This is a genomic window from Pseudomonas sp. TWI923, assembly GCF_039673365.1.
GTDB classification, from domain to species: Bacteria; Pseudomonadota; Gammaproteobacteria; order Pseudomonadales; family Pseudomonadaceae; genus Aquipseudomonas; species Aquipseudomonas sichuanensis.
In genome coordinates, this window is sequence record NZ_JBDJLM010000008.1 from 1 (window position 1) to 56,189 (window position 56,189).

The window sequence follows — 56,189 nt, forward strand, 5'->3', positions numbered from 1 at the left end:
ACACCACATCCCCTGTGTTTTGTTCGTGGGTGTGGTTTCCCCCCGCTATGGGACAGTAAGGCCGAGCGCTGATAGTGCGTTAGAAGCTGTCGCCAGGCACGCGCACCCAGCCCTCCATCAGCACCCGAGCACTGCGGCTCATGATTGCTTTGGTCACGGTCCATTGCCCGTCCACCTGGCGGGCTTGTGCTCCCACGCGCAATGTCCCGGACGGATGACCGAAGCGCACCGCACTTCGTTCGCCACCGCCTGCGGCAAGGTTGACCAGGGTCCCGGGGATCGCCGCGGCCGTGCCAATGGCCACCGCCGCGGTGCCCATCATGGCGTGGTGCAACTTGCCCATGGACAGGGCGCGCACCAGCAAATCGACATCGCCCGCATTGACCACTTTGCCGCTGGAAGCAGTGTAGGTGGTTGGCGGCGCGACGAACGCGACCTTGGGGGTGTGCTGACGCCCGGCAGCCTGGTCGATATGTTCGATCAGCCCCATGCGCACCGCGCCGTGGGCGCGAATGGTCTCGAACCACGCCAGTGCAGCGACGTCACCGTTGATCGCGTCCTGAAGTTCGGTGCCGGTGTAATCGAGGTCGGCGGCATTTATGAAGATGGTCGGGATGCCGGCGTTGATCAGGGTTGCCTTGAAGGTGCCGACACCCGGTACGTCAAGGTCGTCGACCAGATTGCCGGTGGGGAACATCGCCCCGCCGTCACCGTCCTCGTCGGCGGCCGGATCGAGGAACTCCAGCTGCACCTCGGCGGCCGGGAAGGTCACGCCGTCGAGTTCGAAATCACCGGTTTCCTGTACCTCACCCTCGGTGATCGGCACATGGGCGATGATGGTCTTGCCGATGTTGGCCTGCCAGATGCGCACGGTGGCGACACCGTTGCGTGGCACCCGCGCGGGGTCGACCAGGCCGCCGCTGATGGCGAACGAACCGACCGCAGCCGAGAGGTTGCCGCAGTTGCCGCTCCAGTCGACGAAGGCCTTGTCGATCGACACCTGGCCGAACAGGTAGTCGACATCATGGTCGGGCTTGATGCTTTTCGACAGGATTACGGTCTTGCTGGTGCTGGACGTCGCGCCGCCCATGCCGTCGATCTGCTTGCCGTAGGGGTCGGGGCTGCCGATCACCCGCAGCAGCAAGGCATCGCGGGCGGGGCCTGGGATCTGCGCCTGTTCGGGCAGGTCCTGCAGGCGGAAGAACACGCCTTTGCTGGTGCCGCCACGGATGTAGGTGGCGGGGATTCTGATTTGCGGTACATGTGTCATGGTCAATTCCTGTCTTGCACGACACCCTGTGGGAGCGGGTTTACCCGCGAAGGCGTTTGATCAAGCAATGATGTTGATCCTGCCGACGCATTCGCGGGTAAACCCGCTCCCACAGGGGCCATGCTGCTCCTGTTAGGCCGTGCCTTCCAGGAAGTCCTGGGCAAAGCGCTGCAGCACCCCGCCCGCCTCGTAGATCGACACTTCTTCGGCGGTATCCAGGCGGCAGGTCACCGGCACCTCGACACGCTCACCATTGCGCCGCGTGACCACCAGGGTCAGCGTGGCGCGTGGCTTGCGCTCACCGAGCACGTCATAGACCTCGCTACCATCGAGCCCCAGGGTCTTGCGGTCGGTCCCTGGCTTGAACTCCAGCGGCAGCACACCCATGCCCACCAGGTTGGTGCGGTGGATACGCTCGAAGCCTTCGGCGACGATCGCCTCGACCCCCGCCAGGCGCACGCCCTTGGCCGCCCAGTCACGGGACGAACCCTGGCCGTAGTCGGCACCGGCGACGATGATCAACGGCTGCTTGCGCTGCATGTAGGTTTCGATGGCTTCCCACATACGGGTCACCTTGCCTTCCGGCTCGATGCGCGCCAGCGAACCCTGCTTCACGCTGCCGTCGTCCTTGCGCACCATCTCGTTGAATAGCTTGGGGTTGGCGAAGGTGGCGCGCTGGGCGGTCAGGTGGTCGCCACGGTGGGTGGCGTAGGAGTTGAAGTCTTCTTCCGGCAGGCCCATCTTCGCCAGGTACTCACCCGCGGCGCTGTCGAGCATGATGGCGTTGGACGGCGACAGGTGGTCGGTGGTGATGTTGTCCGGCAGCACCGCCAGCGGGCGCATGCCGCGCAGGGTGCGCTCACCGGCCAGGGCGCCTTCCCAGTAAGGCGGGCGGCGAATGTAGGTGCTCATCGGGCGCCAGTCGTACAGCGGCGCGACCTTCGGCCCCTTGTCCTCCTCGATGGTGAACATCGGGATGTACACCTGGCGGAACTGCTCCGGCTTGACCGAAGCACGTACTACGGCGTCGATTTCCTCGTCGCTCGGCCAGATGTCCTTCAGGCGGATTTCCTTGCCGTCCACCACGCCCAGCACATCCTTCTCGATATCGAAGCGGATGGTGCCGGCGATGGCGTAGGCCACCACCAGCGGCGGCGAGGCGAGGAAAGCCTGCTTGGCGTACGGGTGGATACGCCCGTCGAAGTTGCGGTTGCCCGACAGCACGGCGGTGGCGTACAGGTCGCGGTCGATGATCTCCTGCTGGATCACCGGGTCCAGTGCACCGGACATGCCGTTGCAGGTGGTGCAGGCGAAGGCGACGACACCAAAGCCCAACTGCTCCAGCTCCTGCTCGAGCCCGGCCTCCTTGAGGTACAGCTGCACGGTCTTGGAGCCCGGCGCCAGCGACGACTTGACCCATGGCTTGCGGGCCAGGCCGAGCTTGTTGGCGTTGCGCGCCAGCAGGCCCGCGGCGATCACGTTGCGCGGGTTGCTGGTGTTGGTGCAGCTGGTGATGGCGGCGATGATCACCGCGCCGTCCGGCATTTGCCCCGGCACTTCCTGCCACTGCCCGGCAATGCCCTTGGCCGCCAGGTCGCTGGTGGCTACCCGGGCGTGCGGGTTGGACGGGCCGGCCATGTTGCGCACCACGCTCGACAGGTCGAAGCTCAGGGTGCGCTCGTACTCGGCCTTGGCCAGGCTGTCGGCCCACAGGCCGGCGGCCTTGGCGTAGGTCTCGACCAACTGCACCTGCTGCTCATCGCGGCCGGTGAGCTTGAGGTAGTCGATGGTCTGCTGGTCGATGGCGAACATCGCCGCGGTGGCGCCGTATTCCGGGGCCATGTTGGAGATGGTGGCACGGTCGCCCAGGGTCAGCGCGCTGGCCCCCACACCATGGAACTCGAGGTAGGCACCCACCACCTTCTGCTTGCGCAGGAACTCGGTCAGCGCCAGCACCAGGTCGGTGGCGGTGATGTTCGGCGCCAGGCGACCGGTCAGTTCGACGCCGACGATTTCCGGCAGGCGCATCCACGAGGCGCGACCGAGCATCACGTTCTCGGCCTCCAGGCCACCGACGCCGATGGCGATCACGCCCAGGGCGTCGACGTGCGGGGTGTGGCTGTCGGTGCCGACGCAGGTGTCCGGGTAGGCCACGCCACGTTCGCTGTGGATCACCGGCGACATCTTCTCCAGGTTGATCTGGTGCATGATGCCGTTGCCCGGCTGGATCACGTCGACGTTCTTGAACGCCTTCTTGGTCCAGTTGATGAAGTGGAAGCGGTCTTCGTTGCGTCGGTCTTCGATGGCGCGGTTCTTCTCGAAGGCCTGCGGGTCGAAGCCGCCGCACTCCACCGCCAGCGAGTGGTCGACGATCAGCTGTACCGGCACCACCGGGTTGACTGCGGCGGGGTCGCCGCCCTTGTCGGCGATGGCGTCGCGCAGGCCGGCCAGGTCCACCAGCGCGGTCTGGCCGAGGATGTCGTGGCACACCACGCGGGCCGGGAACCAGGGGAAATCGAGGTCGCGCTTGCGTTCGATCAGCTGTTCGAGCGATGCATCGAGGGTGGCCGGATCACAGCGGCGTACGAGGTTTTCGGCCAGTACGCGGGAGGTATACGGCAGGCCATCGTAGGCGCCGGGCTTGATTGCCTCGACCGCGGCGCGGGCGTCGTAGTAGTCCAGGGCGGTGCCTGGCAGGGACTTGCGGAATGCGCTGTTCATATCGTTATCTGGCTCGGTCACGGTATTCAGTAAGCAGGTCTGGCCTCGGGGGCGCTACGCGCCCCTTTCGCGACACAAGGCCGCTCCTACAAGGACTGCGCCGCACCTGTAGGAGCGGCCTTGTGTCGCGAAAGGGCTGCGCAGCAGCCCCAGCGATCTATTCCTCAACGCTGTTCGATCGGCACGAACTGGCGCTGCTCGACGCCGGTGTATTCGGCGCTCGGGCGGATGATGCGGTTATTGGCGCGCTGCTCGAATACGTGCGCGGCCCAGCCGGTCAGGCGCGAGCAGACGAAGATCGGAGTGAACAGCTTGGTCGGGATGCCCATGAAGTGGTACGCCGAGGCATGGTAGAAGTCGGCGTTGGGGAACAGGCGCTTCTGCTCCCACATGGTCTTGTCGATCGCTTCGGAGACCGGGTACAGCACCTTGTCACCCACTTCGTCAGCCAGCTGTTTCGACCAGCCCTTGATCACCTCGTTGCGCGGGTCGGACTCTTTGTAGATGGCGTGGCCGAAGCCCATGATCTTGTCCTTGCGCTCGAGCATGCGCAGCAGCTCGGCGGTAGCTTCCTGCGGGCTCTGGAAGCGCTCGATCAGCTCCATTGCCGCTTCGTTGGCGCCACCGTGCAGCGGGCCACGCAGCGAGCCGATGGCGGCAGTGATGCAGGAATACAGGTCCGACAGGGTCGAGGCACAGACCCGGGCGGTGAAGGTCGAGGCGTTGAACTCGTGCTCGGCATACAGGATCAGCGAGACGTTCATCACCTTGACGTGCAGCGCGCTTGGCTTCTTGCCGTGCAGCAGGTGCAGGAAGTGGCCGCCAATGGTGTCTTCGTCGCTGCTGCAGTCGATGCGCACGCCGTGATGGGTGAAGCGGTACCAGTAGCACATCACTGCCGGGAACAGCGCCAGCAGGCGGTCGGTCTTGTCGTGCTGGGCATCGAAGGTCAGCTCCGGCTCCAGGGTACCGAGCACCGAGCAGCCGGTGCGCATCACGTCCATCGGGTGGGCGTCGCGCGGAATGCGTTCGAGCACTTCCTTGAGCGCCTGCGGCAGGTCGCGCAGGCCCTTGAGCTTGCGCTTGTAGTCGGCCAGCTCGGCCTTGCTCGGCAGCTCGCCGTACAGCAGCAGGTAGGCGACTTCCTCGAACTCGGCGCCGGCGGCCAGGTCGCGCACGTCATAGCCGCGGTAGGTCAGGCCGGCGCCGGCCTGGCCGACGGTCGACAGGGCGGTCTGCCCGGCCACCTGGCCACGCAGGCCTGCGCCACTGAGTACTTTTGCTTCGGCCATGGTGTTTCTCCTTTCTTGAATTTGTTATCGAGGTCTTTCTGGCTAATTCGGGTGGCTATACCGGCCCATCGCCGGCAAGCCGGCTCCCACCAAAAGCAGGCTTGCGCAATCCTGTGGGAGCTGGCTTGCCAGCGATGAGGCCCTCACGGCCTTAACCTTTTTTCTGGGCGAACAACGCATCGAGGCTCTGCTCGAAGGCGTGGTAGCCGATGGCATCGTAGAGCTCCATGCGGGTCTGCATGGTGTCGACCACGTTCTTCTGCGTGCCGTCGCGGCGCAGGGCGGTGTAGACGTTCTCGGCAGCCTTGTTCATGGCACGGAAGGCCGACAGCGGGTACAGCACCAGCGACACGTCCACCGAGGCCAGCTCTTCGGTGGTGTACAGCGGCGTCGCGCCGAATTCGGTGATGTTGGCCAGGATCGGGGCTTTCACCCGGTCGGCGAAGGTCTTGTACATCGACAGTTCAGTGATGGCTTCCGGGAAGATCATGTCGGCGCCGGCCTCGATGCAGGCGGCGGCACGGTCCAGGGCTGCGTTCAGGCCTTCCACCGCCAGGGCGTCGGTACGCGCCATGATCACGAAGCTGTCATCGGTGCGCGCATCCACCGCGGCCTTGATGCGGTCGACCATCTCCTGCTGGGAAACGATCTCCTTGTTCGGCCGGTGGCCACAGCGCTTGGCGCCGACCTGGTCTTCGATATGGATGGCGGCGGCGCCGAACTTGCTCATCGACTTGACGGTGCGGGCAACGTTGAAGGCCGAGGCACCGAAACCGGTGTCGACATCCACCAGCAGCGGCAGGTCGCACACGTCGGTGATGCGGCGCACGTCGGTGAGCACATCGTCCAGGTTGCTGATGCCCAGGTCCGGAAGGCCCAGGGACCCGGCGGCGACACCGCCACCGGACAGGTAGATGGCCTTGAAGCCGGCGCGCTTGGCCAGCAGAGCGTGGTTGGCGTTGATGGTCCCGACCACCTGCAGCGGATGTTCGGCGGCAACCGCGTCACGGAAACGCTGACCGGGCGTGCTCTTCACTGTCATGACTCACCTCGTGGGCTATTGTTGTCGGCGCCTTGGTAGTGACGCTCGATATTGCGTTTGGACGCGCCGATGTGGCGACGCATCAGGAGTTCTGCGAGTTCGCCGTCGCGGGCTTCGATGGCGTCGAGAATGCGGTGGTGCTCGGCAAAGGCCTGGCGTGGCCGATTGGGCGTGGTCGAGAACTGGAGGCGGTACATGCGCACCAGTTGATAGAGCTCGCCGCAGAGCATCTTGTAGAGGGTCTGGTTGCCGCTGCCCTGGATGATCCGGTAGTGGAAGTCGTGATCGCCTTCCTGCTGGTAGTAGCCCTGCCCGGCCTGAAACGCGGCGTCGCGCTCATGGGTGTCGAGCACTTCGCGTAGTTCGTCGATCGCGGCCTGGCTCATGCGCTCGGCGGCCAGCCGGCAGGCCATGCCTTCGAGCGACTCGCGGATTTCGTAGAGTTCGATCAGTTCGGCATGCCCGAGCGACACCACCCGCGCACCGACGTGCGGCACCCGCACCAGCAGGCGTTGGCCCTCCAGCCGGTGAATCGCCTCGCGCAGCGGGCCGCGGCTGATGCCATAGGTGCGCGCCAGTTCCGGCTCGGAGATCTTGCTGCCGGGGGCGATTTCGCCTTTGACGATGGCCGCCTGGATGCGCCGGAAGACGTTTTCCGAGAGGGTCTCGGTCTCGTCCTGCAGGATTGGGGTGGCTTGGGCTGTGTCCAGCATGATTGTCGACACCTTCGCATTCAATGACGGCAAAACTAGCTAAACAGACCAGAAGAGTCAAAGACAAAAAGAACATTGTCGACAATTGTCTAATAACGAACTTACCGCATCGCGGTGGGGTCTGATCGCGGGTGCGCTGGCGTCAACACATCGGCGTGATAGAATGCCGCGCTCCTTCGGGAGCATGGATACGCTGCCTGTCATCATTTCATGCTGATGGCAGGCCAATAGGGACGCTTGGCCAGTCGCCTTGCCCTGAACCCCGCACAGCACCGCGCCAGGATTATGAGACCCATACCCGCTTTATTGCTGCTCTGCCTGACTCTGCTGCCGGCCCTTGCGCCTGCGGCGGAGAAAACCGTCTATGGCCTGAACGAATACGCGCGCCTGGGCGACCTCGACCTGGAAGTGGCGGCCAAACTCGACACCGGCGCCAAGACCGCCTCGCTCAGCGCCCGCGACATCAAGCGTTTCAAGCGCAACGGCGAGAGCTGGGTGCGCTTCTATCTGGCGATCGACGCCGCCCACAAGCACCCCATCGAACGCCCCCTGGCCCGCGTCAGCAAGATCAAGCGCCGCGCCGGGGACTATGACGCCGAGTCCGGCAAGGCCTACACGGCCCGCCCGGTCATCGAGCTCGATATCTGCATGGGCCAGACCCAACGCACCATCGAGGTCAACCTCACCGACCGCAGCGCGTTCCAGTTCCCGCTGCTGATCGGTTCCGAGGCCCTCAAGCACCTCGATGCGCTGGTCGACCCAAGCCTTAAATACGCGGCCGGCAAACCTGCCTGTGCCACCGAAGTTACCAAAGCAGAGTAATTCCGATGCGCTCTCTTACCCTCCACCTGAAAGTCCTGATCACCGTCCTGGTGTTGTTGGGCGTTGCGGTCACGGCCTACCAGATCTTCTTCCTCGGCATCCCGGTGACCGAGGACGAGACCGACGACCTGTGGAACATCGACGCCAAGGTCGAATTCGTCGCCAGCACCAAGGACCCGGTCAAGGTGCAGATGTTCGTGCCCCCGCTCAACCGTGACTATGTCAGCCTCAACGAGAGCTTCATCTCCAACAACTACGGGGTGAGCGTCAACCGGGTCGATGGCAACCGCAAGGTGACCTGGTCGGCACGCCGCGCCAGCGGCAACCAGACGCTGTACTACCGCCTGGTACTGACCAAGCGCTACAGCGCCGAGAAGACCAAGATCAAAGGCCCGACCTTCCGTGACAGCCTGGCCATCGAAGGCCCTGAGAAGCTGGCCGCCGAGGCGCTGATGGCGCCGATCCGCCAGCACTCGGCCGACGTCGAGACCTTCGTCGGCGAGACCATCAAACGTGTCAACAATCTCAACGACGACAACGTCAAGCTGCTGCTGGCCGGCGACACCTCGACGATGAAAAAGGCGCAGATCATCGACCTGCTGCTGTCCATCGCCCATGTGCCGCTGGAGAAAGTGCACACCATCCGCCTGGTGGCCGATACCCCGCAAACCCCTGAACTGTGGCTGCGCAGCTTCAACGGCAACGACTGGCTGTACTTCAACCCGGACACCGGCGAGCAGGGCCTGCCCAGCGACCGCCTGCTGTGGTGGACCGGTGACGACAACCTGATCACCGTCGATGGCGGCAAGAAGGCCAACGTCACCTTCAGCATGAACAACAGCGAGATGAACGCCATCCGCCTGGCCAAGCTGACCGACGAGAATACCGACGCCGACTTCCTCGAGTACTCGCTGTACGGCCTGCCGCTGCAGACCCAGCAGACCTTCATGATCATGGTGATGATCCCGATCGGCGTGCTGGTGATCCTGGTGCTGCGTAACCTGATCGGCATCCAGACCCTGGGCACCTTCACGCCGGTGCTGATCGCCCTGGCCTTCCGCGAAACACAGCTGGGCTTCGGCATCATGCTGTTCACGGTGATCACCGCCCTGGGCCTGTCGCTGCGCTCCTATCTTGAACACCTGAAGCTGCAGATGCTGCCGCGTCTGTCGGTGGTGCTGACCTTCGTCGTGGTGCTGATCGCCGCCATCAGCCTGTTCAGCCACAAGCTGGGCCTGGAGCGCGGCCTGTCGGTAGCGCTGTTCCCGATGGTGATCCTGACCATGACCATCGAGCGCCTGTCGATCACCTGGGAAGAGCGCGGCGGCGGCCATGCCATGAAAGTGGCCATCGGCACCCTGTTCGCCGCCTCCCTGGCGCACTTGCTGATGACCGTGCCGGAGCTGACCTACTTCGTCTTCACCTTCCCGGCGGTACTGCTGATCCTGGTGGGCTTCATGCTGGCGATGGGTCGCTACCGCGGCTACCGCCTGACCGAGCTCGTGCGCTTCAAGGCTTTCCTGAAGAAGGCTGACGCCTGATGTTCGGCCTGATCAAGACGTGGAAAGCCCTGGAGGCCCGGGGCATCATGGGTATCAACCGGCGTAACGCGGACTACGTACTCAAGTACAACAAGCGCAGCCTGTACCCGATCGTCGACGACAAGATCATCACCAAGGAGCGCGCGCTGGCGGCCGGCATCCATGTGCCGGAGATGTACGGCATCATCGAGACCGAGAAGCAGATCGAGAAGCTCCACGAGATCATCGGCGAGCGCACCGACTTCGTCATCAAGCCGGCACAGGGTGCCGGCGGCGACGGTATCCTGGTGATCGCCGACCGCTTCGAGGAACGCTACCGCACGGTTTCCGGCAAGATCATCAGCCACGAAGAGATCGAGCATCAGATCTCCAGCATCCTCACCGGCCTGTACTCGCTGGGCGGGCACCGTGACCGCGCGCTGATCGAGTACCGGGTCACCCCGGACCAGATCTTCAAGAGCATCAGCTACGAGGGCGTGCCGGACATCCGCATCATCGTGCTGATGGGCTACCCGGTGATGGCCATGCTGCGTCTGCCCACCCGCCAGTCCGGCGGCAAGGCCAACCTGCACCAGGGCGCCATCGGCGTGGGCGTCGACCTGACCACGGGGATGACGCTGCGCGGCACCTGGCTGAACAAGATCATCAGCAAGCACCCGGACACCACCAACGCGGTTGACGGTGTGCAGCTGCCGAACTGGGACGGTTTCATGAAGCTTGCCGCCAGCTGCTACGAGCTGTGCGGCCTGGGCTACATCGGCGTGGACATGGTGCTGGACCAGGACAAGGGCCCGCTGATCCTCGAGCTCAACGCCCGCCCTGGCCTGAACATCCAGATCGCCAACGACTGCGGCCTGACCCAGCGCACCCATGCCATCGAGGCGCACATCGAGGCGTTGGCCAAGGAGGGCCGCACCGAGACCGCCGAAGAACGGGTAAAAGTGGCGCAAGGCCTGTTCGGGCACGTGCACACAGGTTGAACCGTGGGAGCGGGCTTGCCCCGCGATAGCACAGCCAGGCAAGACCCCAATCGCGGGGCAAGCCCGCTCCCACGATGCTATCCAACGCCTCTGCACAACATGTGAATGTCGCCACCAGTGCTAGGCGCATTTCCTACACAGGTCTACAATCGCCCTCCTCGCTTTTTCATCGCCGTCCATTCTGATGCCGACCTGTACGCTCCATCCCCTGCCCTACCAGCCCGACCCCGCGCACTATTTCGCACGCCTGCGCGCAGCGCCCGGCGCGATCTTGCTCGACAGTGCCCGCCCCAACGCCGAACGTGGACGCTTCGACCTGCTCAGTGCCTGGCCAGTGCAGCAACTGCAAGCGCAAACGGCAGAATCGGGCCAGGCGTACCTGCAGCGCCTGCGCAGTGCCTTGGCGGAACTGGGAATGGCGCAATTGCCCGAAGGCGTGGAACTGCCCTTCGCCGGCGGCCTGATCGGCTACCTGAGCTACGATTTCGGCCGGCGCCTGGAGCAACTGCCCACGCTTGCGATCGACGACCTGGGGCTGCCGGAAGCGCAGCTCGGCCTGTATGCCTGGGCACTGGTCAGCGACCATCATGCGCGCACCAGCCAACTGGTGTTTCACCCCAGCCTGCAAGCCGCTGAACGCCAGCGCCTGGTCCAGCTGTTCGAAGCACCCGCCCAGGCCGGCAGCGGCGAATTCAAGCTGCTCGCGCCCATGGCGGGCGATCTGTCGCCTGGGCAATACCGCTCGGCCTTCGACAAGGTCCAGCAGTACATCCAGGCGGGCGACTGTTACCAGATCAACCTTACCCAACGCTTCCGCGCCCCCTGCCAGGGCGACCCGTGGCACGCCTACCAGGCCCTTCGCGCCGCCTGCCCGACACCGTTTTCCGGCTATCAGCAGCTGGACGCCGGCACGGCACTGCTGAGCTTTTCCCCGGAGCGCTTCATGCGCGTCAGCCAGGGCGATGTCGAGACCCGCCCGATCAAGGGTACCCGGCCGCGCAGCGCCGATCCTGAGGCCGATGCGCGCAACGCTGCCGAATTGCTGGCCAGCCCCAAGGATCGCTCAGAGAACCTGATGATCGTCGACCTGCTGCGCAACGACATCGGCCGCACCTGCCAGATCGGCTCGGTGAAGGTGCCAGAGCTGTTCAGCCTGGAGAGCTACCCCAATGTCCATCACCTGGTCAGCAGCGTCACCGGGCGCCTGGCACCCGGCAACGACGCACTCGACCTGATTGGCGGCAGCTTCCCGGGCGGCTCGATCACCGGCGCACCGAAGATCCGGGCGATGCAGATCATCGATGAGCTGGAGCCCGCCCGCCGGGCGCTGTATTGCGGCTCGCTGCTGTACATCGACGTGCGCGGCGAGATGGACAGCTCCATCGCCATTCGCAGCCTGCTGGTCAAGGACGGCCAGGTCAGTTGCTGGGGCGGCGGCGCGGTGGTGGCCGACTCTGACTGGCAGGCCGAGTACGAAGAGTCGATCGCCAAGGTGCGGGTGCTGATGGAGACCTTGCAGGGCCTATAAAGCATCGCGGGGCAAGCCCGCGATTGCGGCGCGACAGGTCTACCCCGCCATTTTTTGTTACCATCAGCTCACTACGAGCGCACAGCGCCACTCACACGATGGAAACCGCCTGATGAGCCAACCCTTCGACGTCGCCGCCCTGGCCGCGACCTATGCCAGCAAGTCCCCGCAGGAGATCCTCAAGCTCGCCTTCGAACACTTCGGCGACGACCTGTGGATCTCGTTCAGCGGCGCCGAAGACGTGGTGCTGGTGGACATGGCCTGGAAACTGAACAAGCAGGTCAAGGTATTCAGCCTCGACACCGGGCGCCTGCACCCGGAAACCTACCGCTTCATCGACCAGGTGCGCGAGCACTACAACCTGCCGATCGAAATCCTCAGCCCGGACCGCGACAAGCTCGACCCCTTCGTCAAGCAAAAGGGCCTGTTCAGCTTCTACAAGGACGGCCACGGCGAATGCTGCGGTATCCGCAAGATCGAGCCGCTGCGCCGCAAGCTGGCCACGGTCAGCGCCTGGGCCACCGGCCAGCGCCGCGACCAGAGCCCGGGCACCCGCAGCCAGGTGGCAGCCCTAGAGATCGACGGCGCCTTCTCCACTCCGGAACGCACGCTGTACAAGTTCAACCCGCTGGCACAGATGAGCAGCGAGGAAGTCTGGGGCTATATCCGCATGCTCGAGCTGCCGTACAACAGCCTGCATGAGCGCGGCTTCATCAGCATTGGCTGCGAGCCGTGCACCCGCCCCGTATTGCCCAACCAGCACGAGCGCGAGGGGCGCTGGTGGTGGGAGGAGTCGACCCAGAAGGAGTGCGGGTTGCACGCTGGCAACCTGATCAGCAAGGCATAAACGACTGGGGCCGCTTCGCGGCCCTTTCGCTGGCAAGCCAGCTCCCACCCCGAACGCGCCAGCTTCAAGCCATGCGCCATCCTGTGGGAGCCGGCTTGCCGGCGAAAGGGCCGTGAAACGGCCCCATACGGTTTTGAATCAGTGCACCGGCAGCTCAACGCCCTCGAACAGCTCTTCGAGTTCCTGCTTGTTGTGGCACTGGATGGCCTTGGCCATGACTTCGCGGGTCAGGTGCGGGGCGAACTTCTCGATGAAGTCGCACATGAAGCCGCGCAGGAACGTGCCGCGGCGGAAGCCGATCTTGGTAATGCTGGCTTCGAACAGTTCGCTGGCATCCAGGCACACCAGGTCGCTGTCGAGCTTGGGGTCGACCGCCATCTTGGCCACGATACCTACGCCCAGACCCAGGCGCACGTATGTCTTGATCACGTCGGCGTCGGCGGCTGTGAACACCACTTTGGGCGTGAGGCCGCGGTGGTTGAAGGCTTCGTCGAGCTTGGAGCGGCCAGTGAAACCGAACACATAGGTAACGATCGGATACTCGGCCACCGCTTCCAGGGTGAGCTTAGGCAATTTGGTCAGCGGGTGCCCCTGAGGCACCACCACACAGCGGTTCCACTTGTAGCACGGCATCATGATCAGGTCGCCGAACAGCTCAAGCGCCTCGGTGGCGATGGCGAAATCGACGGTGCCGTCGGCAGCCATCTCGGCGATCTGCATCGGCGAGCCCTGGTGCATGTGCAGGGCAACTTCAGGGTACTGCTTGATGAAATTGCTGATCACCGGCGGCAGCGCATAACGCGCTTGCGTGTGGGTAGTGGCGATCGACAGGGTGCCCTTCTTCTCGTTGGAAAATTCCTGGGCGATCTGCTTGATGCTCTCGACCTTGCGCAGGATTTCGCCGGCGGTATTGATGATGCGTTCACCGGCCGGCGTGACACGGGTCAGGTGCTTGCCGCTGCGGGCGAAGACTTCGACACCCAGCTCGTCCTCGAGCAGGCGGATCTGTTTGCTGATACCGGGCTGGGAGGTGTACAGGCTTTGCGCCGTCGCGGAAACGTTGAGGTCATGGTGCGCCACTTCCCAGATGTAGCGCAGTTGTTGAAGCTTCATAGATATCCCTCAAAGACGGTAGGCCACCGGCGCACTGGCAGCGACGAGTTATAACTATATTAGTGGCTTGGGAAATAAATCTAGAACTATTTTGTTACTTTTGCCCGAAACTACCTACTCTCTACCTTCCGTTTTCCTACGTCCAAGGTGCTGTGCCAGCGGCACCATGTACACGGGCACCGACGACAACTGCAGCAGGCGTACCGCCGTGCGACCAATCGGCACCCCAACGCCCGCCCCGGCGCTGTGGCTGCCAAAAATCAGCAGGTCGACACTCAGGCGATGCGCCTGTTCAAGGATGACCTGCGCCGGGTCACCCTGGCGTACCCGCACCGCCTTTATCAGGGCCAGGTCGGCCTCCTCGCCAAGCTCATCACGAAAATTCTCCAGTACCCGCTGCTCGATAGTAGCCATCACCGTGTTGACCCCTTCGCTGTGCAGCGCGTCCAGGGTTTGCTCATCGAGGTAACTCTGTAGCAGGGATTCGGCAAACTGGCCCATGGGCTCGACTGCGTGGATCACGTACAGCTCTGCGTTGAAGGTGCGCGCCAGGGCCAGGGCGTGCTGCATGACGAAAGGTGCGTACACACCGAGGTCGGTGGCGTACAGCATGGTGCGGATCATTCGGCCTCCTCGACTGCCGCTACGGCAGAGCAAGGTTGAGCTTAGCAGCGCCACCGGGCGCCGCTTTGCCGTCCGGCGCGGGCTGCAGGGGTGCTCAAGTTTGCCGGTTACGTCGGTCGATGAAGGCCAGCGCCTGATGCAATGCCTCGATCCGCGGCAGTCGGCAACCGGCGGCATGCGCCCTTGCCAGCGGCTCGGCATAGATAGCCTGCAACTCCAGCGGCCGCTGTGCGGCGTGGTCGTGATACATGCTCGGCCAGTAGTCCGGCATCTGCTCGGTGACCCGGAACAGGTGCTCGGCGTAGCCATCCGGCAACACCTGCCCGCACGCCCGGGCACCTTCGACCACTTCGGCCATCAAGGCCTGGATCAACACCCGACTGTCAGGATCGCTCATCAGCGGTGTGGTGCTGGCCTTGAGCAGCACCGAGAGACCGTTGTACGGCACGTTCCACACCAGCTTCTGCCAGCGCGCCTGGTTGAGGTCGGGCATGGCCTGCGAGTCGATCCCGGCTGCGCGGAACAGCTCGGCACCCTCTTCCACCACCGCCAACCCGGCATCTTGCGCCGGCCCACTGTGGTAGCCGAGATTGACCGCACCCAGAGCCTGATGACGGATTACCCCTGGGCGTTCGCGATTCACGCAGATGAAGCACAGGCCGCCTAGCAAGTGCATGTCCGGGCGCAGTGCCGGGCGCAGCTGCTCTTCCACCCCCAGGCCGTTCTGCAGCAATACCACCTTGGCGCCGGGCGCCGCCGCCTGCACGATCGACGGCGCCAGCTCAGCATTGCTGGTGGCCTTGGCGCCCACCAGCAGCCAACCGCACGGCGGCATGTCGGCAGCACTGGCGTAGGCCTGGACCTGCTGATGCAACTGGCCGTGCAGCGCGCTGTCGAGTGTCAGCCCGTGCTCGCGCACCGTGGCGTACTCGCTGCGCAGCAAGAAATGCACATCGAAGCCGGCACGGGCCAGCATCAGGCCATAAAAGCCACCAATGGCCCCGCTGCCAATGATGCCGATGCGAGTATTGCAAAGCTGCATGCCTGCTCTCCTTCGTGTGTGTTCGTCGGTTTTTTGCACGTAAATCAGCTGGGTTTCGATCCCTCACTATACTGGGGCAAAGAAGGTCAAATAATCGACACGGAGTCGAGCATGTGCGGATACCTGCCTCATCCGGATGACATCCCGGTCGAACTCACCCTTCGCCCCACATCCAGCCTTTTTCGTCGCCACCTCTATACCCAAGGCCTCGGCGGCATCGCCTGCAACCAGCCACGCGCTTACCGTCGCGGCACTGCCGTCAACGTACTGATCCCTTCACTGGGACTGGACGCACATTACCCCGGTTATGTCGCCTGGTGCCAACGGCTTGACCAGGGCTATCGAGTGGGTGTGGCCTTCACCGACAGCCAGGCGCTGTTCGGTGCACGCATGGGCGAGCAGGCCTGCCAGATCCAGCATTATTGCCTGGAGCACGCCCAGGCCGACCTTGACAGCAGCGCGGCGCAACAGTTGGCCGCGCAGTGGATCAGCCTGCATGCCGAGGCCTTTTCCGAGGCCAGCCTGGGCGCCACATCCTCCTGAATCACCGCTCCACCCGCAAAAACCCAGTATCGACGGGCCCCAGCCCATTGTCCCGCCCCCGCTAACGCGTTAAGGTTCGGCCTCCCCGCTGCGAACAATCTGCTGCTGGGCCGCACGGGGATTGCTGGCGGCCGGCACCCGTGACCTGACGAGTAACACGATGGCTGATTTACCGATCGATGACTTGAACGTTGCCTCCAACGAGACCTTGATCACCCCTGATCAGCTCAAGAAGGAAATCCCTCTCAGCGCCAAAGCCCTGCAGACCGTGACTGCCGGCCGCGAAGTGGTGCGCAATATCCTCGACGGCAAGGACCACCGCCTGTTCGTAGTGGTCGGCCCATGCTCCATCCATGACATCAAGGCTGCCCATGAATATGCCGAGCGCCTGAAAGTACTGGCCGAGGAAGTCTCGGACACCCTGTACCTGGTGATGCGCGTGTACTTCGAGAAGCCGCGCACCACCGTAGGCTGGAAAGGCCTGATCAACGACCCGTACCTGGACGACTCGTTCAAGATCCAGGACGGCCTGCACATTGGCCGCAAGCTGCTGCTCGATCTCGCCGAAATGGGCCTGCCCACCGCCACCGAAGCACTCGACCCGATCTCCCCGCAGTACCTGCAGGACCTGATCAGCTGGTCGGCTATCGGCGCACGCACCACCGAATCGCAGACTCACCGCGAAATGGCTTCTGGCCTGTCTTCGGCAGTCGGCTTCAAGAACGGCACCGACGGCGGCCTGACCGTGGCGATCAACGCCTTGCAGTCGGTGTCCAAGCCGCACCGTTTCCTGGGGATCAACCAGGAGGGTGGCGTGTCGATCGTCACCACCAAAGGCAACGCCTATGGCCACGTGGTACTGCGCGGCGGCAACGGCAAGCCCAATTATGATTCGGTCAGCGTCGCCCTGTGCGAGCAGGACCTGGCCAAGGCGAAGATCAAGGCCAACATCATGGTCGACTGCAGCCACGCCAACTCCAACAAGGACCCGGCCCTGCAGCCGCTGGTCATGGAGAACGTGGCCAACCAGATCCTCGAAGGCAACCAGTCGATCATCGGCCTGATGGTCGAGAGCCACCTGAACTGGGGCTGCCAGGCTATTCCGAAGAACCTGGACGAGCTGCAGTATGGCGTTTCCGTGACCGACGCCTGCATTGACTGGGCTGCCACCGAAAAAACCCTGCGCAGCATGCATGCCAAGCTCAAGGATGTGCTGCCGCAGCGCCAGCGCGGCTAAACCTTGCGCACATGAAAACGCCGGGCAATGCCCGGCGTTTTCATGTGTACGGTGAGGTTTTCAGGCCTTGCTCGAGTGACGCTGCTGACGCTCCATGTAGCGCTCGACGTACGAACAGGACGGGATGACGGTGTAACCCATCTGCTCGGCGTACTCCAGTGCCTTTTCGGTCAAGGCTGCGGCGATGCCGCGCCCGCGCAGGGCGTTAGGCACGAAGGTGCGGTAGATGTCCAGCGTCTGCTTGCCCAGGTCCATGTACGTGAGGTACGCCCGGTGACCGTCCACATTGGTCTCGAATTGATGACCCGCCTGGTCATGGTGGATGGTCAGCGTCTCGCTCATCACTACTCCTCGCAGGTCTTGTCGGCAGACCCATACCTTACCGATGTGTTTGTTTCCGGCGGGGAACCTCTGCGCCACCTATGGCCTCTTGGACAGTTGCACGACCTTGATCGTTCTGACCCTGGGCACCTACAAATAGTAGGCGGCACATGCGGGGTTGCTCAAGCGGCCGGACTGAAAATCCAACAGCGCGGTTTTGCCACAATGGCCTGGTAGCATGATACGCGCCGAATGCTCTTTGGGCTAAGACGCTCACCGACAGTTGAAGTCACCCTTAGTTCAACAAAAAAGTTCCCGCCCTACAATCGCTTGCGTGCGTCTCACACAATTTTCACAGATGGCCTGCAGAACCCGTCACTGCTGCCCGCTCGCGACATTTTTTTTGCAGTTCTTGCGCTCTGTCAGTTTACTTACTACAAGTAATGGGTACTATGTACGCCGGCCAGTTTCTCTTTTCCGAGAGATGGCTATTTAAATAGAAAGTCCTTGAAGGGGAACACGATGAACAACGTTCTGAAATTCTCTGCTCTGGCCCTGGCCGCAGTTCTGGCTACCGGTTGCAGCAGCGTCTCCAAAGAAACCGAAGCTCGCCTGACCGCTACCGAAGACGCAGCAGCTCGCGCCCAAGCTCGTGCAGACGAAGCCTACCGCAAAGCTGACGACGCTCTGGCAGCTGCTCAGAAGGCTCAGCAAACCGCTGACGAAGCCAACGAGCGCGCTCTGCGTATGCTGGACAAAGCCAGCCGCAAGTAATAATCCTCACGGATTGTTAAGAAGCCGACCCACTTGTGGGTCGGCTTTTTTATTGCCTGGTGAAAGGCACTGCGCACAAACGAAAAGGCCTGCACTAAGGCAGGCCTCTACACCAGTCGCGAATGGCTTACTGCAGTTCGGCTGGAATGCTCGAGACCACCGGTGCGGCACCACCATTGACCGGGACGGCGATTTCAACCGGCATGCCATCTTCGGCAGCAACCACATCACGCACCATGTCCCAGTTCATGCGCAAGTTGTTGGCCAGGTCCTCACGCTTGAGCAGCGCATTGATGACTGCAGTGTGCTTGTCGACCACCGACGGGTTGCCTTGGTCATCCAGCGGCGTGTGCGCCTCGAGATAGACTTTGCCGCCACTGACGCCGAACTTGTAAGGCTCGTTGATGATGCGAACCGACGTGTTTACCGGGACCATCTTCGACAGCGCCAACACGTTGTTATTGAGCATGCGGAAGCAACCATGGCTGGTGCGCATGCCAATACCGAACTTCTTGTTCGAACCGTGGATCAGGTAGCCCGGCACGCCCAAGGTGAACTTGAACGGCCCCAGCGGGTTGTCCGGGCCGGCCGGCACAACTGCGGGCAGGATGTCGCCATCGGCAGCGTGCTCCTTGCGAATGGAGGCAGGCGGCGTCCAGGTCGGGTTCGGGGTCTTGGCGGTGATGCGGGTATTGGCAATTGGCGAGCCCCAACCCTCACGACCGATGCCCAGCGGGAAGGTGTGCACCACGTTCTGCCCTTTCGGGTAGTAGTAGAGGCGGTACTCGGCGAGGTTGATGACAATGCCTTCACGCGGCCCGGGCGGCAGGATGTAGCGCGTAGGCAGGATGATCTCGGTACCGGCGCCCGGCAACCAGGGGTCGACGCCCGGGTTGGCGGCGATCATTTCGAGGTAGCCCAGGTCGTTGGCAGTACCGATGTCGGCGAAGGTGTCTTCGTACTTGGCCTTGATCACCCGAACCTGGCCGACGACGTCTTCACCAGGAGGGGGCAACGGCAGTTCCAACGCAACGGCGGGGCCGGCTACCAGCAGGGCGGCCAGGGACAGGCTACGGGTGACGGCGGGAAAGCGCGGCAACATCCGGTAAATCCTTCGAAAGGTCAGTCAAGGGAGTCGATTGTACACCTGTGCACCGGCGAGCGGGAGGCACTGGCGGCGGGCAAGCGTTTCAGATGATGAAAGGTGCTCAGAGTTCCGGCCAGACCGGGCGCATGCCGTGGCGCTGGGCATCAAGGATGGCCTTGCACAGCGCGCACAGGCGCTCGTCGCGGTAGATGGCGCGTTCCACCACCGACCAGCGTGGTTGCGCCGGCAACAATCCGCCGCACAGGGTACGGTCGGCCGGCACACCCAGCTCCAGCTGGCGGGCCGCCAGGTGCACGCGGATCTCCTGGCAGGCGAACAGGTCGAGCTGCTCGTCAGGCTCGATCAGTTGATAGGCGTACAGGGACCAGGCGGGGCGGGGCATCGGGGACACTCGAATCGGGGGGCGCAACATTAGCCGAAAGCGGCCCCCGATAAAAGCGTCACAGCAAGGGTTTTATCGTCGGCCAGGCATTTTCCAGCAACCGCTGCTGGGCCCCCTGGGCGGGATGAATACCATCGGCCTGCATCATCTCAGGCACCCCACCGATACCCTCGAGGAAGAACGGTACCAGCGCCACGTTTTTCTCGCCGGCCAGTTTCTCGTACACCTGGGCGAAGGCCGTCGTGTAGCGCACGCCATAATTGGGCGGCAGGCGCATGCCCAGCAATACGACCTTTGCACCCGCCTCACGGGCATCATCGATCATCGAGGCAAGATTTTGTTGCAATTGCTGGGGAGGCTGCCCGCGCAGACCGTCATTACCCCCCAGCTCCAGCACCACCAGCCCCGGCTTGTGCGCTGCAAGCAGCGCCGGCAGCCGCGCCTGGCCACCGGCACTGGTGTCGCCGCTGATCGAAGCATTGACCACTTGATCGTCAAAACCCTCGCGCTGCAGACGCTGCTGCAGGAGTGCGACCCACCCCTGGCGGGTATCCAGGCCAAAACCGGCGCTGATACTATCGCCGACGACCAGCACCGTTCCCGCCACCGCGCCCTGGGCCAGGCAACTCAGGGCCAGGCCGGCACTCAACCACCACATTCGCATCGGATTCTCCATGGGCCCCAGCATTCTCGTTGCGCAGAACCTTAGCAAAGTGGTCCCCAGCGCGGAAGGCGACCTGACCATCCTCCACGCACTCTCCCTCGACCTTGCCCAAGGCGACAGCCTGGCCATCGTCGGCGCTTCCGGCTCCGGCAAATCCACCCTGCTCGGCCTACTCGCCGGGCTCGATCGCCCCAGCGCCGGCAAGGTCACCCTGGCCGGCCACGACCTCGGCCCGCTCGATGAAGACCAGCGCGCCCGGGTACGCGCCGAACACGTCGGCTTTGTCTTTCAGTCATTCCAGTTGCTCGACAGCCTCAATGCCCTGGAGAACGTGATGCTGCCGCTGGAGCTCGATGGCCGTCGCGATGCCCGCGAGCACGCCCGCAGCCTGCTCGAGCGGGTCGGCCTGGGCAAACGCTTGAGCCACACCCCACGCCAGCTTTCCGGCGGCGAACAGCAACGGGTGGCGATCGCCCGCGCGTTCGCCGCGCAACCTGCGGTGCTGTTTGCCGATGAACCCACCGGCAACCTCGACAGCCACACCGGCGAGCGCATCAGCGACCTGCTGTTCGAACTGAACCAGGAGCGCGGCACCACGCTGGTACTGGTCACCCACGACGAGCGGCTGGCCAGCCGCTGCCGCCGCCTGATCCGCCTGGATGCCGGCCGCTTGGTCGCGCCCCTGGAGCCCTGATGACCCGCCTGCCCTTGCTGCGCCTATGTGCGCTCTCGCTGCGCCAGTTGCTACGCGATGCCCGCGCCAGCGAAGTGCGCGTGCTGTTCTTCGCCTTGCTGGTGGCAGTGGCGGCGAGTACCGCCATCGGCTACTTCGGCAGCCGCCTCAATGGCGCGATGCAGTTGCGCGCCAGTGAATTCCTCGGCGCCGACCTGGTGCTGCAAGGCAGCGCGCCGGCAACGGCGCAGCAAATAGCCGATGGCACCGTACTGGGCCTGCGCCACGCCCAGGTGGTGGAGTTCACCAGCGTGGTCGGCGGCGACAACGGCATTCAGCTGTCGAGCATCAAGGCCGCCGACGCCGCCTACCCCTTGCGCGGCCAGTTGCGCAGCGCCGCCGCGCCCTATGCCACAGAAACGCCCGGTGGTGGCCCGGCACCCGGCGAAGCCTGGGTCGAGCCACGCCTGCTGGCGGCGCTCGGGCTGTCGGTGGGCGACAGCATCGATGTGGGCATGAAGACCCTGCGCATGAGCCGTGTACTGACCTACGAGCCAGACCGCGCCAACAACTTCTACAGCCTCACCCCGCGGGTGCTGATGAACCTTGCCGACCTCGAGGCCACCGGAGTGATCCAGCCTGGCAGCCGGGTCAGCTACCGGGAGCTGTGGCGAGGCGACATCGATGCCCTGGCCCAGTACCGCAAAACCGCCGAAGCCAGCCTGGCGGCCAATCAGCGCCTGCTCGACACCCGTGATGGCAACCGTCAGATCGGCGGGGCGCTGGGCAAGGCCGAGCGCTACCTGAACATGGCCAGCCTGGTAGCCGTGCTGCTGGCCGGTGTCGCCGTGGCCCTGTCGGCCAGTCGTTACGCCGCCCGGCGCCTGGACGCCAGCGCATTGCTGCGCTGCCTCGGCCTGTCGCGGCACCAGGCGCTGGGGCTGTACTGCCTGCAGCTGGCCATGCTCGGCACGGTCGCAGCCCTCGGCGGCGCCCTGCTCGGCTGGCTCGCCCAACTGGGCCTGTTCCGCCTGCTCGAAGGCCTGCTGCCCAGCCAACTGCCCCCCGGCGGCCTCGCGCCCGCGCTGGCCGGGATCGGCACCGGGCTGGTGGCGCTGGCCGGTTTCGCCCTGCCGCCGCTGGCCGCCCTCGGCCGCGTGCCGCCCTTGCGGGTGCTGCGTCGCGACCTGCTGCCCACGCCAACCAGCAGCTGGCTGGTGTATGGCGCAGCCCTGCTCGCCCTGGGCCTGATCATGTGGCGCCTGAGCCTCGACCTGCTGCTCACCTTCGCCCTGCTGGGGGGCGGTTTGATCGCCGCACTGCTGCTCGGCGGCCTGCTGCTGCTCGGCTTGCGCAGCCTGCGCCAGCTCTTGGCCGGTGCGCCGCTGGCCTGGCGCCTGGGGCTGGGCCAGCTGTTGCGTCATCCGCTGGCAGCTGCCGGCCAGGCCCTGGCCTTCGGCCTGATCCTGCTGGCCATGGGCCTGGTGGCGCTGCTGCGCGCGGAGCTGCTCGACAACTGGCAGGCACAACTGCCCAAGGATGCCCCCAACCATTTCGCCCTGAACATCCTGCCTGATGAACGCCAGCCATTCATTGAGCGTCTGGCGCAGATCAACGCGACCTCCGCACCGCTGTATCCGGTAATCCCCGGCCGCCTCACCCACATCAACGAGCAGCCGGTACGCCAGTTGGTGAGCAAGGAGTCCACCGGCGAGCGGGCGATCCAGCGCGACCTCAGCCTGACCTGGGCTGCCGAGCTGCCGCAGGGCAACGCGCTGAGCGCCGGCAACTGGTGGCAACAGGCGCCGCAAGACGCTGCCATACCTGGCGTTTCGGTAGAGGCGGAGCTGGCCCAGAGCCTCAACCTGCAACTGGGCGACCTACTGACCTTCGACATCGGTGGCCAGCAGCGTCAGGCCAGGGTCAGCAGCCTGCGCACGGTGCACTGGGACAGTTTTCAGCCCAACTTCTACATGATCTTCCAGCCCGGGACGCTGCAGGGCTTGCCCGCCACTTACCTGACCAGCTTCTACCTTGCCCCAGGTCATGATCAGGAAGTCGTCGCACTGTCACGGGCATTCCCGGCAGCGACCATCCTCCAGGTCGACGCCCTGCTCGGCCAGCTGCGCAGCATCCTCGCCCAGGTGACGCTGGCGGTGGAGTATGTGCTGTTGTTCGTGCTGGCAGCGGGGCTGGCGGTGCTGTTCGCAGGCCTGCAGGCAACCCTCGACGAACGCATCCGCCAGGGCGCCCTGCTACGCGCCCTGGGGGCGGCAAGACCGCTGCTGGTCAAGGCCCGGCGTATCGAGTTCGGATTGCTGGGCGCCGTCAGCGGCCTGCTCGCAGCAGTGGGTTGCGAGCTGATCACCTGGGCACTGTACCGCTATGCCTTCGATCTGCACTGGGCGCCACACCTTTGGCTGCTGGGGCTGCCACTGGCAGGCGCGGTGCTGGTGGGGGGCGCCGGGGTGATCGGCACGCGGCGTGCGCTCAACGCCAGCCCGCTGGCGGTACTGCGGGAAGGCTGAATGCTCTGAGGGGCCTGGGGCCTGCCACGCAGCCCCCGGCTTCTGATGAGACGGCTACGGCCTGTAGCTGATGCGATTGATGTACCAGGTCGCCTCGCCGGTAGGCGTCTGTACCAGCACCTCATCACCCTCCTGCTTCTTGAGCAGGGCGCGGGCCATGGGCGAGTCGATGGAGATGTAGTCGTTACGCCCATGGATCTCGTCATAGCCGACGACACGGAAGGTCAACTGCTCGCTGTCGTCGTTCTCGATCTCCACCCAGGCACCGAAGAACACCTTGCCTTCCTGCTCGGGTGAATAGGCCACGACCTTGACGTCTTCCAGGCGCTTGCGCAGGTAGCGCACGCGCCGATCGATCTCGCGCAGCAGCTTCTTGTTGTACTGGTAGTCGGCGTTCTCGCTGCGATCGCCCAGCGACGCCGCCCAGGCGACCTTCTGGGTAATCTCCGGGCGATAGACCCGCCACAGATGATCAAGCTCCTGCTTCAGGGCGGCATGACCTTCGGTGGTGATGATGTTGGTACTCAAGCGGCTGTCTCCTCAGTGCATCTGCAGCGGGCGCCAGGCGCCCACCGAGTGACCGAGCTTAGCGAAAAACCTGCGGGTTTTGCACGCCGATCAGGCGCGCGTGATCAGCCCCTGGCGGGCGATGCGCGTGAGCTGGCCGATAACCTCGGCGGCATCCTCGGCGGCCGGCGCCTGGATCACGGCCAGGTCGAAACGGTCGTTGGCGTACTCGCCAAGCTGGGTGCAGGTTTCGAAGAACTGGATGAGGAAAGCCCGGGCCTGGCCCTTGCGACGGGAAAAACCGTCGAGGTTGCGCAGGAGCGTAGGCTGATGCTGGCCACCGAGCAGAATGCGCGGGGTGCGGGACGCCTGGTCTTTGGCCAGGGGGGTCAAACAAACACTGGTACGTGGACAACTCATGGAGTTTTTCTCCGCCTCGCTGATCCCGCTGGGCAGCGGTGGGAGGCGTCACCGAACCAGCGCTTTAGCGGTATTTCGGATGACCTGGGAGGGTTGTCCTGCGCCCCGCAAGTAGCTGTTTAAATCGGCGCAGTCGGTATGCTAGAGCGATGAGCTCCAAGTTTCAAGCCGCACGGTGCAAGTTGATCGCATTCATCAACTTGCACCGTGCGGCTTGAAGGTTGCAGCTTGAGTTCAACGTGCGATCAGACGGTCCAGCGAGAAGCGACCCGCACCTTCGATCAGCACCGCCACACTGCCTGCCAGCAGCGCCAGGGCGAACTCATAGCCGTTGTTGGACATGAACAGGCCGTTGTTGATGTGCACCGAGAAGATCGCCACCAGCAGAGTCACAGTCAGCGCCAGTGCCGCCGGGCGGGCCAGCAGGCCGACCACCAGGGCCAGGCCGCCGAAGAACTCGGCGCTGCCCGACAGCAAGGCCATCAGGTAGCCAGGCGCCAGGCCGATGCTCTCCATCCACTGGCCGGTGCCTTCGAGGCCGTAGCCACCAAACAGACCGAACAGTTTCTGTGCGCCATGGGCCATGAAGATGACGCCGACCAGGATGCGCACGACGCTCAGGCCGAAGCCGGCACGGGTAACGAACAGGGCTTTGAGGGTGTTGTTCATGTTGTTGCTTCCTTGTTTAAGCGGGTAGGTGTTGGATGAGCGCCATCTTAATCGATTGATCGAATAAGAAAATCGCAATAATCGTGTAATAAATATCGATTATTTAGATTTGTCAGCGCCTGGCCAGCCGCTCCAGGGAAGCGCGTTCACGATTGAACGCCAGGTAGTACTTGTTGACACTGTTGACGAAGTTCACCGGCCCCATCCCCACTTGTTCCATGGCGATGCGCTCGGTCTGGAAGAACCACTGATTGCCGTTGAGCCCGCGCCGCCGCGCTTCGGCGCGCATGGCCTGAACCCGCTCCGGGCCGAGGTTGTAGGCCGCCAGGATGAACGCCATGCGCTCGCGCTCGTTGAGTTGCGGGCTGGCGAAGAACTTGCGGCGGATCAACGCCAGATAGCGGGCACTGGCCTGGACATTGCCATCAACCGTGGCGGTGTTACTCACCCCCACCCGCTGCGCCGCCGACGGGGTGATCTGCATCAACCCATGGGCCCCGCCCGTGCCACGCGCCTTGGGGTCGAGGGTGGACTCCTTGAATGCCAGGGCCGCCAGGTTCAGCCAGTCGAACTGCTGGTCACCGGCATGCTTCTGCAGGACTGGGCGCAACGACTCCAGGCGTTGCCGGTCCTGGCGCGCCAGCGGATTGTGGACCCGGTACTGGCGCCGGTAGATGCGTTCGAAGGCGGCATCCTGGTTGTCCGGGGCACGGTAAGTGGCGAGGAAGCGATCCACTGCCGCCCGCAGCATCGGCGCATCAGGGCGCACATACCAGCGCAGTGCTTGCGGTTGGGCCAGCTGCAGCTTGCTGTCCAGGCGCAGGCGCGGCATCACCCGCGCCCAGCGTTGGGCGATGGGCCGCTCCACCACGGTCAGCGGATAAATACCGGCCTGGACCATCTCCAGCACATCCTCCACCGCCAGGGTCGGGTCAACCCACTCCACCTTGATCGGGGCTTGCTTGCGCAGCGCCAGGCGTTGGTTGATCGCCTCGATCGCGGCCCCGGCAGCGCTGGCACTGGTCAGGGCGATGGTACGCCCGGACAACTGCTCGGCCCGGCTGTAGCTGCGCTCGCCCTTGCGCCCGACCAGCAGCAGTGGCACCTGGTCAAGCACCGGGGCACTCGCCTCGACGCCACGCACCCCGGCAGGATCGAGCAGCTCGCCTGGCGCGGCCAGGTCGCCTTCACCCCGCTGCAAGGCACCGAGCAATTGCTCCTTGGCCCGCGGGATGATTTTCAAGGTGACTTGCTGATTGTCGGCGACCCGGGCATTGAGCGCGTGCTCGAGGGCGCGCAGCCGGTAGTACTCGACGCCCACCGGTTCGCCCTTGACCTCGCCGGAGCTGTTGCGGCTCTGGTTGACCAGCACCCGCAGCACCTGGCTGGAGCGGATCTGCGCCAAGTCGCGGGCCTGGCCGGCGGGTACATGCTGCTGGGGCCCCGGCTCGCGCGCAGTGGCCGGCCCGGCGGCCAGCAGCCCGAACATCATCAAGGTCGTCAGCAGGGTTCGCAGCATGGAGGAAGAGGTCCGAGGGCGGTTGGCGGGCACCATGTGCAATGATCGATCCGTGATGACTGACGGCAAAAGACCACGGCAAACGTTTGAAGTTCTTGGTTTTTTTGTGATTTCCCGGTTTTTGCTATGCTGGCCGCCCCGCGGCACGAGGTAGCACCATGCAATTGATCGATATCGGCGTCAACCTGACCAACAGCAGTTTCCATGACCAGCAGGCGGCTGTGGTCGAGCGCGCCGTGCAGGCCGGCGTGGCGCAGATGGTGCTGACCGGCACCAGCCTGAGCGTCAGTGAAGAAGCCCTTGAACTGTGCCAGCGCCTGGATGAGCAAGGCCAGCGCCTGTTCAGCACCGCCGGTGTACACCCCCATGATGCCAAGAGCTGGACCAGCGACAGCGAGCGCCAGTTGCGCCATTTGCTCGAACAACCGCGGGTGCGCGCCGTCGGCGAATGCGGGCTGGACTTCAACCGCGACTTCTCCCCTCGCCCGGAGCAGGAAAAAGCCCTGGAAACCCAACTGGCCCTGGCCGTAGAGCTGCGCCTGCCGGTGTTCCTCCACGAACGCGACGCCAGCGAGCGCCTGCTGGCAATCCTCAAGGGCTACCGCGACCAACTGAGCGCCGCCGTGGTGCATTGCTTTACCGGCGAGCGCGAGGCGCTGTTCGCTTACCTCGACCTTGACCTGCACATCGGCATCACTGGCTGGATCTGCGACGAGCGCCGCGGTACTCATCTGCATCCGCTGGTCGGCAACATCCCGACCGGCCGCCTGATGCTGGAGAGCGACGCGCCCTACCTGTTGCCGCGCAGCCTGCGGCCAAAACCGAAAAATGGCCGCAACGAGCCGGCGTATCTACCCGAAGTACTGCGCGAGGTGGCTCTGCATCGCGGCGAAACCGTCGAATCCACAGCGGCCCACACCACCGCCTGCGCGCAGGCGTTCTTCGGGCTGCCTGTGGTTTCTTGACGCATATCAAGGAGGGTCCTGGCCTTGGCGGGCACAATGATGGCACCTTGCCAACAATGTTTCCGCCAACTCAGAGAAGACCTACCATGGGTGCCTGGCTTAGCAATATTTCCCTGAAGTACAAGTTCTGGGCCGTCAACGCAGTGGCCTTCGTCACCACCCTGCTGCTGGTGCTGTATGCAGTGTCACTGGAGCAGCAGGCGCGCGCTTCGGGCGCGCAGGCCCTGGCCCAGCGCCAGGCCGAATTGCTGGCCGCCTGGCCCGCCGAAAAAGACCTTCCGGCCCAGCCTGGGCTGATTACCTGGGGCAGCGGACAGACTCCTGAATTTGCAGGCGAACCCCTCGAAGCCTTGCGTGATGCCCAGGGCTGGGTCGAGCTGCCCGGCGCCTGGATCGCAGGTGACAACCCTGTGCTGGGGGCCCAGGTGTTCCGCCAGGGCGATCGGCACCTGGCCGTGCTGGCCCAGGCGCCTAGCCTGCGCCAGGTGTTCTTCGACCGCTTCGGCAACTATGCGGTGTGCGTGCTGGTGCTGATGCTGGCCATGCTCTGCGCTTCGCAGTTGTTGATCCGCTTCCTGCTCAGCCAGCTCAATACGTTGAAGGACGTGATGCTGCACGTGGAAAAAACTGGCGACCTCTCGGCCCGGGTGCCGCTGGCCTGTGGCGACGAAGTCGGGCAGATGGCCGGTGCGTTCAACGCCATGCAGGCCACCTACCACCGCGTGGTCAGCACTGTCGCGCGCACTGCCGCGCAGCTCGACTCGGGTGCTGCGCGCCTGGCCGGGAGCATGGACGAAGTGCGCCACGGCATGATCGGCCAGCAGAGCGAGACCGACCAGGCCGCCACGGCGATCAACGAGATGACCGCCACCGTGCACCACATCGCCGAGCATGCCGGCGCCACCCGTGACTTGTCGCAGAGCGCCGACGGCCTCGCCGGCAGCGGCCAGGCCGTGGTCAGCCGGGTCCAGGACTCGATTGCCGGGCTGTCCAGCGGTGTGCAGCAGACCGCCGAGATGATCCGCCAACTGGCCGATGACAGCCAAAAGATCAACGGGGTGGTCGGGGTGATCCACAGCATCGCCGAACAGACCAACCTGCTCGCCCTCAATGCCGCCATCGAGGCCGCCCGTGCCGGCGACCTGGGCCGCGGCTTCGCGGTGGTCGCCGACGAAGTGCGCAATCTGGCCAAGCGCGTGCAAACCTCCACCGACGAGATCACCACCATGGTCGCCGACCTGCAGGCCGGCACCCGTGATGCCGTGGACTTCATGCAGGAGAGTTCGTACAAGGCCGACGACTGCGTCAAGCAGGCCCAGGAAGCTGGCGAGGCCCTCGCCGAGATCACCCGTGCCGTGGCGCAGATGCGCGAGAACAATACCCAGATCGCGGTGGCTGCCGAACAACAGAGCCAAGTGGCCGAAGAAATGAACCGCGCAGTGGTGAGCATCCGTGACGTCACCGAGCAGACCGTGCAGCAAACCGTGGGCTCAGCTACCACGAGCAGCGAGCTGGCGACCCTGGCTGGCGAATTGAACAAGGCCATCGGCCAGCTCAAGCTCTAGCTATTGCCAGCATAGCCAGGCTCGATTGGCCCCCTCCCGGGGGCCGCACTAGACTTTGGGCATCTCCATGAGGAACTGCCCATGAGCAAGCGACTGCCCAACCTGCCCGCCTGGCAATGGCGCGGCTACCACCATAATCATCGCCACCCCGCCAACCTGGTGCTGCACCTGATTGCCGTGCCGCTGTTCATCCTGGGCGCGCTTTTGGTGCTCTCGGGGCTGTTCGCCCTGGACCTGTCGCAGATCGCCGTCGGCATCATCGCCTTGATCGCCGGCCTTGGCCTGCAACGCCAGGGGCATCGACTGGAGGCCGAACAACCGGAACCCTTCGCCAACCGCAAGGACGCTGTGCAACGCCTGCTCACCGAGCAATTCATCACCTTCCCGCGGTTCGTGCTGAGCGGCGCCTGGTGGCGCGCCTGGCGTGAGCGGCACAAGCATCGGCATTGACCGCACGCTTCACGCGCCCCAGTAGCCTCAAGCGAACACAGTCACCGTCTGCCGACTCAATGCCAACAGCTCGCCGTCAGCCGTCCACAGACGGGCTGCGGCATGTCCATAACCATCCCTCGCATACTCGGTCTCTACGCAATAGCCGCACCAGTCCTGCGTCGAAAGCCGTGGCGTGGGTTGTACGAATTCGATGGTCCAGGTCAAGGTGCTACCTGCGGCTGGCTGCTTCAGGAACGGCATCAGGCTGGGCGGCCAGGCATCGACCAGGGCCAGCAGATGCGCCACCTCAAGGGGAGCATCAGGCACGTCACGCAGACGCACCCAGCCGCCCATGTGGCGTGAATCGTTGCCGCTGAACGGCAGCCCACCGATAGCCCAACGCAGCGCCACGTAACGCATGAACTCCGGGGTCACCCCTTTGATGTACGGCAACTCTGGCGCTGCCTGCTGCAACGGCTTGATCGCCGTCGGGGGTTGCGCATCGACCGCGACCACCGAAGGCCTGCCAGCGCCGAAACTGCCCTGCACCAGCGTCACCACCTGGCCGCCCTGCACGGCACGACCGATCAGAGTACAGACGGCCTTGCCCTCGCGCAGCACCTCCACTTCCAGGCTGATCGGTACATCCGGCGCCGCCGGGCCGACAAAGGTGATGGCCAGCGAACGCACCGGGCGGTCGTCAGCCAGTTTCTGCCGCATCGCCTCGTGCACCATCGCGGCCATAAGGCCGCCAAACACCGCCCGCCCCTGCGCCCAGCTGGGCGGCACACTGACCGCCTCAGGGTGCAGGCGTGCTGCCGCCAACAATTCGGTGAAGTTCATGTGCCCTGGCTCCTGCGCAAAAGTCCCGATCTTAACCAGCCCCCGCAGGTGCGGCAGCCCGTATATCGGTCATTTGCCGGGCTATCGGCGCGCCACGGCCTTGCGCAACATCTCGAGGGTGATATCAGAGGTGCGTTCGGCGGCATGCAGTTCGTGCTCCCAGGCCACCTTGCAGCCAGCCAGGTCGCTGTGCTCGCGCACTTGCAGCAACCATTGAAAACGGTCATGCCAGTCGCCCAGGTCGCCCTGGGCTTTCTTCAACAGCCTTTGCAGCTGCTTGCCGGCGTGATCGAGCTGCGGGTAAGCCTCGTCGCCGTAGCGCACGCGCTTGATCAACAAGCGCAAGCGATGCCGGTCATGGGCCGGATCTTCCAGCGCCTGCGCCAAGGTACGCCACTGCTTGACCAGGCGCCTGTCGACACGCTGCTCCAGCCGCTGCACCAGCCCTTCACGGTCAGCCGCACGCAGGAACAGCGGGAACACGTCGAGAATCGCCAGTACGCGCGCAAGCTGGGGGCTGCGCGCCACACTGGCGAACGTACGCGCCCTGCCCTCCAGGCGGCGCTGCCCGGCCTGCAGGTGCCCGCGCTGGATGAGCTGCGCCGCCAGCACCTCGCGGTCACGCAGCGGCGTGGTCAAGGTTCCCAGCGCCTGCGCCGCGCCCTCCAGTTGCTCCACCCCCGGCAAGCCACGCAGCGGGCGCATGAGGCTGCGCAGACGTCGCAGGGCGATACGCAGGTCATGCAGCGCCTCACTGTCGGTATCGGCCGCCAGCCGCTCACGACAGGCCAGCAACCTTACCTGCAGCGTCAGCACCTGGAAAACCACATGGTCGAGCATGGCGGACATGGCGTGTTCCTCGGTCAACGCCCAGCGCGGGATTCACGAATATAGAAACGCGCCTTCTCGGCTTTGCGGGTACAGCCTTCGAACGCTTCGAACTGCTGCTGAGTCTTGGCCCCGGTCAGCAGTGACAGTGCCTTGGAATAACTGACAGTACCGGCGAAGCCTTCGGCCTTGGCCAGGTCCAGTTCCTTCCACGCAGCATCGAGCTGGGTCCCGCAACTGTCGCGATAGGCCGTCTTGCCCGCGCAACCGGCCAAGGCCAGGACAATCAGAGGAAGGGTGATCCAGGCTTTCATCGGTGTTACCTCAAAGGTGAAAAAGTGGTCGTTCGACGGCACAGCGAGCAGAAAGTTGCCTGCTCAGCGTAGCCCAGTGCGGACTACATTGAAGCACAGGCAACAATGGGCGCATTGTAGGGCCGTGGTTGCACAATACGCAGGGGGAAGACCATGAGCAAACGCGTGGCATTGGTGCTCGGCTCGGGCGGTGCCCGGGGGTACGCGCACATCGGCGTGATCGAAGAAATCGAGCGTCGTGGCTATGAAATCGCCTGCATTGCAGGGTGCTCCATGGGCGCGGTGATCGGGGGCATCTACGCGGCCGGCAAACTCGACGAATACCGCAGCTGGATCGAAAGCCTGGACTACCTGGACGTGCTGCGGCTGGTGGATGTCAGCTTTCGCCTGGGGGCAATCCGTGGCGACAAGGTGTTCGGGCAGATCCGCAAGATCGTTGGCGAAATCAACATCGAGCAACTGCGCATCCCCTACACGGCGGTGGCCACCGACCTTACCAACCAGCAAGAGATCTGGTTCCAGGAAGGCTGCCTGCATCAGGCGATGCGCGCCTCGGCGGCGATCCCCAGCCTGTTCACCCCGGTCATGCAAGGCAATCGCATGCTGGTCGATGGCGGCATCCTCAACCCACTGCCGATCGTGCCGGTGGTGTCCAGTCACTGCGACCTGATCATTGCCGTCAACCTCAACGCCACCAACCAGAAACAGTACCAGTTGCCGGTGATTGAACGCCCGGCAGCTTTCAAGATGCGCTTCGACTCACTGATCAGCTCGCTCGGCTCGCACCTGCCGTTTCGCCGTAAACCCGCCGAGGAGCTGATGCGCATCGAACAGGAAATCACCGCTGACGGCCTGACCCCGTCCAACCCCTGGCTGGGCGAAAGCGCCGGGCCACAGGGCCAGCAGCCTGCCGCGGCGCCCGAGACCGAAGGCGCGCCAAAGTCCGCGACTGGCTCGTTCATCATCGATAACGTCGGCCCTGCTTCGCTGCTCGACCTGATCAACCAGAGCTTCGAGGTGATGCAGACCTCACTGGCGCAATACAAGATCGCCGGTTATCCGCCGGATGTGCTGATCAACGTACCCAAGCGGGTATGCCGGTTCTTCGAGTTCTACAAGGCGCCTGAACTGATCGCACTGGGGCGCGAAGTCGCCAGGGATACGCTGGACAGCCATGAGGGGGTGCGCCGTTAGGGGCCTGTGCAGCAGAAACGAAACAGGCCGCATACGCGGCCTGTTTCGTCATTGCTGCATCACTCAGTAGCGGGTGATGTCGGCACTGCTTTCCAGCCATTTGCGGTAGGCCGCGAAGTCTTGCGAACCGGCACGCGAAGCGAGGTAGCGACGGATCTGCGCCTTCTCTTCGTCGGTGGCGGCAGCGCCCTCGTTGACACCCTTGAGCTGCAACACCACCAGGCTACCGTCGCCCAGCACCACACTGCCGTACACCGGCTGGTCCTTGGACGCCGGCTTGCCCAGGCGGAATACCGCCTGCAACTCGGCAGGGTCGATGCCGTCCTGGCCACGGGTAGCGGCTTCCTGGACCTTCCAGCTCTGGCTTGCTGCCTTGATCGAACCGTCACGCAGGCCGGCAATCAGCTTGTCAGCCTTGCCCTTGAGCTCGGCAGTCGCCTTCTCCTTGGCCAGATGCTCGCTGATGTTCTTGGCCACGGCTTCGAGCGGCAATTGCTCGGGCTTGCGATGTTCTTTGACGCGCAATACGACCACGGTCTCCGGGTCCAGTTCGATGCCGTTGCTGTTGGCGCCCTCCTCCAGCACTTCTTCACTGAAGGCGGCCTGGATTACCGCACGATTGGCGGTAATGCCCTGACCGCCCTCACGGCCGAATGCCGCAGAGGTCTGCACTTTCAGGCCAAGGTCCTGAGCCGGCTGACCCAGGTCGGAGGCTTCGAACGCGGCATCCTCAAGCTGCTTGGTGGCCTCGACGAAGCGCTGCTCCACTTGCTGGGTTTTCAGCTCGTGGGTCAGCTTGTCCTTCAGGCTGGCGAAGCTAGGTACATCCGGCGCTTCGACGCCGAGCAGCTTGATCAGGTGGTAACCAAACTCGGTACGCACCGGGGCGGAAACCTGATCCTTGTTCAGCTTGTACAGCGCTTCCTCGAAGGCCGGGTCGTACACGCCCGGACCTGCGAAGCCAAGGTCACCGCCGGTGTTGGCAGAGCCTGGGTCCTGAGAGAACTCCTTGGCCAGCTTGGCAAAATCCTCACCCTTGTTCAGGCGCTGCTGGATTTCTTCGATGCGGGCCTTGGCCTGGGCATCGTTGGCCTTGTCGTTGACTTCGATGAGGATGTGCGCGGCATGGCGCTGCTCACCCAAGTTGGCGATTTCCTTGTCGTACAACGCCTTGAGTTCGTCGTCGCTGACCTTGACCTGGTCGAAGAAGGCCGACTTTTTCAGCTCGATGTAATCAATCACCACCTGGTCGGGGGTCATGAATTCCTTGGCGTGCTGATCGTAGTGGGCCTTCACCTCGTCGTCGCTGACCTTGACCGCAGCCGGGTCGGCCTTGAAGGTCAGGGCGGCGAAATCACGGGTCTGCTTCTCCAGGCGGGCGAACGCTTCAACCTGCTTGTCGGTGACGAAGCTGCTGCCGGCAAGGCCGGTGCGCAACTGGCCGATGAGCATTTCCTGGGCGAGCATCTCGCGGAACTGCATGCGGCCGTAGCCCATCTGGCGGATGACCGAATCGAAACGCTCGGCACTGAACTTGCCGTCGACCTGGAACTCAGGCGTCTGCAGGATCAGTTGGTCCAGTGCAGCTTCGGAGAAAGCGAACTTGGCATCCTCGGCGCCCTGCAACAGCAGTTTGCGATCGATCAGCCCCTTGAGCGCAGCCTCGCGCAGCATCTTTTCATCCAGCAGCGCAGGGTCGAAGTCCTTGCCCAGCTGTTGCATCAGCTGGCGGCGCTGCATGTCCACGGCCTGACTCAGCTCGTTCTGGCTGATGGTCTGGCCGTTTACCTTGGCGGCGTCCTGGCTGTGGGTTGCGGCCTGGAAGATGGCCTCGAAACCGGTCAATGCCATCAGCACGACGATGAGGCCGATAATGGTCTTGGCAATCCAACCTTGTGAATTGTCCCTGATATTCTGCAGCATGCGTCCCCCAGAAACGGCTGTACCACTGCGTCGACAACCGCGGAGCGTGGGTAGAATCCTGATAGAAAAAAGGCGCATCCAGTGGATGCGCCCTTTTCGAAGCTTGCGTACCAGCGGGAACGTTTGCGAACCCGCCCGTCACGCGGTCGACCCTGGCCGAAACCTGGGCCGGCTGAAAGAGACGACTTAGTTGACGGCGTCTTTCAGGCCTTTACCAGCCTTGAAACCTGGAACCTTGGCGGCAGCGATCTTGATCGCCTTGCCGGTTTGCGGGTTACGGCCGGTGCGCTCGGCGCGCTCTTTGACCGAGAAGGTACCGAAGCCAACCAGAACGACGTCGTCGCCTGCTTTCAGGGCACCGGTCACGGAGTCAATTACTGCGTCCAGCGCACGGCCGGCAACAGCTTTCGGGATGTCAGCGGATGCGGCGATAGCGTCAATCAGTTCCGACTTGTTCACTCTAAGTCCCCTTATTTCTCTATTGAGTTTGTTTCTAAGTATGTAATGAAAAGCGTGTGTAACGAGCGCTGGGTGGCCTGTTGAAAATGGCGTGCCGCTTTATAGCAAGGGCCCGAAAAAGCTGTCAACCAAAGCCCCCCAGCGAAATACTTACTAATGCGTGCTGATTCTTTCCTTAGCATCGCTGTCGCGCTTGTCATCTTTGGCGACAATCTCCGGAGCCACATCTGGCAAGGGCTCCGGGGCGTATTGCAGCGCAATTTGGAGGACTTCGTCAATCCATTTGACCGGTTTGATCTGAAGATCCTGTTTGATATTTTCTGGAATTTCCTTCAAGTCGCGAACATTCTCCTCGGGAATGATCACCGTCTTGATGCCGCCACGGTGTGCCGCCAGCAGTTTTTCCTTGAGGCCGCCAATGGCCAGAACCTGGCCACGCAGGGTGATCTCGCCGGTCATCGCGACATCTGCGCGCACGGGGATCTGGGTCAACGCCGAGACCAATGCGGTGCACATGCCGATGCCTGCGCTCGGGCCATCCTTGGGCGTAGCACCTTCAGGCATATGGATGTGAACGTCGCGCTTTTCATGGAAGTCTGCAGCGATCCCCAGGCTTGCGGCACGGCTTCGCACCACGGTTTGCGCAGCGGTGATCGACTCGACCATGACGTCGCCCAGCGAGCCGGTCTTGATCAGCTGGCCCTTGCCGGGAATGACCACAGCTTCGATGGTCAGCAGCTCACCACCCACCTGGGTCCAGGCAAGGCCGGTGACCTGGCCGATCTGGTCCTGCTGCTCGGCGAGGCCGTAGCGGAATTTCTTCACGCCCAGCAGTTGCTCAAGCTGCTCGCCAGTGACCTTGACCTTGAACTGCTTCTGCCCAGTGTGCTCCTTGACCACCTTGCGGCACACCTTGGCGATCTGCCGCTCCAGGCCTCGCACACCAGCTTCGCGGGTGTAGTAGCGAATGATGTCGCGGATCGCCGAAACATCGACCTCCAGCTCATCCTTCTTCAAGCCGTTGGCCTTGACCTGCTTGGGCACCAGGTACTTGACCGCGATGTTGATCTTCTCGTCCTCGGTGTAACCCGGCAGACGGATGACTTCCATGCGGTCAAGCAGCGCCGGCGGGATGTTCATCGAGTTCGAGGTGCACAGGAACATCACGTCCGACAGGTCGTAGTCGACCTCCAGGTAGTGATCGTTGAAGTTGTGGTTCTGCTCCGGGTCGAGCACTTCCAGCAGTGCAGACGCCGGGTCGCCACGCATGTCGCTGCCCATCTTGTCGATTTCGTCGAGCAGGAACAGCGGGTTGCGTACGCCCACCTTGGTCATTTTCTGGATCAGGCGGCCCGGCATCGAACCAATGTAGGTACGACGGTGACCGCGAATTTCAGCTTCGTCACGCACGCCACCGAGGGCCATGCGCACGAACTTGCGATTGGTGGCAGCAGCAATCGACTCGGCCAGCGAGGTCTTGCCCACGCCAGGTGGGCCGACCAGGCACAGCACCGGGCCGCGAATCTTCTTCACCCGCTTCTGCACGGCGAGGTATTCGAGAATGCGCTCCTTGACCTCTTCCAGGCCATAGTGGTCGGCATCGAGGATTTCTTCGGCCTTGGCGAGATCCAGGCGCACCTTGCTCTGGGCCTTCCACGGCACCTGCACCAGCCAGTCCAGGTACGAACGCACCACGGTGGCTTCAGCGGACATCGGCGACATCTGCTTGAGCTTGTTGAGCTCGGCCTGGGCCTTGGTCAGGGCGTCTTTCGGCAGGCCGGCGGCTTCGATGCGTTTCTTGAGCTCTTCGACTTCGTTGTGGCCTTCGTCGCCATCGCCGAGTTCTTTCTGAATGGCCTTCATCTGCTCATTCAGGTAGTACTCGCGCTGGCTGCGCTCCATCTGTTTCTTGACCCGGCCACGGATGCGCTTCTCGACCTGCAACAGGTCGATCTCGGCATCCAGCAGCGCCAGCACGTGTTCAACACGTGCCTGCAGCTCGACAATCTCGAGGATTTCCTGCTTCTGCTCGATCTTCAAGGCCATGTGCGCGGCCATGGTATCGACCAGGCGGCCCGGCTCTTCGATGCTGTTCAGTGAAGACAGCACTTCGGCCGGGACCTTCTTGCCCAGTTGCACATACTGTTCGAACTGCGACAGTAAGGTGCGCACGAAGACTTCGGACTCGCGCTCGGCGGCCTCCACTTCGTCGATCAGGCTGACTTCGGCACGGATGTGGCCGTCGACTTCATTGAAACGTTCAACCGAGCCGCGCTGCTCGCCCTCGACCAGCACCTTGACGGTGCCATCGGGCAGCTTGAGCAGTTGCAGGACGGTGGCGACGGTACCAACGCGGTACAGGGCATCCTCACCCGGATCATCGTCGGCAGGGTTTTTCTGGGCCAGCAGGAGGATCTGCTTTTCGCCCGTCATCGCCGCCTCGAGGGCTTCGATGGACTTCTCACGCCCCACGAACAGTGGGATGACCATGTGCGGATAGACGACAACGTCGCGCAATGGCAAAAGAGGCAAGTCGAGGGTGGTCTTCATGATTTCGCCTCTACAGCGGCCTTGTGGCCGGAAACCGTTGGAAATGGTGCTTGGAGCTAATGTGGGGGCAGCCCTTTGAAATTACAAGCGCCGATACCAGGAAATGCAAAAAGGGGCCCGAAGGCCCCTTTTTTTATGCTGCCCCTTGCCCGATCAGGCGTCGGGGGCGGCCTTGGCTTGCGGCTCGCTGTTTTCGTAGATCAGCAGCGGCTTCGAAGTACCCTCGATGACGCTTTCGTCGATCACCACCTTGCTGACTTCCTTCTGCGAAGGAATCTCGTACATGGTGTCGAGCAGCACGCCCTCCAGGATCGAACGCAGGCCACGGGCGCCGGTCTTGCGATCCAGCGCCTTGCGGGCAACGGCCTTGAGCGCATCGCTGCGGAACTCGAGGTCGACGCTTTCCATTTCGAACAGCTTGGCGTATTGCTTGGTCAGCGCGTTCTTCGGCTCGGTCAGAATCTGCATCAGCGCAGCCTCGTCCAGCTCGTCCAGCGTCGCCAGTACCGGCAGACGACCGACGAACTCGGGGATGAGACCAAACTTGACCAGATCGTCCGGCTCGACCTCACGCAGAGACTCGCCGACTTTCTTGCCTTCTTCCTTGCTGCGCACTTCTGCACTGAAACCGATACCACCCTTGGTGGAACGGTTCTGGATGACCTTTTCCAGGCCAGAGAAAGCACCACCGCAGATGAACAGGATATTGCGGGTATCAACCTGCAGGAATTCCTGTTGCGGGTGCTTGCGACCACCTTGCGGCGGCACGGAAGCGACGGTGCCTTCGATCAGCTTCAGAAGTGCCTGCTGCACGCCCTCACCCGAGACATCGCGGGTAATGGACGGGTTGTCCGACTTGCGCGAGATCTTGTCGATCTCGTCGATGTAGACGATGCCCATCTGGGCCTTTTCCACGTCGTAGTCGCACTTTTGCAGCAGTTTCTGAATGATGTTCTCGACGTCCTCACCCACATAACCGGCTTCGGTCAGGGTGGTGGCGTCGGCAATTGTGAACGGTACGTTCAGCAGGCGCGCGAGGGTTTCGGCGAGCAGCGTCTTGCCCGAGCCGGTTGGCCCGATCAGCAGGATGTTGCTTTTGCCGAGTTCGACTTCGTCGCCCTTCTTGTCACGCTGGTTCAGGCGCTTGTAGTGGTTGTACACCGCTACGGCAAGCACCTTCTTGGCGCGTTCCTGACCAATGACGTACTGGTCCAGGATGCCGCTGATTTCTTTCGGCGAGGGTAGTTTGTGCGCGTTGCTCTCGGCCTGGGCTTCCTGCACCTCCTCACGGATGATGTCGTTGCACAGGTCGACGCACTCGTCGCAGATAAATACCGAGGGGCCGGCAATCAACTTGCGCACTTCGTGCTGGCTTTTGCCGCAGAAGGAGCAATAGAGCAATTTGCCGTTGTCCTCGCCGTTACGGGTGTCAGTCATTCGATCGATCCAATCCGGTAGGCTTGAAACACAAGATGAAGGCAATCGCAGGCTTTTTCAAGTCCGCGGGTGGGCGCTTTCCACGCCCGCCCGCTCTGGCGCATTGCTTCAGGATGCCAGTTGCCGCTTGTCGTAGACCGAGTCGATCAGGCCGTACTCGGCCGCGCGCGCAGCGCTCATGAAGTTGTCACGCTCGGTATCGCGCTTGATGGTCTCGAGCGGCTGGCCGGTGTGATGGGCCAGCAGCTCGTTCAGGCGCGCCTTGATGTTGAGGATTTCCTGGGCGTGGATCTCGATATCGGTCGCCTGGCCCTGGAAGCCGCCGAGCGGCTGGTGAATCATCACTCGCGAATTCGGCAGGCAGTGGCGCTTGCCAGCGGCACCGGCCGCCAGCAGGAAGGCGCCCATGCTGCAGGCCTGGCCGATGCAGATGGTCGAGACGTCCGGCTTGATGAACTGCATGGTGTCGTAGATCGACATACCGGCAGTCACCGAACCGCCCGGCGAGTTGATGTACAGATGGATATCCTTGTCCGGGTTTTCCGCTTCCAGGAACAGCAGCTGCGCCACCACCAGGTTGGCCATGTAGTCTTCTACGGGGCCGACCAGGAAGATCACCCGCTCCTTCAAGAGGCGCGAGTAGATGTCATAGGCGCGTTCGCCACGGGCGGACTGCTCGATAACCATCGGGACCAGGCCGCCTGCGGCCTGGATGTCAGAGCTCTGCTGAATATAAGAATTGCGGGACATGTCCTGCACTCACTCCCAAATAGTCATGGCTTGAATACGCACAAGCCAGCGCGAAGGCTGGCTTGTGGGGGTTTCCTACGAGAGTAGCCTGTTACTCAGCGTCGGCTTGAGCCTGTGCTGGCTTTACAGCTTCTTCGTACGAGACCGATTTGTCGGTCACAGTCGCTTTCTGCAGGACAGTATCTACAACTTGTTCTTCCAGTACAACCGAACGCACTTCGTTCAGTTGCTGGTCGTTCTTGTAGTACCAGGCGATAACCTGCTCTGGCTCCTGGTAGGCCGAAGCCATTTCTTCGATCATTTCACGCACTTTGGCGTCGTCCGGCTTCAGCTCGAACTGCTTGACCACTTCGGCGACGATCAGGCCCAGCACCACGCGGCGCTTGGCTTGCTCTTCGAACAGCTCGGCCGGCAGTTGGTCAGGCTTGATGTTGCCACCGAACTGCTGGACAGCCTGCACGCGCAGACGGTTGACTTCGTTTTCCAGCAGGGCTTTTGGCACTTCGATCGGGTTGGCGGCCAGCAGACCGTCCATGACCTGGTTCTTGACCTTGGTCTTGATGGCCTGACGCAGTTCACGCTCCATGTTCTTGCGAACTTCGCTGCGGAAGCCTTCCAGGGTCGACTCTTTGATACCGAATTGAGCGAAGAACTCTTCGCTCAGTTCTGGCAGCTGTGGCGCCGAAACGCTGTTGACGGTGATGGTGAACTCGGCGGCTTTGCCAGCCAGGTCGAGGTTCTGGTAGTCCTCTGGGAAGGTCACGTTGACAACGCGCTCTTCACCAGCCTTGGCACCGACCAGGCCTTCTTCGAAGCCTGGGATCATACGGCCGGAACCCAGCACCAGCTGAGTGCCCTTGGCCGAACCACCGGCGAAGGCTTCACCGTCGATCTTGCCAACGAAGTCGATGTTGACTTGATCGTCGTTCTGCGCAGCGCGCTCGACAGCTTCGAAACGGGTGTTCTGCTTGCGCAGCACGTCCAGCATCTTGTCCAGGTCGGCATCGGCCACTTCGGCGCTCAGGCGCTCGACGCTGATCGATTCCAGGCCCGAAACGGTGAACTCAGGGAAGACTTCGAAAATGGCAACGAACTCGAGGTCCTTGCCCTTTTCGAACGACTTCGGCTCAACGGCAGGGGCGCCAGCCGGGTTCAGCTTCTGCTCGACGATAGCTTCGTAGAAGGAGGCCTGGACCAGGTCACCGAAAGCTTCCTGACGGGCATCGGCTTCGAAACGCTGGCGAATGACGCTCATCGGCACCTTGCCAGGACGGAAGCCTGCAACCTTGGCGCGACGGGCAGTCTGCTGCAGACGCTTGTTGACTTCGTTCTCGACGCGCTCGGCCGGAACGGCGATGGTCATGCGGCGCTCGAGAGCGGAAGTGTTTTCAACAGAAACTTGCATGGATATTCCTCGTTGCACAGACGTTAGCCGGCGATAGCCCGACTCCAGAATCAAGGGCAAGCATTCTAGTGACTCATTCAGCAGAAGTCACCCCACCCGGATTGTCGGCAGACCACGCCGGTCGATTTCCCTGAAAGGCCCGAGCGCCGTGGCGTCGAACCTGTTTAAGCGTTGCCCGCGCGGGCCGTCACAGGCCGCGCGATTGTAAAACCTTGTCAAACAAACCCCGCCCAACCCGAACGCACCTTTTATTACGGTTCGATCTCGTTGAACTGGCAGTATTCTTCCCACTCCATCCCCAGCGCCTCAGCCACCTCGCGATGGGTTTCCAGGCGCATCGCCTGCAGCTGCTCCGGCGTTTCAGCGATCAATTGCAGGGCCAATTCCCAGGGCTGAATACCCTGCTCATCGGCGGCATCCTCGAACGCCCACTCGATCTGCTGCGCCTGCTCGCGGGCATCCAGCTCGCGAATCTCCTCGAGCAGTTGCGGATTGGCTTCGGCGAAACGTTGCAGCGCCAGGGCCTGGCGCGCTTCTTTTGCGATCATTTGCGGTATTCCTCTGCCAGCATCTTGGCCGGACGGTCAACCGGCTGAAATCTAACAGCTTTTATTGGGGCATCAATAGAGGATTGCAAGGGGTGAGCCGAGCAATGATTGCAAACCCCTCGGCCAGGGCCTTGCAACTGCTGCGAGCTCGAGCGCAGCAAACCATGCAATGCAAAAACAACAAAGGCGCCCGATCTTTCGATCAAGGCGCCTTCATAAAATATGGGGTGGACGATGGGAATCGAACCCACGACAACCGGAATCACAATCCGGCGCTCTACCAACTGAGCTACGCCCACCATAATGCAGTGTTGCGGTACAGCCTTACAGAAACATGGTGCGGACGAAGAGACTCGAACTCTTACAGCTTGCGCCGCTGGAACCTAAATCCAGTGTGTCTACCAATTTCACCACGTCCGCATGAAGCGCTTAAAACAAAGGCGCCTGATCATTCAATCCTGGCGCCTCTGCCGAATCTGGGGTGGACGATGGGAATCGAACCCACGACAACCGGAATCACAATCCGGCGCTCTACCAACTGAGCTACGCCCACCATATTGCGTTACTGCTTACTTGCCCAGGCCTAATGGCGCACCCGGCAGGACTCGAACCTGCGACCATCCGCTTAGAAGGCGGATGCTCTATCCAGCTGAGCTACGGGCGCTTAAGCTTTCAGTCCGACTCGACAAGCCAACAAACCGCTTATTCCGTCCAACTTTGCCAACCCGTGCCAGGCAGTGCCCGACAAGTGCGGCGAATCTTATAGCCGACCCTCAAAGTCGTCAACATGTTTCTGAAAAAAATTTAAATTATTGAAGGGGTTAGGGGATTTGCCCGACCACCCGCCTTTGCCCCTGCGCCGTGTCGTGCGAGAATGCGCGCTTCTTCATGTTTCCTTCTCGATGGTTAATCACGCGTCTATGACTGCACACCTTATCGATGGCAAGGCGATCGCCGCCAACCTGCGCAAGCAGATCGCGCAACGTGTCGCGGAGCGCCGCCAGCAGGGCCTGCGTACGCCAGGCCTGGCAGTGATCCTGGTCGGTACCGACCCGGCCTCCCAAGTCTATGTCTCGCACAAGCGCAAGGACTGCGAAGAAGTCGGCTTCATCTCGCAGGCCTTCGACCTGCCCAGCGAGACCACCCAGCAGGCCCTGACCGAGCTGATCGACCGCCTCAACGACGACCCGGCCGTCGATGGCATCCTGCTGCAGTTGCCGCTGCCCGCGCACCTGGACGCCTCGCTGCTGCTCGAGCGCATCCGCCCGGACAAGGACGTCGACGGTTTCCACCCGTACAACATCGGCCGCCTCGCGCAGCGCATCCCGCTGCTGCGCCCGTGCACCCCGAAGGGCATCATCACCCTGCTGGAAAGCACCGGCCAGGACCTGTACGGCATGAACGCGGTCATCGTCGGCGCTTCCAACATCGTCGGTCGCCCGATGGCCATGGAACTACTGCTGGCCGGCTGCACCGTCACCGTCTGCCACCGCTTCACCAAGGACCTGGCCGGCCACGTCGGCCGTGCCGACCTGCTGGTGGTTGCCGCCGGCAAGCCGGGCCTGGTCAAGGGTGAGTGGGTCAAGGAAGGCGCGATCGTCATCGACGTCGGCATCAACCGCCAGGAAGACGGCAAGCTGGTCGGCGACGTGGTCTACGAGACCGCCCTGCCCCGCGCTGGCTGGATCACCCCGGTACCCGGCGGCGTCGGCCCGATGACCCGCGCCTGCCTGCTGGAAAACACGCTGTATGCCGCTGAAGAGCTGCACAAGTAAGTTGGCGTAAAGCGAAAACGGCACCTCTGGCAGGTGCCGTTTTTTTTGCCTGGCGTTTTTGCAAAAAACCTATCGCGGGGCAAGCCCGCTCCCACGCCATGCAACGCCGTGCAGCGTGGGAGCGGGCTTGCCCCGCGATGGGGCCCGTGAAGCTAACCGATCACTTGCGCGCCGCCTCCCACGACTTGAGCAGTTCGTTGTAACTGACCGTTTCGCCCTTGGGTTTCTCGTTGGCCAGTTTCGGCTTCGGCGCCCCCGGCTGGTCGAACCAGTACTGGGCATCCTTCTCGGGGTTGAGCTTCGGCGCACAGGTGGCCTGAGCGTTGGAGCGCTGCAGCCGCTCCATCATGCGGTCCTGATCCCGCGCCAGGCCGTCCAGCGCCTCTTGCGGCGTCTTCTCGCCACTGGCCACCTCGGCGATATGGCTCCACCACAGCTGCGCCAGGCGCGGATAATCCGGCACGTTGGTGCCGGTCGGCGTCCACTGCACCCGCGCCGGGCTTCTGTAGAACTCCACCAGCCCGCCCAGCTTGGGCGCCAGGTCGGTCATGGCCTGGGAGTTGATGTCCGACTCGCGGATCGGCGTCAGGCCGACGACGGTCTTCTTCAGCGACACGGTCTTGGAGGTGACGAACTGGGCATACAGCCAGGCCGCCAGACGCTGTTTCTCAGGGGTGGATTTGAAGAAGGTCCAGGAGCCGGTGTCCTGGTAACCGAGCTTCATCCCCTCCTCCCAGTACGGTCCCTTGGGCGAGGGCGCCATGCGCCACTTCGGCGTGCCGTCGGCGTTGACCACCGGCAGCCCCGGCTTGGTCATGTCGGCGGTGAAGGCGGTGTACCAGAAGATCTGCTGGGCGATGTTGCCCTGCGCCGGCACCGGTCCCGCCTCGGAGAAGGTCATGCCCTGGGCTTCCTTGGGGGCGTAGGCGCGCATCCAGTCCACGTACTTCTGCGTGGCGAACACCGCCGCCGGGCCATTGGTGTCGCCGCCGCGGGTCACACTGGAGCCCACCGGGTGGCAGTCCTCCACGCGAATGCCCCACTCGTCCACCGGCAGGCCGTTGGGCAGCCCCTTGTCGCCACCGCCGGCCATGGAAAACCAGGCGTCGGTGAAACGCCAGCCCAGCGATGGGTCCTTCTTGCCATAGTCCATGTGGCCATAGACCCGCTTGCCGTCGATCTCCTTGACGTCCTCGCTGAAGAACTTGGCGATGTCTTCGTAGGCCGACCAGTTCACCGGCACGCCCAACTCGTAGCCATACTTTTCCTTGAACTTGGCTTTAAGGTCCGGGCGTTCGAACCAGTCGGCGCGGAACCAGTAGAGGTTGGCGAATTGCTGGTCAGGCAACTGATAGATCTTGCCGTCCGGCGCGGTGGTGAAGGAAATGCCGATGAAGTCCTTCAGATCCAGGGTTGGCGAGGTGTAGTTCTTGCCCTCATTGGCCATCAGGTCGGTAATGGATTCCACCTTGCCATAGCGAAAGTGCGTACCGATCAGATCGGAATCGTTGACCCAGCCGTCATAGATGTTCTTGTCCGACTGCATCTGCGTCTGCAGCTTTTCCACCACATCGCCTTCCTGCAGCAGGTCGTGGGTCAACTGGATACCGGTGATCTCGGTGAAGGCCTTGGCCAGCACCTTGGACTCGTATTCGTGGGTGGTGATGGTTTCCGACACCACGTTGATCTTCATCCCCCGGAACGGCTCGGCGGCCTTGATGAACCACTTGAGCTCTTCGAGCTGCTGCTCCGGGGTCAGGGTCGACGGCTTGAACTCGCTGCCGATCCATTTTTTCGCCGCGTCTTCGTACTGGTCGGCCCAGGCCGTGCCGTGCAGGCCGGCCAGCACCAGCAGTGCGGCCAGGGTCAAATGTCGCCGTTTGTTGTCGTTATCGAACATTGTGATCTCCAGATTGCAGAAGGATCCTTGCCCCAGGCTCAACCCCAGCGCAGCACCACCACCAGCCACGCCAGCGACAGCAGCGAGGCCACCCACAACGGCCAGTCGCTCACCCCCACCACCAGCAGATGCAGGTAGGCGCTGGCCAGCAAGCCGATGAACAGCCGGTCGCCACGGGTCGTGACAATCGGCAGAAAACCGCGACGTTCCAGGCACGGGCGGCGCAGTTCGAACAGGGTCATGCACATCAACAACAGGCCGATCGCCGTGAAGAACAGCGCGGTCGGCAGGGTCCAGGCCATCCACTCCATCATCCGCCCTCCTCACACCCGGCCCAGGGCAAAGCCCTTGGCCACATGGTTGCGCACGAACCAGATCACCAGCATGCCCGGCAGGATGGTCAGCACCCCGGCGGCCGCCAGCACGCCCCAGTCGATACCCGAGGCGGACACCGTGCGGGTCATCACCGCCGCGATCGGCTTGGCGTTCACCGAAGTGAGGGTGCGTGCCAGCAACAGCTCGACCCACGAGAACATGAAGCAGAAGAAGGCCGTCACGCCGATCCCCGAACCGATCAGCGGGATGAAGATCTTCACGAAGAACCGCGGGAAGCTGTACCCATCGATGTAGGCGGTTTCATCGATTTCCTTCGGCACCCCGCTCATGAAGCCCTCCAGGATCCACACCGCCAATGGCACGTTGAACAGGCAGTGGGCCAGGGCCACGGCAATGTGCGTATCGAACAGGCCGATCGACGAGTACAGCTGGAAGAACGGCAGCAGGAACACCGCCGGCGGCGCCATGCGGTTGGTCAGCAGCCAGAAGAACAGGTGCCGGTCGCCAAGAAAGCGATAGCGGGAAAAGGCATAGGCCGCCGGCAAGGCCACCGTCAGCGAGATGACCGTGTTCAGGCACACGTAGTAGAGCGAATTGATATAGCCGCTGTACCAGCTGGCGTCGGTGAAGATCACCCGGTAGTTGTCGAAGGTGAATACCTGCGGCCACAACGTCAGCCCACCGAGGATCTCGCTGTTGCTCTTGAACGACATGTTCAGCAGCCAGTAGATCGGCACCAGCAGGAAGAATAAGTACAACAACAGGGCCAGCGTTTTGCGCTTGCTCATGGCCTACTCCTTGTCGGCGTGGGTCATGGCTGTGTAGAACAGCCACGACACCAGCAGGATGATCAGGAAGTACACCAGCGAGAACGCCGCCGCCGGCCCCAGGTCGAACTGCCCGACCGCCATGCGCGTGAGGGTCTGGCTGAGGAACGTGGTGGCGTTGCCCGGCCCGCCGCCAGTGAGCACGAACGGCTCGGTGTAGATCATGAAGCTGTCCATGAACCGCAGCATCACCGCGATCAGCAGCACATTCTTGAGCTTCGGCAGCTGGATATGGCGAAACACCGCCCAGCCCGATGCCCGGTCGATGCGCGCGGCCTGGTAGTACACGTCGGGGATGGCACGCAAACCCGAATAGCACAGCAGCGCCACCAGCGAAGTCCAGTGCCACACGTCCATCACCAGCACGGTGACCCAGGCGTCAAGCGGGTCGCCGGCATAGTTGTAGTTGACCCCAAGCTTGGCCAGCGTCGCGCCGAGCAGACCGATGTCGGCGCGGCCGAAGATCTGCCAGATGGTGCCCACCACGTTCCACGGGATCAGCAAGGGGATGGCCATGAGGATCAGGCACACCGACGCCATGCGCCCACGGGTCGGCATGGTCAGGGCGATGGCGATACCCAGCGGGATTTCGATGGCCAGCACGCACCCGGAATAAATGAACTGGCGCAGCAGCGCATCATGCAGCGCCGGGTCGCGCAGCACCTGGCGGTACCAGTCGGCACCGACGAAGTAACGGTTGGAGGCATCGAAGATGTCCTGCACCGAGTAGTTGACCACGGTCATCATCGGGATCACGGCGCTGAACGCCACCAGCAGGAACACCGGCAGCACCAGCCACCAGGCCTTGTTGTTCGGCACCTTGTTCATGCCTCGGCCTCCACCAGCAGATCGTCCAGGTAGAGCATCAGCCATTGCGGCGGCAGGCTTACCCAGGCCCGGCCATGGGGCACCACCCGGTCCTCGCCCAGGCGCGCCTTGAGGGTCACCCCCGCCAGCACCAGCGTGAGGATGCGGTAGGTGCCCAGGTCCTCCACGTCCACCACGCGCGTCTCGAAAGCGTTGTCGAAGGGGTGCTCCCACACCTGCACGAACTCCGGACGGATGCCCACCTGCAAACGCCCGCCTTCAGAGGTTGCCAGGCGCTCACGCACCCCCTCGTGCAACACCAGATGGACATCGCCAAAGCTCACGCCGTCGGCCTCGGCGCGCACATCGATCAGGTTCATCCCGGGGCTGCCGATGAAATAGCCGACGAAGGTATGCCGGGGCCGTTCGAACAGCTCGCGCGGGGTGCCGAACTGAACGATGCGCCCGGCGTGCATCACCGCGATCTTGTCGGCGAAGGTCGAGGCCTCCAGCTGATCGTGGGTGACGTAGATCATGGTGATGTTGAACTGCTCGTGGATCTGCTTGAGCTTGCGCCGCAGCTTCCATTTCAGGTGCGGGTCGATCACCGTCAGCGGCTCGTCGAAAAGGATCGCCGAAACGTCGTCGCGCACCAGCCCGCGGCCCATGGAGACCTTCTGCTTTTCGTCGGCGCTGAGGTTGCGCGCGCGCTTGTGCAGCACCGCGGTCAGCTCCAGCACCTCGGCGATTTCCTCGACCCGCGCACGCACCCGCGCCTCGTCCAAGCCCTGGTTGCGCAGGGGGAAGGCCAAGTTGTCGAACACCGTCATGGTGTCGTACACCACCGGGAACTGGAACACCTGGGCGATGTTGCGCTGCTGCGGGGTCAAGGCGTTGACCACCTTGCCGTCGAACAGCACCTCGCCATGTGAGGGCGCCAGCAGGCCGGAAATGATGTTGAGCAAGGTCGACTTGCCGCAGCCCGACGGCCCGAGCAAGGCATAAGCACCGCCCTGAGCCCACACATGCTCCAGCTCATGCAAGGCGTAGTCGTCGGCGCTTGCGGGCGAGCGGCTGTAACTGTGGGCCAGCTGGTGCAGGCGGATCTCGGCCATCAGGCGCTCCTCGCGTCGCGCAGGCGTGGCGCCTGCACCAGGGTGTCGCCGCTGTCGAAGATGAACAGCTTGTGGGTGGGGACGAACACACGGATCGGCGTGTCCACCTGATATTCGTGCACGCCCGGCAGATGCAGGGTCATGCGCCAGTGCTCGTTGCGCACATGCAGGAAGGTTTCCGAGCCGCTGATCTCGGCCAGCTCCACCAGCACCGCCAGCTCCAGGTCATCGTCGCGCGAGGGCACCAGGGTCAGGTGGCCGGGGCGGATGCCGAAACGATACTCGCCGTCCGCCAGCTCACGCAGGTCGGCCGTGCGGGCAAAGTGCACGGCACCGGCCAGGCTCACCTCGTTGCCGACGATGCGCCCGGGCACCAGGTTGATCGGCGGCTCGCAGAACAGCTCGGCGGCCAGCACGCTGGCGGGCCGCTGATACACCTCGGTGGTGCGGCCGCTCTGGATCACCCGGCCCTCGTGCAGCAAGGTGGTGGTGCCACCCAAGGCCAGCGCCTCGTTGGGCTCGGTGGTGGCATACACGGCGATGCAGTTGCGCTCGGCGAACAGGCCGCGCAGCTCCTGGCGCAAGCCCTCGCGCAGCTTGTAGTCGAGGTTGACCAAGGGCTCGTCGAACAGGATCAGCGAGGCGTCCTTGACCAATGCCCGGGCCATGGCGGTGCGCTGCTGCTGGCCACCCGACAGTTCCAGCGGCAGGCGCCCGAGAAAGGGCTCGATGCGCAACATCTCGGCGGTTTCGCGCACCCGCCGCTGGATGTCCGGTTCGGCCATGCGCGCCTGGCGCAACGGCGAGGCGATGTTCTCGAACACCGTGAGCGTGGGGTAGTTGATGAACTGTTGATAGACCATCGATACGTTGCGGCTGCGCACCGGCCGCCCGGTGACATCCTCGCCATCCATCAGCACCCGGCCGCTGTCCGGGCGGTCGAGGCCGGCCATCAGGCGCATCAGGCTGGTCTTGCCGGCCAGGGTGCGGCCCAGCAGCACGTTGAACGAGCCGGGCTCGAAGCGCAGGCTGGCGTCGTCGATCCACAGCTGGTTGTCGACACTGCGGCGTACCTGCTCCAGCACCAGGGACATGGCGTGGCCTTCTTGTAATGGTTGTCCAGCCCACTCAGCCAGTTCCGTGCCAGCCCGGCATAACCGCTCTAAACCTGCATCTTGCGCCCGGGCACGGCACCCGGCCTGTACAGATGTGAACAGTTTCGCTGAACAACTGAACACCCTCGGGTTTGACATTGAACAGCACTGAACGACACTCAATCGCGGTCGCCAATAAAAACAACACCCCACAGGACAGGCCCATGGCCCACTCCGTTTCGACCCACGCCCAACTGATCCAGGCCTCCTGGGCGCGCTGCCGCGAGCACGGCCTGCAGCCCCAGCAAACGCCCGACTTCGATTGCCTGACCGGTGCCGAGCTCGATGCCCTGCTCGAACGCAACCAAGTGCTCCTGCGCCTCACCCATGACGATGTGCTGCCGCAATACGCGCACCTGCTGGGCAACGCCAGCCACCTGGTGATGCTCGGCGACGCCAGCGGCTGCCTGCTCGGCGCCTGGGGTACCCGGCGCTTCGTCGACCCGCGCCAGCAGCACGCCTTCACCCCCGGCGCACGCTGGCGCGAACAAGGCGTCGGCACCAACGCGCTGGGCACGGCATTGGTGTGCGGCGAGGCCATCCATGTCGGCCAGGACGAGCACTACCTGAGGCAGAACCGCTACATGGCCAGCGCTGCCGCACCGCTGTTCGACGCCGAGCGGCGCCTGGTCGGCGTACTCGACGTGGCCAGCGACGGCTACCTGCCCGCCGCCCAGACTCTGGGCCTGGTACGCATGCTCAGCCAGAGCCTGGAGAACCGGCTGATCCTCGCCGGACCCGGCGAGCAGCATTGGCAGCTGCTGTTCAACACCGGCGCCGACAACCTCGACAGCCCCTGGGCCGGCCTGCTGTTGTTCGACGAGCGCGGCGAGGTGCGTGCGGCCAACCACCGCGCAGGCAGCCTGTTGGGCGTCGACCCGCGCCACCTGAACCTGACGCAGCTGTTCCAGGTGCCGTTGCGGCAGATCCTCGAACACACCGAAGGGCGCCCCTTCGCCCTGCTCGCCCATGGCCGCCAGCGCCTGCATTGCCAATGGCAGGGACCGCGCCGGCCACCCGCGCGCCGTGTGCCAAACGCCACGGATGCGCGTGTGAGCAAGGCGCTGGCCCAGGCCGGTGTGCTACTGGAGAAGGACATCCCGCTGCTGGTCCAGGGCGAGACCGGGGTAGGCAAGGAGGTGTTCGTCAACGCCCTGCACCAGGCCAGCAGCCGGGCGCGCCAGCCGCTGATCGCGGTCAACTGCGCGGCGATCCCGGCCGAACTGGTGGAGTCGGAGCTGTTCGGCTACGAAAAAGGCGCCTTCACCGGCGCCCACCATAAAGGCAACCCTGGGCTGATCCGCAAGGCCGACGGCGGCGTGCTGTTCCTCGACGAAATCGGCGACATGCCGCTGGCCACCCAGGCCCGCCTGCTGCGTGTACTGCAGGCCCGCAGCATCCAGCCGCTGGGCAGCGGCGAGCCGGTGGCGCTGGACATACGCGTGGTGTCGGCGAGCAACCGCGACCTCGCCGCCGAGGTGCGTGCCGGGCGTTTTCGCCAAGACCTTTATTACCGCATCGCCGGGTTGACCCTGGTGCTGCCGGCGCTGCGCGAACGCAGCGACCGCCGCGCGCTGATCGAAGAGGTGCATGGGCGCCATCGCGAGCCCGGCCAGCCCGAACGCCTGGCGGATGATGTGCTGACGATGCTGGAGCGGCATCCCTGGCCGGGCAATCTGCGTGAGCTGGTCAGTGTGATGCAGGTGGCGCTGGCATTGGCTGGTCATCAGCCGGTCGGGGTGGAGCATCTGCCGGACAGCTTTCTGGCTGAAGCCGGGGAAAGCGCAGTGCATGAACACGCCCCGAACGACCTGGGCAAATTACTGCAGCGTGCCAATGGCAATCTCTCTTCTGTAGCCAGAGCATTGGGGATTAGCCGCACGACCCTTTACAAGCGTTTGCGCGAACAGGGCCTGGTGGTTTCCAACGAGTGATGCAGTGCCTGTACCGGCCTCATCGCTGGCAAGCCAGCTCCCACAAAGATCCTGCAATAGCGCACGCCACCTTGTGGGAGCCGGCTTGCCGGCGATGAGGCCAGCACAGGCACAACAGATTCCGCTGCCAAACCCGCCATTTCAGCTGAACCCGCCGCCCACCCCACGCGCTTCAGCCGGGATTTCGCCCTGATCCGCCCGACAATGGTCGCACAGCCCACCCGTGGATGCGTGCCCAATGCAAACAACAAATACCGTCCTCATGATTCGCCCGGCGCGGTTCGCCTTCAACCCGGACACCGCCGTCAACAACCGCTTCCAGCAGGCCCCTCTGGACCCTGATACCGCCAGCGCCAAGGCCCTGGAAGAGTTCGACGGCTACGTCGCCAGCCTGCGCCAGCACGGCGTCGAGGTGCTGGTGGTGCAGGACACCCCCGAGCCGCACACGCCCGACTCGATCTTCCCCAACAACTGGTGGAGCAGCCACGCCGACGGCAGCCTGGTGCTCTACCCGATGGAAGGCCAGAACCGCCGCCTGGAGCGCAGCAAGGGCGTGCTGCGGGCACTGGACGAGCGCTTCACCATCAAACAGACCGTCGATCTGAGCCCGCTGGAACAGCAGAATCTGTTCCTCGAAGGCACCGGCAGCATGGTCCTGGACCGCGAACACCGCATCAGCTATGCCTGCCACTCCGGCCGCACCCACGAACAGGCCCTGCGTCAGTTCGCCGAGCAGCTCGACTACCGCCTGTGCCTGTTCCACGCCGTCGACCGCCAGCACGCGCCGATCTACCACAGCAACGTGATGATGAACGTCGGCCGCCAGCTCGCCGTGGTGTGCCTCGACGCCCTGCCCCACGCCGGCGAACGCCAGGCCCTGGAGCACTCGCTGCGCGAGACCGGCAAGCAGGTACTGGCGCTCAATCACGACCAGCTGGAGAACTTCGCCGGCAACATGCTCGAAGTGCACGACCGTGACGGTCGCTCGCTGCTGGTGATGTCGCGTAGCGCCTGGCGCTCGCTGGACGCCGACCAGCGCAGCCAGGTCGAGCGCCACAGCCACCCGCTGGTGGTGAACATCGACCATATCGAACGCATCGGCGGCGGCAGCGCACGCTGCATGCTCGCCGAAGTCCACCTGCCCTCGCGCCACTGAATTCAAAGGAGAATCACCATGACCCGCTATATCGACGTGCAAGACCTCGCCCGCCTGGTCAATCGCAAGGGCCTGCCCACCTGCCTGGCAGAAATGGCCGAGTACATCCGCCAGGACTACCTGCGCTGGCACGACTTCGAAAAATGCCCACGCCTGGCCAACCACTCGCCGGACGGGGTGATCGAGCTGATGCCGGTGTCCGACGCCAGCCTGTACGCCTTCAAGTACGTCAACGGCCACCCCAAGAACACCCACAACGGCCTGCTCACGGTGATGGCTTTCGGCGCCCTGGGCGACGTCGATACCGGCGCGCCGGTGCTGCTCAGCGAGATGACCCTGACCACCGCGATTCGCACCGCCGCCACCTCCGCCCTGGCCGCCCGCTACCTGGCGCGCAAGGACAGCAAGCGCATGGCGCTGATCGGCAACGGCTCGCAAAGCGAGTTCCAGGCCATCGCCTTCCACACCCTGCTGGGCATCGAGGAAATTCGCCTGTTCGACATCGACCGCGCGGCCTCGGAAAAACTCGCGGCCAACTTGGCCGGCTACCCACAGCTGAAACTGACCATCGCCGCCAGCGTGGCCGATGCGGTGCGCGGCAGCGACATCGTCACCACGGTCACCGCCGACAAGGCCTACGCCACCATCCTCACCCCGGAAATGATCGAGCCCGGCATGCACCTGAACGCCGTGGGCGGTGACTGCCCGGGCAAGACCGAGCTGCACCGCGAGATCGTCGAGCGGGCCCGGGTGATCGTCGAGTACGAACCGCAGAGCCGTATCGAAGGCGAGATCCAGCAGATGCCAGCCGATTCGCCGACCACCGAGTTCTGGCAGGTGGTCGAAGGGATCGCGGCCGGGCGCGAAAGTGCCGAGCAGGTGACGCTGTTCGACTCGGTCGGTTTCGCCATCGAGGACTACTCGGCGCTGCGCTATGTGCTGGATGTGGCCAAGGCGCTGGACATTGGCCATGACATCAACCTGGTGCCGGAGCTGGCCAATCCGAAGGATCTGTTTGCCCTGCTGCAGCCGGCGGCAGTTGAACGCAAGGCCAGCGCTGCCTGATCGATTGCCTGGGGCTGCGCTGCAGCCCATCGCCGGCAAGCCGGCTCCCACCTCGTTCGCGCTGGTTTCAAGACCTTCACCGTACCTGTGGGAGCCGGCTTGCCGGCGATGGGCCGCAAAGCGGCCCCGGCATCGGAGCCAGACAGAAACCGCTGTCGCACTTCCATAAATCCTTGTCGCAACAGCCGATTCGGCTGCAACAAGCAACTCAACAGCCGAATCCGGCCCCGCGCGCGCAGGCAAACGACACAAAAAACCGCTCTACCTCGCGCATTCTGACCGCGACCAACGAGTCACCCACAAGAACAGTTACAGAGCCACACGCTTGCACTGCCCCTACTTCCAATAACAACACCCAGGGACCTACACCTATGCTCACCCTACGAAAACGCCTCGGCGTGCTGCTGTTCTCGTTGTGCGCCACCACCGTTGCCCAGGCCAAGGAATGGACCGAGATCCGCTTTGGCGTCTACCCCGAATACCCGCCCTTCGAATCCGTCGCCGCCGATGGCAGCCTGCAAGGCTTCGACATCGAACTGGGCAACGCCATCTGCGAAAAGCTCCAGGTCAAGTGCACCTGGGTGCACAACGAATTCGACGGCATGATCCCCGCCCTGCGGGCGCGCAAGTTCGACGCCATCATGTCGTCGATGGCCGTCACCCCGGCCCGCCAGAAACAGATCGATTTCACCAACCGCCTGTTCCTCAGCCCCACCTCGGTGATCGTGCGCAAGTCCGCAGGCTTCGGCGACACCGTCGAATCGCTCAAGGGCAAGCAGGTCGGTGTGCTGCAAGGCTCGCTGCAGGAAGCCTATGCCCGCGCCGTGCTGGCACCGCTGGGCGCCCAGGTCAAGGCCTACCAGGCCCAGGACCAGAACTACGCCGACCTGATGAACGGCCGCCTCGACGCCACCGTCACCGACAAGCTCGAAGCCCAGCTCAACTTCCTCTCCAAGCCCGAAGGCGCCGACTTCAAGAGCGGCCCGGCGATCAAGGACCCGAGCTTGCCGCTGGACATCGCCATGGGCCTGCGCAAGACCGACCCGGAGCTCAAGGCACTGCTCGATAAAGGCATCGCCATGATCCACGCCGATGGCACCTACGCCGCGATCCAGAAGAAGTACGTCGGCGAGCTGGACATCTACAACGAGTGACCTACAGCGCTGATCGCGGGGCAAGCCCGCTCCCACGGGCTCACCACTGCGTGGGAGCGGGCTTGCCCCGCGATGGCCTCCCCGCGAGATCCCTGTCATGAACGACTTCCTCTCCCACGGCCTGCAGGGCTTCGGCCCGTTGCTGGCCCAGGGCACCTGGATGACCCTCAAGCTGGCCCTGCTGTCGCTGGCCGTCAGCCTGCTGCTGGGCCTGGTCGGTGCCAGCGCCAAGCTGTCACGCTCCAAGCTGCTGCGCATCCCGGCCACCCTCTACACCACGCTGATCCGCAGCGTCCCTGACCTGGTGCTGATCCTGCTGATCTTCTACAGCATGCAGATCTGGCTCAACGACCTGACCGAGGCGCTGGGCTGGGACTACGTGGAGATCGACCCGTTCGGCGCCGGGGTGATCACCCTGGGCTTCATCTATGGCGCGTACTTCACCGAGAACTTCCGCGGCGCCATCCTCAGCGTGCCGGCCGGCCAGCTGGAAGCCGCCACCGCCTATGGCCTGAGCCGCGCGCAGCGGTTTCGGCTGGTGCTGTTCCCGCAACTGATGCGCTTTGCCCTGCCGGGGCTGGGCAACAACTGGCTGGTGCTGCTCAAGTCCACCGCGCTGGTGTCGATCATCGGCCTGGCCGACCTGGTCAAGGCCGCGCAGAACGCCGGCAAGACCACCAACGACATGCTGTTCTTCCTGTGCATCGCCGGGCTGGTCTACCTGGTCATCACCACCTTGTCCAACCAGCTGCTCAAACGCCTTGAGCGACGCTACAACATCGGCATCAGGGAGCTGGCGCGATGATCGAACTCCTTCAGCAATACGGCCCGGCCTACCTGTACAACGATGGCAACGGGTTTTCCGGGCTGACC

The 56,189-nt window shown here is 63.5% G+C and carries 53 protein-coding genes and 4 tRNA genes (1 of these 57 running past the window's edge); 21 read left to right on the forward strand and 36 right to left on the reverse strand.

Translation table 11 applies throughout. From position 1 onward, the window contains the following. Positions 1-79: 79 nt before the first annotated feature. The 5 genes from prpF to ABE459_RS05615 all read right to left on the reverse strand — a co-directional run bounded on the left by prpF (position 80) and on the right by ABE459_RS05615 (position 7,038). Positions 80-1,270 (reverse strand): 2-methylaconitate cis-trans isomerase PrpF, encoded by a 1,191-nt coding sequence (prpF, locus tag ABE459_RS05595; RefSeq protein WP_323830582.1) that lies wholly within the window; start codon positions 1,268-1,270, stop codon positions 80-82. Positions 1,271-1,402: 132 nt separating this feature from the next. Next, entirely contained in the window at positions 1,403-3,991 is a 2,589-nt protein-coding gene (acnD, locus tag ABE459_RS05600) for a Fe/S-dependent 2-methylisocitrate dehydratase AcnD (protein WP_125463493.1), read from the reverse strand. A gap of 164 nt (positions 3,992-4,155) precedes the next feature. Beyond that, entirely contained in the window at positions 4,156-5,283 is a 1,128-nt protein-coding gene (gene prpC / locus ABE459_RS05605) for a 2-methylcitrate synthase (protein WP_110994211.1), read from the reverse strand. 151 nt (positions 5,284-5,434) lie between these two features. Then, positions 5,435-6,325, reverse strand: coding sequence for a methylisocitrate lyase (gene prpB, locus ABE459_RS05610; RefSeq protein ID WP_125858137.1), 891 nt, complete (start codon positions 6,323-6,325; stop codon positions 5,435-5,437). Further along, positions 6,322-7,038: a GntR family transcriptional regulator gene (locus ABE459_RS05615; protein ID WP_125463491.1), complete on the reverse strand. Its 717-nt coding sequence runs from the start codon at positions 7,036-7,038 to the stop codon at positions 6,322-6,324. The genes prpB and ABE459_RS05615 overlap by 4 nt, the downstream gene beginning before the upstream one ends. 285 nt (positions 7,039-7,323) lie before the next feature. Here ABE459_RS05615 and ABE459_RS05620 point away from each other — a divergent pair, with 285 nt between their 5' ends. The 5 genes from ABE459_RS05620 to ABE459_RS05640 all read left to right on the forward strand — a co-directional run bounded on the left by ABE459_RS05620 (position 7,324) and on the right by ABE459_RS05640 (position 12,756). Then, complete coding sequence (locus ABE459_RS05620) at positions 7,324-7,860, forward strand: ATP-dependent zinc protease (protein WP_125463490.1); 537 nt, start codon at positions 7,324-7,326, stop codon at positions 7,858-7,860. A 5-nt stretch (positions 7,861-7,865) separates the two neighbouring features. Next, entirely contained in the window at positions 7,866-9,401 is a 1,536-nt protein-coding gene (locus ABE459_RS05625; protein WP_125463489.1) for an inactive transglutaminase family protein, read from the forward strand. Next, a complete protein-coding gene (locus ABE459_RS05630; RefSeq protein ID WP_125858136.1) occupies positions 9,401-10,381 on the forward strand; it encodes an alpha-L-glutamate ligase-like protein in 981 nt (326 codons plus the stop codon). The genes ABE459_RS05625 and ABE459_RS05630 overlap by 1 nt, the downstream gene beginning before the upstream one ends. Before the next feature lie 184 nt (positions 10,382-10,565). Then, the gene (gene pabB, locus ABE459_RS05635; RefSeq protein ID WP_323830581.1) at positions 10,566-11,909 is read left to right on the forward strand and encodes an aminodeoxychorismate synthase component I; all 1,344 of its coding nucleotides are present in this window, start codon (positions 10,566-10,568) and stop codon (positions 11,907-11,909) included. 112 nt (positions 11,910-12,021) lie between these two features. Beyond that, on the forward strand, positions 12,022-12,756 hold the full coding sequence (locus tag ABE459_RS05640; RefSeq protein WP_110994204.1) for a phosphoadenylyl-sulfate reductase: 735 nt from the start codon (positions 12,022-12,024) through the stop codon (positions 12,754-12,756). Positions 12,757-12,894: 138 nt separating this feature from the next. On the opposite strand, the gene cysB is transcribed toward ABE459_RS05640, so the two are convergent. From cysB to ABE459_RS05655, 3 genes are all read right to left on the reverse strand, one after another. Further along, the gene (gene cysB, locus ABE459_RS05645; RefSeq protein WP_011533140.1) at positions 12,895-13,869 is read right to left on the reverse strand and encodes an HTH-type transcriptional regulator CysB; all 975 of its coding nucleotides are present in this window, start codon (positions 13,867-13,869) and stop codon (positions 12,895-12,897) included. Positions 13,870-13,983: 114 nt separating this feature from the next. Further along, positions 13,984-14,493 carry a universal stress protein gene (locus tag ABE459_RS05650; protein WP_125463485.1) on the reverse strand — a complete coding sequence of 170 codons (510 nt, stop codon included), beginning with the start codon at positions 14,491-14,493 and terminating at the stop codon, positions 13,984-13,986. A 94-nt stretch (positions 14,494-14,587) separates the two neighbouring features. Beyond that, the gene (locus tag ABE459_RS05655; RefSeq protein WP_323830580.1) at positions 14,588-15,535 is read right to left on the reverse strand and encodes a putative 2-dehydropantoate 2-reductase; all 948 of its coding nucleotides are present in this window, start codon (positions 15,533-15,535) and stop codon (positions 14,588-14,590) included. Between the two features lie 111 nt (positions 15,536-15,646). Between ABE459_RS05655 and ABE459_RS05660 the strand changes: the two genes are divergently transcribed. Further along, entirely contained in the window at positions 15,647-16,078 is a 432-nt protein-coding gene (locus ABE459_RS05660; RefSeq protein WP_323830579.1) for a PilZ domain-containing protein, read from the forward strand. Positions 16,079-16,238: 160 nt separating this feature from the next. After that, positions 16,239-17,315 (forward strand): 3-deoxy-7-phosphoheptulonate synthase, encoded by a 1,077-nt coding sequence (locus ABE459_RS05665; RefSeq protein ID WP_125463482.1) that lies wholly within the window; start codon positions 16,239-16,241, stop codon positions 17,313-17,315. 60 nt (positions 17,316-17,375) lie between these two features. Here ABE459_RS05665 and ABE459_RS05670 read toward each other — a convergent pair whose 3' ends face one another. Continuing rightward, positions 17,376-17,657, reverse strand: coding sequence for a GNAT family N-acetyltransferase (locus ABE459_RS05670; RefSeq protein ID WP_110994199.1), 282 nt, complete (start codon positions 17,655-17,657; stop codon positions 17,376-17,378). A 501-nt stretch (positions 17,658-18,158) separates the two neighbouring features. Here ABE459_RS05670 and oprI point away from each other — a divergent pair. Beyond that, positions 18,159-18,410 carry an outer membrane lipoprotei OprI gene (gene oprI, locus ABE459_RS05675; protein ID WP_003259780.1) on the forward strand — a complete coding sequence of 84 codons (252 nt, stop codon included), beginning with the start codon at positions 18,159-18,161 and terminating at the stop codon, positions 18,408-18,410. A 127-nt stretch (positions 18,411-18,537) separates the two neighbouring features. Here oprI and ABE459_RS05680 read toward each other — a convergent pair whose 3' ends face one another. The 3 genes from ABE459_RS05680 to ABE459_RS05690 form a co-directional block, all read right to left on the reverse strand. Next, positions 18,538-19,512 carry a L,D-transpeptidase family protein gene (locus tag ABE459_RS05680; protein ID WP_125463481.1) on the reverse strand — a complete coding sequence of 325 codons (975 nt, stop codon included), beginning with the start codon at positions 19,510-19,512 and terminating at the stop codon, positions 18,538-18,540. A 106-nt stretch (positions 19,513-19,618) separates the two neighbouring features. Continuing rightward, positions 19,619-19,900: a hypothetical protein gene (locus ABE459_RS05685; RefSeq protein WP_125463480.1), complete on the reverse strand. Its 282-nt coding sequence runs from the start codon at positions 19,898-19,900 to the stop codon at positions 19,619-19,621. 58 nt (positions 19,901-19,958) lie between these two features. Continuing rightward, positions 19,959-20,564, reverse strand: coding sequence for an arylesterase (locus tag ABE459_RS05690; RefSeq protein ID WP_323830578.1), 606 nt, complete (start codon positions 20,562-20,564; stop codon positions 19,959-19,961). Between the two features lie 10 nt (positions 20,565-20,574). Here ABE459_RS05690 and ABE459_RS05695 point away from each other — a divergent pair, with 10 nt between their 5' ends. Together ABE459_RS05695 and ABE459_RS05700 are read left to right on the forward strand one after the other, a co-directional pair. Further along, on the forward strand, positions 20,575-21,258 hold the full coding sequence (locus ABE459_RS05695; protein WP_323830577.1) for an ABC transporter ATP-binding protein: 684 nt from the start codon (positions 20,575-20,577) through the stop codon (positions 21,256-21,258). Then, positions 21,258-23,765, forward strand: coding sequence for an ABC transporter permease (locus tag ABE459_RS05700; protein WP_323830576.1), 2,508 nt, complete (start codon positions 21,258-21,260; stop codon positions 23,763-23,765). The genes ABE459_RS05695 and ABE459_RS05700 overlap by 1 nt, the downstream gene beginning before the upstream one ends. Positions 23,766-23,819: 54 nt before the next feature. On the opposite strand, the gene greB is transcribed toward ABE459_RS05700, so the two are convergent. The 4 genes from greB to ABE459_RS05720 form a co-directional block, all read right to left on the reverse strand. Then, positions 23,820-24,293, reverse strand: coding sequence for a transcription elongation factor GreB (greB, locus tag ABE459_RS05705; RefSeq protein WP_125463476.1), 474 nt, complete (start codon positions 24,291-24,293; stop codon positions 23,820-23,822). Between the two features lie 90 nt (positions 24,294-24,383). Continuing rightward, the gene (locus tag ABE459_RS05710) at positions 24,384-24,692 is read right to left on the reverse strand and encodes a hypothetical protein (RefSeq protein ID WP_110994342.1); all 309 of its coding nucleotides are present in this window, start codon (positions 24,690-24,692) and stop codon (positions 24,384-24,386) included. A gap of 234 nt (positions 24,693-24,926) precedes the next feature. Then, positions 24,927-25,361, reverse strand: coding sequence for a DoxX family protein (locus ABE459_RS05715; protein WP_125463475.1), 435 nt, complete (start codon positions 25,359-25,361; stop codon positions 24,927-24,929). 112 nt (positions 25,362-25,473) lie between these two features. Beyond that, on the reverse strand, positions 25,474-26,880 hold the full coding sequence (locus tag ABE459_RS05720) for a transglycosylase SLT domain-containing protein (protein WP_258645985.1): 1,407 nt from the start codon (positions 26,878-26,880) through the stop codon (positions 25,474-25,476). A gap of 158 nt (positions 26,881-27,038) precedes the next feature. Between ABE459_RS05720 and ABE459_RS05725 the strand changes: the two genes are divergently transcribed. From ABE459_RS05725 to ABE459_RS05735, 3 genes are all read left to right on the forward strand, one after another. Continuing rightward, a complete protein-coding gene (locus ABE459_RS05725) occupies positions 27,039-27,845 on the forward strand; it encodes a TatD family hydrolase (RefSeq protein WP_323830575.1) in 807 nt (268 codons plus the stop codon). 86 nt (positions 27,846-27,931) lie between these two features. Beyond that, positions 27,932-29,410 carry a methyl-accepting chemotaxis protein gene (locus ABE459_RS05730; RefSeq protein WP_258706140.1) on the forward strand — a complete coding sequence of 493 codons (1,479 nt, stop codon included), beginning with the start codon at positions 27,932-27,934 and terminating at the stop codon, positions 29,408-29,410. Positions 29,411-29,491: 81 nt separating this feature from the next. Further along, complete coding sequence (locus ABE459_RS05735) at positions 29,492-29,860, forward strand: Mpo1-like protein (protein WP_125858124.1); 369 nt, start codon at positions 29,492-29,494, stop codon at positions 29,858-29,860. Between the two features lie 27 nt (positions 29,861-29,887). On the opposite strand, the gene ABE459_RS05740 is transcribed toward ABE459_RS05735, so the two are convergent. The 3 genes from ABE459_RS05740 to ABE459_RS05750 form a co-directional block, all read right to left on the reverse strand. Further along, a complete protein-coding gene (locus ABE459_RS05740; protein ID WP_346647993.1) occupies positions 29,888-30,685 on the reverse strand; it encodes an acyl-CoA thioesterase domain-containing protein in 798 nt (265 codons plus the stop codon). 81 nt (positions 30,686-30,766) lie between these two features. Further along, the gene (locus ABE459_RS05745; RefSeq protein ID WP_323830573.1) at positions 30,767-31,534 is read right to left on the reverse strand and encodes a CHAD domain-containing protein; all 768 of its coding nucleotides are present in this window, start codon (positions 31,532-31,534) and stop codon (positions 30,767-30,769) included. A gap of 14 nt (positions 31,535-31,548) precedes the next feature. Beyond that, positions 31,549-31,827, reverse strand: coding sequence for a hypothetical protein (locus tag ABE459_RS05750; protein WP_125463469.1), 279 nt, complete (start codon positions 31,825-31,827; stop codon positions 31,549-31,551). A 153-nt stretch (positions 31,828-31,980) separates the two neighbouring features. Here ABE459_RS05750 and ABE459_RS05755 point away from each other — a divergent pair, with 153 nt between their 5' ends. Next, a complete protein-coding gene (locus ABE459_RS05755; RefSeq protein ID WP_323830572.1) occupies positions 31,981-33,021 on the forward strand; it encodes a patatin-like phospholipase family protein in 1,041 nt (346 codons plus the stop codon). Between the two features lie 63 nt (positions 33,022-33,084). On the opposite strand, the gene ABE459_RS05760 is transcribed toward ABE459_RS05755, so the two are convergent. The 11 genes from ABE459_RS05760 to ABE459_RS05810 all read right to left on the reverse strand — a co-directional run bounded on the left by ABE459_RS05760 (position 33,085) and on the right by ABE459_RS05810 (position 42,757). Next, positions 33,085-34,944, reverse strand: coding sequence for a SurA N-terminal domain-containing protein (locus ABE459_RS05760; protein ID WP_258706135.1), 1,860 nt, complete (start codon positions 34,942-34,944; stop codon positions 33,085-33,087). Positions 34,945-35,130: 186 nt separating this feature from the next. Next, on the reverse strand, positions 35,131-35,403 hold the full coding sequence (gene hupB / locus ABE459_RS05765) for a nucleoid-associated protein HU-beta (RefSeq protein ID WP_054892387.1): 273 nt from the start codon (positions 35,401-35,403) through the stop codon (positions 35,131-35,133). Positions 35,404-35,556: 153 nt separating this feature from the next. Continuing rightward, a complete protein-coding gene (gene lon, locus ABE459_RS05770) occupies positions 35,557-37,953 on the reverse strand; it encodes an endopeptidase La (RefSeq protein ID WP_125463466.1) in 2,397 nt (798 codons plus the stop codon). A gap of 153 nt (positions 37,954-38,106) precedes the next feature. Then, positions 38,107-39,390, reverse strand: a complete 1,284-nt coding sequence (gene clpX, locus ABE459_RS05775; RefSeq protein ID WP_125463465.1) for an ATP-dependent Clp protease ATP-binding subunit ClpX — start codon at positions 39,388-39,390, stop codon at positions 38,107-38,109. A gap of 108 nt (positions 39,391-39,498) precedes the next feature. After that, positions 39,499-40,140 carry an ATP-dependent Clp endopeptidase proteolytic subunit ClpP gene (gene clpP / locus ABE459_RS05780; RefSeq protein ID WP_023629742.1) on the reverse strand — a complete coding sequence of 214 codons (642 nt, stop codon included), beginning with the start codon at positions 40,138-40,140 and terminating at the stop codon, positions 39,499-39,501. Positions 40,141-40,231: 91 nt separating this feature from the next. Further along, positions 40,232-41,545: a trigger factor gene (tig, locus tag ABE459_RS05785; RefSeq protein WP_346647994.1), complete on the reverse strand. Its 1,314-nt coding sequence runs from the start codon at positions 41,543-41,545 to the stop codon at positions 40,232-40,234. A 251-nt stretch (positions 41,546-41,796) separates the two neighbouring features. Further along, positions 41,797-42,093, reverse strand: a complete 297-nt coding sequence (locus ABE459_RS05790; RefSeq protein WP_125463463.1) for a DUF6388 family protein — start codon at positions 42,091-42,093, stop codon at positions 41,797-41,799. 223 nt (positions 42,094-42,316) lie between these two features. Next, a tRNA-His gene (locus ABE459_RS05795) sits at positions 42,317-42,392 on the reverse strand. A gap of 36 nt (positions 42,393-42,428) precedes the next feature. Then, positions 42,429-42,513: transfer RNA gene (locus ABE459_RS05800), tRNA-Leu, on the reverse strand. Between the two features lie 57 nt (positions 42,514-42,570). Continuing rightward, positions 42,571-42,646, reverse strand: a tRNA-His gene (locus ABE459_RS05805). 34 nt (positions 42,647-42,680) lie between these two features. After that, positions 42,681-42,757: transfer RNA gene (locus ABE459_RS05810), tRNA-Arg, on the reverse strand. Between the two features lie 256 nt (positions 42,758-43,013). On the opposite strand from ABE459_RS05810, the gene folD reads away from it, so the two are divergent. Further along, entirely contained in the window at positions 43,014-43,868 is an 855-nt protein-coding gene (gene folD, locus ABE459_RS05815) for a bifunctional methylenetetrahydrofolate dehydrogenase/methenyltetrahydrofolate cyclohydrolase FolD (RefSeq protein ID WP_110994358.1), read from the forward strand. A gap of 160 nt (positions 43,869-44,028) precedes the next feature. On the opposite strand, the gene ABE459_RS05820 is transcribed toward folD, so the two are convergent. Genes ABE459_RS05820 through ABE459_RS05845 form a run of 6 tightly spaced genes read right to left on the reverse strand, consistent with a single transcriptional unit; the run spans position 44,029 to position 49,947 of the window. Then, positions 44,029-45,768, reverse strand: coding sequence for an ABC transporter substrate-binding protein (locus tag ABE459_RS05820; RefSeq protein WP_110994359.1), 1,740 nt, complete (start codon positions 45,766-45,768; stop codon positions 44,029-44,031). 38 nt (positions 45,769-45,806) lie between these two features. Then, a complete protein-coding gene (locus ABE459_RS05825) occupies positions 45,807-46,079 on the reverse strand; it encodes a DUF2160 domain-containing protein (RefSeq protein WP_323830586.1) in 273 nt (90 codons plus the stop codon). A 12-nt stretch (positions 46,080-46,091) separates the two neighbouring features. Beyond that, the gene (locus tag ABE459_RS05830; protein ID WP_323830570.1) at positions 46,092-46,892 is read right to left on the reverse strand and encodes a carbohydrate ABC transporter permease; all 801 of its coding nucleotides are present in this window, start codon (positions 46,890-46,892) and stop codon (positions 46,092-46,094) included. A gap of 3 nt (positions 46,893-46,895) precedes the next feature. Beyond that, on the reverse strand, positions 46,896-47,759 hold the full coding sequence (locus ABE459_RS05835; protein WP_125463461.1) for a sugar ABC transporter permease: 864 nt from the start codon (positions 47,757-47,759) through the stop codon (positions 46,896-46,898). Then, positions 47,756-48,853 (reverse strand): ABC transporter ATP-binding protein, encoded by a 1,098-nt coding sequence (locus ABE459_RS05840; protein ID WP_125858115.1) that lies wholly within the window; start codon positions 48,851-48,853, stop codon positions 47,756-47,758. The genes ABE459_RS05835 and ABE459_RS05840 overlap by 4 nt, the downstream gene beginning before the upstream one ends. Further along, a complete protein-coding gene (locus tag ABE459_RS05845) occupies positions 48,853-49,947 on the reverse strand; it encodes an ABC transporter ATP-binding protein (RefSeq protein WP_125463459.1) in 1,095 nt (364 codons plus the stop codon). The genes ABE459_RS05840 and ABE459_RS05845 overlap by 1 nt, the downstream gene beginning before the upstream one ends. 224 nt (positions 49,948-50,171) lie before the next feature. Here ABE459_RS05845 and ABE459_RS05850 point away from each other — a divergent pair, with 224 nt between their 5' ends. From ABE459_RS05850 to hisM, 6 genes are all read left to right on the forward strand, one after another. Next, a complete protein-coding gene (locus ABE459_RS05850) occupies positions 50,172-51,941 on the forward strand; it encodes a sigma-54-dependent Fis family transcriptional regulator (protein WP_323830569.1) in 1,770 nt (589 codons plus the stop codon). A gap of 238 nt (positions 51,942-52,179) precedes the next feature. Further along, positions 52,180-53,097: an arginine deiminase-related protein gene (locus ABE459_RS05855; protein WP_323830568.1), complete on the forward strand. Its 918-nt coding sequence runs from the start codon at positions 52,180-52,182 to the stop codon at positions 53,095-53,097. Positions 53,098-53,115: 18 nt separating this feature from the next. Then, positions 53,116-54,162 (forward strand): ornithine cyclodeaminase, encoded by a 1,047-nt coding sequence (locus tag ABE459_RS05860; protein ID WP_323830567.1) that lies wholly within the window; start codon positions 53,116-53,118, stop codon positions 54,160-54,162. A gap of 371 nt (positions 54,163-54,533) precedes the next feature. Continuing rightward, on the forward strand, positions 54,534-55,316 hold the full coding sequence (locus ABE459_RS05865; protein WP_110994367.1) for an ABC transporter substrate-binding protein: 783 nt from the start codon (positions 54,534-54,536) through the stop codon (positions 55,314-55,316). A 97-nt stretch (positions 55,317-55,413) separates the two neighbouring features. Further along, positions 55,414-56,121: an ABC transporter permease gene (locus ABE459_RS05870; RefSeq protein WP_323830566.1), complete on the forward strand. Its 708-nt coding sequence runs from the start codon at positions 55,414-55,416 to the stop codon at positions 56,119-56,121. Further along, a protein-coding gene (gene hisM, locus ABE459_RS05875) for a histidine ABC transporter permease HisM (protein ID WP_125463453.1) crosses the window boundary here: on the forward strand, positions 56,118-56,189 show its beginning. Its footprint extends 642 nt past the window's final position; only the first 72 of its 714 coding nucleotides appear in the window; its start codon is at positions 56,118-56,120; its stop codon lies off the right edge, out of view. Before ABE459_RS05870 ends, hisM begins: the two co-directional genes overlap by 4 nt.

Coding starts and splice junctions, on each gene's coding strand:
- ABE459_RS05820 (WP_110994359.1), bottom strand. CDS start 45,768: ATGTTCGATAACGACAACAAACGGCGACATTTGACCCTGGCCGCACTG.
- ABE459_RS05870 (WP_323830566.1), top strand. CDS start 55,414: ATGAACGACTTCCTCTCCCACGGCCTGCAGGGCTTCGGCCCGTTGCTG.
- ABE459_RS05740 (WP_346647993.1), bottom strand. CDS start 30,685: ATGAACTTCACCGAATTGTTGGCGGCAGCACGCCTGCACCCTGAGGCG.
- ABE459_RS05715 (WP_125463475.1), bottom strand. CDS start 25,361: ATGAACAACACCCTCAAAGCCCTGTTCGTTACCCGTGCCGGCTTCGGC.
- ABE459_RS05630 (WP_125858136.1), top strand. CDS start 9,401: ATGTTCGGCCTGATCAAGACGTGGAAAGCCCTGGAGGCCCGGGGCATC.
- tig (WP_346647994.1), bottom strand. CDS start 41,545: ATGCAAGTTTCTGTTGAAAACACTTCCGCTCTCGAGCGCCGCATGACC.
- cysB (WP_011533140.1), bottom strand. CDS start 13,869: ATGAAGCTTCAACAACTGCGCTACATCTGGGAAGTGGCGCACCATGAC.
- clpP (WP_023629742.1), bottom strand. CDS start 40,140: ATGTCCCGCAATTCTTATATTCAGCAGAGCTCTGACATCCAGGCCGCA.
- ABE459_RS05865 (WP_110994367.1), top strand. CDS start 54,534: ATGCTCACCCTACGAAAACGCCTCGGCGTGCTGCTGTTCTCGTTGTGC.
- prpC (WP_110994211.1), bottom strand. CDS start 5,283: ATGGCCGAAGCAAAAGTACTCAGTGGCGCAGGCCTGCGTGGCCAGGTG.
- ABE459_RS05755 (WP_323830572.1), top strand. CDS start 31,981: ATGAGCAAACGCGTGGCATTGGTGCTCGGCTCGGGCGGTGCCCGGGGG.
- pabB (WP_323830581.1), top strand. CDS start 10,566: ATGCCGACCTGTACGCTCCATCCCCTGCCCTACCAGCCCGACCCCGCG.
- ABE459_RS05835 (WP_125463461.1), bottom strand. CDS start 47,759: ATGAACAAGGTGCCGAACAACAAGGCCTGGTGGCTGGTGCTGCCGGTG.
- ABE459_RS05855 (WP_323830568.1), top strand. CDS start 52,180: ATGCAAACAACAAATACCGTCCTCATGATTCGCCCGGCGCGGTTCGCC.
- ABE459_RS05845 (WP_125463459.1), bottom strand. CDS start 49,947: ATGTCCCTGGTGCTGGAGCAGGTACGCCGCAGTGTCGACAACCAGCTG.
- folD (WP_110994358.1), top strand. CDS start 43,014: ATGACTGCACACCTTATCGATGGCAAGGCGATCGCCGCCAACCTGCGC.
- ABE459_RS05620 (WP_125463490.1), top strand. CDS start 7,324: ATGAGACCCATACCCGCTTTATTGCTGCTCTGCCTGACTCTGCTGCCG.
- lon (WP_125463466.1), bottom strand. CDS start 37,953: ATGAAGACCACCCTCGACTTGCCTCTTTTGCCATTGCGCGACGTTGTC.
- acnD (WP_125463493.1), bottom strand. CDS start 3,991: ATGAACAGCGCATTCCGCAAGTCCCTGCCAGGCACCGCCCTGGACTAC.
- ABE459_RS05790 (WP_125463463.1), bottom strand. CDS start 42,093: ATGATCGCAAAAGAAGCGCGCCAGGCCCTGGCGCTGCAACGTTTCGCC.
- ABE459_RS05670 (WP_110994199.1), bottom strand. CDS start 17,657: ATGAGCGAGACGCTGACCATCCACCATGACCAGGCGGGTCATCAATTC.
- ABE459_RS05650 (WP_125463485.1), bottom strand. CDS start 14,493: ATGATCCGCACCATGCTGTACGCCACCGACCTCGGTGTGTACGCACCT.
- oprI (WP_003259780.1), top strand. CDS start 18,159: ATGAACAACGTTCTGAAATTCTCTGCTCTGGCCCTGGCCGCAGTTCTG.
- ABE459_RS05660 (WP_323830579.1), top strand. CDS start 15,647: ATGTGCGGATACCTGCCTCATCCGGATGACATCCCGGTCGAACTCACC.
- ABE459_RS05625 (WP_125463489.1), top strand. CDS start 7,866: ATGCGCTCTCTTACCCTCCACCTGAAAGTCCTGATCACCGTCCTGGTG.
- ABE459_RS05860 (WP_323830567.1), top strand. CDS start 53,116: ATGACCCGCTATATCGACGTGCAAGACCTCGCCCGCCTGGTCAATCGC.
- ABE459_RS05840 (WP_125858115.1), bottom strand. CDS start 48,853: ATGGCCGAGATCCGCCTGCACCAGCTGGCCCACAGTTACAGCCGCTCG.
- prpF (WP_323830582.1), bottom strand. CDS start 1,270: ATGACACATGTACCGCAAATCAGAATCCCCGCCACCTACATCCGTGGC.
- ABE459_RS05655 (WP_323830580.1), bottom strand. CDS start 15,535: ATGCAGCTTTGCAATACTCGCATCGGCATCATTGGCAGCGGGGCCATT.
- ABE459_RS05680 (WP_125463481.1), bottom strand. CDS start 19,512: ATGTTGCCGCGCTTTCCCGCCGTCACCCGTAGCCTGTCCCTGGCCGCC.
- ABE459_RS05615 (WP_125463491.1), bottom strand. CDS start 7,038: ATGCTGGACACAGCCCAAGCCACCCCAATCCTGCAGGACGAGACCGAG.
- ABE459_RS05725 (WP_323830575.1), top strand. CDS start 27,039: ATGCAATTGATCGATATCGGCGTCAACCTGACCAACAGCAGTTTCCAT.
- ABE459_RS05685 (WP_125463480.1), bottom strand. CDS start 19,900: ATGCCCCGCCCCGCCTGGTCCCTGTACGCCTATCAACTGATCGAGCCT.
- ABE459_RS05745 (WP_323830573.1), bottom strand. CDS start 31,534: ATGTCCGCCATGCTCGACCATGTGGTTTTCCAGGTGCTGACGCTGCAG.
- ABE459_RS05710 (WP_110994342.1), bottom strand. CDS start 24,692: ATGAGTTGTCCACGTACCAGTGTTTGTTTGACCCCCCTGGCCAAAGAC.
- clpX (WP_125463465.1), bottom strand. CDS start 39,390: ATGACTGACACCCGTAACGGCGAGGACAACGGCAAATTGCTCTATTGC.
- ABE459_RS05690 (WP_323830578.1), bottom strand. CDS start 20,564: ATGCGAATGTGGTGGTTGAGTGCCGGCCTGGCCCTGAGTTGCCTGGCC.
- ABE459_RS05825 (WP_323830586.1), bottom strand. CDS start 46,079: ATGGAGTGGATGGCCTGGACCCTGCCGACCGCGCTGTTCTTCACGGCG.
- ABE459_RS05735 (WP_125858124.1), top strand. CDS start 29,492: ATGAGCAAGCGACTGCCCAACCTGCCCGCCTGGCAATGGCGCGGCTAC.
- ABE459_RS05700 (WP_323830576.1), top strand. CDS start 21,258: ATGACCCGCCTGCCCTTGCTGCGCCTATGTGCGCTCTCGCTGCGCCAG.
- ABE459_RS05665 (WP_125463482.1), top strand. CDS start 16,239: ATGGCTGATTTACCGATCGATGACTTGAACGTTGCCTCCAACGAGACC.
- ABE459_RS05695 (WP_323830577.1), top strand. CDS start 20,575: ATGGGCCCCAGCATTCTCGTTGCGCAGAACCTTAGCAAAGTGGTCCCC.
- ABE459_RS05850 (WP_323830569.1), top strand. CDS start 50,172: ATGGCCCACTCCGTTTCGACCCACGCCCAACTGATCCAGGCCTCCTGG.
- ABE459_RS05760 (WP_258706135.1), bottom strand. CDS start 34,944: ATGCTGCAGAATATCAGGGACAATTCACAAGGTTGGATTGCCAAGACC.
- prpB (WP_125858137.1), bottom strand. CDS start 6,325: ATGACAGTGAAGAGCACGCCCGGTCAGCGTTTCCGTGACGCGGTTGCC.
- ABE459_RS05640 (WP_110994204.1), top strand. CDS start 12,022: ATGAGCCAACCCTTCGACGTCGCCGCCCTGGCCGCGACCTATGCCAGC.
- ABE459_RS05750 (WP_125463469.1), bottom strand. CDS start 31,827: ATGAAAGCCTGGATCACCCTTCCTCTGATTGTCCTGGCCTTGGCCGGT.
- ABE459_RS05720 (WP_258645985.1), bottom strand. CDS start 26,880: ATGCTGCGAACCCTGCTGACGACCTTGATGATGTTCGGGCTGCTGGCC.
- ABE459_RS05830 (WP_323830570.1), bottom strand. CDS start 46,892: ATGAGCAAGCGCAAAACGCTGGCCCTGTTGTTGTACTTATTCTTCCTG.
- ABE459_RS05730 (WP_258706140.1), top strand. CDS start 27,932: ATGGGTGCCTGGCTTAGCAATATTTCCCTGAAGTACAAGTTCTGGGCC.